This is a genomic window from Nonomuraea sp. NPDC049624 (genome assembly GCF_040675255.1).
GTDB lineage: Bacteria > Actinomycetota > Actinomycetes > Streptosporangiales > Streptosporangiaceae > Nonomuraea.
On sequence record NZ_JBFAOR010000002.1, the window covers coordinates 734,982 to 792,313 of the forward strand.

Here is a 57,332-nt window from a genome sequence, read left to right on the forward strand (position 1 = left end):
TTCACCTTCCTCATCCGCAGGTTCGACATCATGACGCCGGGCCGGGAACCCGAGCCCGACCTCGACTCCGGCGAGACCTAGCGCCCGTTTTCCGCCACGCCCGCCGTGGTAGGAACCTGGCATTCCCCCGCTGACGGACCACCGAGCGGGGGTGAGGACCATGGGCGCGTCGCCCTGGTCGGCCACGTTCGCGGTGTTGCAGCGCATCGGCCGCTCGCTCATGATGCCCATCGCCGTGCTGCCCGCCGCCGGCCTGCTCTTCCGCTTCGGCCAGGACGACCTGCTCGGCAAGGACGGCCTCGGCGGCCTCCTGCCGTGGATGCTGCCCGTCGCCAACGTCCTGGCCGCGGCCGGCGGCGCCCTGTTCGACAACCTGCCCGTCCTGTTCGCGATCGGCGTCGCGATCGGCTTCGCGCGCAAGTCGGACGGCTCCACCGCGCTCGCCGCCCTGGTCGGCTACCTGGTGTTCGACCGCGTCAGCCGCACGCTCTTCTACGACGCGGGCCACGGCGCGGTCTACGACAAGGTCGTCGTCACCACCCCGCAGGGGCCGATGCTCAATCTGGGGGCCCAGAACCCCACCGGCGTGCTCGGCGGCATCGTCATCGGCATCACCGCGGCGCTGCTCTGGCAGCGCTTCTACCGGCTGAAACCGCCCCCGTGGCTGGCCTTCTTCGGCGGCCGCCGCTCGGTCCCGATCATCACCGCCGTCGCCGCCCTGCTGCTCGGCGTCGTGTTCGGGCTGGCCTGGCGGCCGGTGGGCGACTGGCTGTCCGGCGTCGGCGACTGGCTCTCGGCCCACGGCACCACGGGCACCGGCATCTACGGCGTGGCCAACCGGCTGCTGATCCCCGTCGGCCTGCACCACTTCCTCAACACCATCGTCTGGTTCACCCTGCCCGAGTGCCACGCCGGCGTGCACGGCGCCACCCGGGACGCCGCCGGCGACCTGAACTGCTACTTCGCCGGCGAGCAGGGCGCCGGCATCTTCATGACCGGCTTCTTCCCCGTCATGATGTTCGGGCTGCTCGGGGCCGCCATCGCCATGTGGCGGGCGGCCCCGCCGGAACGCCGCAAGTCCGTGGGCGGCATCATGTTGTCGGCGGGGCTGACGGCATTCATCACCGGCATAACCGAGCCGCTGGAATTCGCCTTCATTTTCGTCGCGCCGGTGCTTTTCGTGGTGCACGCCCTGCTGACCGGGCTGTCGATGGCCCTCATGGCGGAATGGGGCGCGCGGCTCGGCTTCACCTTCTCCGGCGGGGCCATAGACATGCTGCTGAACGCCAGCAAATCGAACACCCATCGGCTCGGCCTGATCATCGGCTTCGGGCTGCTGTATTTCGTTCTCTATTATCTGATCTTCGCGTTCCTGATCCGCCGTCTGAACATCCCCACCCCCGGCCACGAACCCCCCGCGACGCCGGCTCCCTAGCCGCCCCCGCGAACGACGAAGCCCCCGTCCCCCTGCTCGCGCAGGGGGACGGGGGCCCGCTCAGGCTCGCCTCAGCGTGTCAGACGGCGTTCTTCGGGTCGCCGTGGCAGCGCTTGTACTTCTTGCCCGACCCGCAGGGGCAGGGCGCGTTGCGCTCGACGTTCCCGTACGCGGCCCGCTCGGCCGACGTGGTGCGCACCCGCGTGTGCTCGACGTCGCCCTGCTCGCCGGGGGCGGAGTATTCGAGCTCGGCCGGGCGCTGCGGCGCGCGCAGGGCGGTGGAGATGATCGACCGCGTCTCGGTGACCGCGGCGTCCTCCTCCTCGACGATCGGGTTCTCCTGCACCTCGACCTCGAGGTTGAACAGGAAGCCGACGGAGTCCTCCTTGATGCCCTCCAGCATCGCGGAGAACATCTCGAAGCCCTCGCGCTGGTACTCGATCTGCGGGTCCTTCTGCGCGTAGGCTCGCATGCCGATGCCCTCGCGCAGGTAGTCCATCTCGTAGAGGTGCTCGCGCCACTTGCGGTCGAGCACCGACAGGATGACCTGGCGCTCGAAGTTGCGCGTGGCCTCCGCCCCGAGCTGCTCCTCGCGCCTGGCGTACGCCTCCAGGGCGTCGGCCTTGATCTTCTCGGAGATGAACTCGGCGGTCAGCTCCTCGCGGCCGCCGGCCTCCTCGACGAGGTTGTCGATCGTGACCGTGACGGGGTAGAGGTCGCCGAACGCCTTCCACAGCCGGTCGAGGTCCCACTCCTCGGCGAAGCCCTCGGAGGTGGCGCCCGCGACGTAGCCGTCGATCACGTCGCCGATGAAGCCGCGCACCTGCTCGTGCAGGTCGGCGCCCTCCAGCACGCGGCGGCGCTCGGAGTAGATCACCTTGCGCTGCCGGTTCATGACCTCGTCGTACTTCAGAACTTCCTTGCGGATCTCGAAGTTCTGCTGCTCGACCTGGTGCTGGGCGGAGGCGATGGCCTTGGAGACGATGCCCGACTCGATCGGCTGGTCGTCGGGGATGCTCAGCCGGTTCATGATCATCTCGACCCTGGCCGCGTTGAACAGGCGCATGAGGTCGTCGCCGAGCGAGAGGTAGAAACGCGACTCGCCGGGGTCGCCCTGACGGCCGGAACGGCCGCGGAGCTGGTTGTCGATGCGGCGCGACTCGTGGCGCTCGGTGCCCAGCACGTAGAGGCCGCCGAGCTTGGTGACCTCGTCGTGCTCGGCCTTGACGGCCGCCCTGGCCTTCTCCAGCGCCTCGGGGTAGGCCTTCTCGTACTCCTCCGGCGTCTCGACCGGGTCGAGGCCGCGCTGGCGCAGCTCGAGGTCGGCGCGGAACTCGGAGTTGCCGCCGAGCATGATGTCGGTGCCTCGACCGGCCATGTTCGTGGCGACGGTGACGGCGCCCTTGCGGCCCGCCTCGGCGACGATCGCCGCCTCACGCGCGTGGTTCTTGGCGTTGAGCACCTCGTGCGCCACGCCCCGGCGCTTGAGCGCCTTGGACAGCCGCTCGGACTTCTCCACCGAGGTGGTGCCGACGAGGACCGGCTGCCCGGCCTCGTGACGCTCCTTGATGTCCTCGACCACCGCGTTGAACTTGGCGTCCTCGGTCTTGTAGACCACGTCGGGCTGGTCCTTGCGGACCATCGGCCGGTTGGTCGGGATCGGGACGACGCCCAGCTTGTACGTCTGGTGGAACTCGTTGGCCTCGGTGACCGCCGTACCGGTCATGCCGGACAGCTTGGTGTAGAGGCGGAAGTAGTTCTGGAGGGTGACCGTGGCGAGAGTCTGGTTCTCGTCCTTGATCTTCACGCCCTCTTTGGCCTCGATGGCCTGGTGCATACCCTCGTTGTAGCGCCGGCCGTGCAGCACGCGGCCGGTGAACTCGTCGACGATGAGCACCTCGCCGTCGGCGACGATGTAGTCCTTGTCCTTCTTGAACAGCTCTTTCGCCTTGAGCGCGTTGTTCAGGAAGCCGACCAGGTGGGTGTGCTCGGGCTTGTAGAGGTTGTCGATGCCGAGCCAGTCCTCGACCTTCTCGACGCCGGCCTCCAGGACGCCGACCGTGCGCTTCTTCTCGTCGACGATGTAGTCGCCGGTGCTCTCCTCGCCCGGGTTCTTCGCCTCGACGCCCTTGCGCAGCCGGGGAACGATCTTGGCGAACTCGCTGTACCACTTGCCCGACTGCTCGCCGGGGCCGGAGATGATCAGCGGCGTGCGGGCCTCGTCGATGAGGATCGAGTCGACCTCGTCGACGATGGCGTAGTGGTGGCCGCGCTGGACGCACTCCTCCAGCGACCACGCCATGTTGTCGCGGAGGTAGTCGAAGCCGAACTCGTTGTTGGTGCCGTACGTGATGTCCGCTTGGTACTGCTTGCGCCGCTCGTCCGGCGCCTGGCCGGAGAGGATCATGCCGACTTCCATGCCCAGGAACCGGTAGACGCGGCCCATGTTCTCGGCGCCGACCTTGACCAGGTAGTCGTTGACGGTGATGACGTGGACGCCGTTGCCCGCCAGCGCGTTGAGATAAGCCGGCAGCGTACAGGTCAGGGTCTTGCCCTCACCCGTCTTCATTTCGGAGATGTTGCCCATGTGCAGGTTGGCCCCGCCCATGATCTGCACGTCGAAGTGCCGCTGGCCGAGCACGCGGCGGGCCGCCTCGCGCACGGTCGCGAACGCCTCGGGAAGCAGATCGTCGAGGCTCTCGCCGTCGGCGTAGCGCTGCTTGAACTCGTCGGTCAGCGCGCGCAACTCCGCGTCGGACAGGCTCGTGAAGTCGTCCTCGATGGAGTTGACCTGATCGGCGATCCGCTTGAGCTTGCGCAGAGTCTTGCCTTCGCCGGCACGTAGGATCTTGTCGAGAATGGCTGCCACTTTATGTAAAGCTCCTCGCAGGTCTACCCCGGCGGCGCCGCCAGGAGGAGAGGCCGAGACAAACTTCCCCGGTTGCCATCGTAGGCGGTTCCACAACCAGACACAGCCACCGTGACGACGAGGGCGCCGGACACGTCTGGGAGAATGGGGCCAAGGCAGAGGGTATGCCGGTTGAGCGCCGGTTCGCACCAATAGCGGGATATCCGGCAAAGGAAGGATTAGTCATGGTTGAGGGGAAGAAGTCCGAGCACACGGAGAATCTCGGCAGCCACGGCGGGCGCGCCTCCTCGTGGCTGGCCGTGACTGTCATGGTGGTGGGCACCATCGTGGCCGGCTTCGGGCTGACTGCCGACAACTGGACGCTGGTCTGGGTCGGCGCCGGCATGTTCGTCGTCGGCGGCATCCTCGCCCTCGTCTTCGACATCTTCACGGACGTGGTGATCGACGCGCCGCGCGTCGGCATGCGCGCCGAAGACCACCGCTGACCCACCCGGCACACGGCGGGCCCCGACGGACCGGGCGCCCGCCGTTCCCATGCCCGGCCCCCTCCCGGACTCTTTGTTCTCGGCATCCACTTCCCCAACCCCGGTACATCGGCGTGTCGCCCCTCGCCTGGCCGGCCCTCCCGGTCCGGGGCGGACCGGGGCGGACCGGGGGCGGACCGGGGGCGGACCGGGGGCGGATCGGGGGCGGGCCGATTCTGTCGGTGGGCGCCGCTAAATTCCTCCCATGGATAGCCCTACCGTCCCCCAAAGCCACCCGGGGTTCGCCGCATGACGAACGTGACCGACCTGACCGCCGACGAGGCGCGCCGGGTCATCCTGCGCGCCCAGGGGCTCGTCGGCGCCGACGCGCGCAAGGGCGGGGTGCGCGGCATGCTGCGCCGGCTCGGCGCCGTGCAGCTCGACACGATCTCCGTGCTGGCCCGCTCCCACGAGCTGGTCGCCTACGCGCGCCTGGGCGCGGTGGGCAGGCCCGCGGTCGAGCGCGCCTACTGGCACGATCCCGCCCAGAGTTTCGAGTACTGGTGTCACGCCGCCTGCATCCTGCCCATCGAGCACTGGCCGCTCTACGCCTTCCGGCGCCGCGCCTACCGCGACCGGCGCTACCGCTGGCACGAGGTGCCCGACAGCGTCGACAAGCTGCTGCAGCAGGTGCGCGACTCCGGCCCGCTCACCACGTCCGACGTCGGCGGCGCCAAGAACGGCGGCCCGTGGTGGGACTGGTCCGACTCCAAGATCGGGCTGGAGTGGCTGCTCGACATCGGTGAGATCACCTGCGTGCGCCGCGTCGGATGGCGTCGCGTCTACGACCTGACCGAGCGCGTCGTGCCCGCCGACCTGCTGGCCGACGACCTGCCCGACGAGGAGTGCGTCGTCCTGCTGGCCGCCATCGCGGGCCGGTCTCTCGGGGTGGCCAACCGCACCGACCTGCTCGACTTCCTGCGGCTCAAGGGCAAGTACGCGGCGATGCTCGACCAGGCGCTGCTCAGCGGCGCCGCCGGGCTGGTGCCGGTCAAGGTGGCGGGCTGGCCGGCCAAGAAGGGCCAGGCCAACGCGTGGGCCGATCCGCAGGCGCTGGAGTCCGAGCCGCGCGGCCGCCACCGCACGACGCTGCTGTCGCCGTTCGACTCCCTGATCTGGCACCGCGGCCGCACCGAGCGCGTCTTCGGCTTCAAGTACCAGCTTGAGCTCTACGTGCCCAAGGAGAAGCGCGTCCACGGCTACTTCACGATGCCGGTGCTGGCCGGGGGCCGCCTGATCGGCCGGGTCGACCCGGCTCGCGAGGGCACCACGCTGGTCGCCCGTCAGGTGCACCTGGAGCCCGGCCTGTCCCCGGCCAAGTGGGCCGACGCCCTGCGCGACGCCCTGTGGTCGGCCGCCGACTGGGTGGGCTGCGACGCCGTCCGCGTCGAACGCACCGACCCTCCGGAGCTCGCCCAGCTCCTGACCGGGCCCCGGCCGTAGCTCGGGCCGGGCGGCGGGCCGGCGTCACGGCCGCGCCCGCCGCGCCCGCCACGGCCGGAGAAGGGAACCGGGGACGAGCGACGGCGATCGCGCCGGGTCACCGTCCCCGGGGAACGGGTTCGGGGGCGCGGCCGGCGGCCTTCGCACGGGCCCGCGCCAGGGTCATGTGATCTCCAGCATGCGTTCGCGCACCGCGTAGACCACCGCTTCCATCCGCGAGTGCAGCTGGAGCTTGTCGAGGATGTTGCGGACGTGGTTCTTCACGGTGTTCTCGGAGATGAACAGCTGCTTGGCGATCTCGCGGTTGTTCATGCCCTTGGCGACCAGGCGCAGGACCTCCATCTCGCGGTCGGTCAGCCGGGGCACGGGCAGCTGCGGCGGGCGTTCGGCCTCCTTGCGGCTCATGTTCGCGAACTCGCTGATGAGCTTGGCGGCCATCGCCGGGTTGATTAAGGACTGGCCCTCGTGCACGCCCCGCACCGCGGCGGGCACGTCGTTGATCTGCACGTCCTTCAGCAGGTAGCCGGTGGCGCCGGCCTTGATGGCCTCGAAGAGGTCCTCCTCCTCGTCGCTCACCGTCAGCATGATGATGCGGGTGCTCGGGACGGAGGCCCTGATGCTCTTGGTCGCCTCGATCCCGTCCTGCCGGGGCATGCGCACGTCCATCAGCGCGACGTCGGGCATGAGGCGGTCGGCCAGTTCGACCGCCTCCTGCCCGTCGCTCGCCTCACCGACCACCTCGATGTCGGGCTCCGCGGCCAGCGTCAACGCCAGGCTTCGCCGGATCAGCTCGTGATCGTCAACGATCAGCACGCGGATCGGCTCGCTGTCTGCCGTGCGGACCTCGCCGGACTCGGTCACGAGCCCTCCTCGGTCCGGCTCGCGCCTGCCTTGCTCACGGGGAACCTGCTCATCGGACGGCCGCTCCGCTGTCACGCCCGGTCGGGGCCGTAGCGGCGGTCCGCGTGGCGGTTGTCCCGTCAGTACCCTCGCTTCGCTCGCTCATCTGAACCTGACTGAGCTCGCTCACGTCTCCTCCTCGTCGGGGGGCCAGAGCCGTCGGACCGCCATGATGGCACGTATGGCACGGTCCTCGGGTGGTCGAGAAGATCTTCCGGTGTGCGATCAGGGCTCTATGAGCCGCAACACGCCGTAGTTGTACCCGCGCCGGTTGTAGACCACGCTCGGCAGGCCGCTCTCCTTGTCACGGAACAGGTAGAAGTCGTGCCCGACCAGTTCCATCTCGAGCATGGCCTGGTCGATGGTCATGGGTTCCGCCTTGTGGAACTTCTCCCGCACGACGAGCGGGCCGTCGCCGTCCATCTCGATCGGGACGATGTCGTCGTCGATCTTGTCCTCCTGCACCGGCAGGTCCTCGTAGGACTCGGCCGGCTCGGGGACGGGCTTGGCTCCCCGGGACGGCGGGCCGGCGACGTCAGGGAGCGTCGCGGTGAGCTCCGCCACCGAGGGCGGGCAGTGGTTGCCGTGATGGACCTTGCGCCGGTCGGCCAGCCTGCGCAGGCGGCCTTCCAGCTTGTCGAGGGCTATGTCGAGGGCTACGAACCGGTCGTCGGCCGAGGCTTCGGCGCGGATGGCCGGGCCTTTCGAATGGATGGTGAGTTCGACGCGCTCGCGCTGGTCGGCGAGGCGAGGGTTGCGTTCTTTGGACACCTCCACATCGACTCGGATGAGTTTGTTGTCCAGACGTTCGATCCTGGCCAGCTTGGTCGTCACCTGGTCTCGGAACCGGTCACTCACTCCTGTGTGCCGACCCTTGACGATGATGTCCATGCAACAGCCCCCCTTCGTCTAACGACTGAGCAAGAGCGCCCGACGATGTGCGTACCGGACGGGGTTTCCTGTCCGCCTCTCTGTCACCGCTACCCTCTTCCGCCACGACGTCACCGGGATCTCGGGTGGCACCCGTCCGGCCGACCTGGTCTTCGACCCCACATTCGCCTGCTGAGGATTTCGCAGCTCTGTTGCCACTACTGCCCTTCTCTTCTGACGAGGGACATCTGGACCCTCGGGAAGGCAGGACTTACCCCTAAGCCGCACCGTGATCGGTCGACAAAGAGTCGCCTTACGTGGACCGTTTTGCCTGCGGCTGGCCTCGGCTAGCAGAGCCGGGGACACCGGCTCTGCGCAACCACGGACCCGGACGGGTGCCATGTCAGAACGCTATCCGCATCCTGGGCGAATGTCAGCCGGAGGCTCGGCCGAAGGATCACTTTCCGTGATTTTCCCGGAGTTCCGGACGCCCGAATGATCCCGGCGCCACCGCACGCCAACCCCTGCGGCCACGCGTGTTCCGGTCTCCCGACCTGTGCTGCCTCTTGTTCCCAGGAAGAGACAGCCCCCCTTCAAGACGTCCCCAAGAATTGGATCTTTCTTTACCGACAGTGATGCCGAGCGTTTCAAGATCTTCGGCGTGTCGCGGCGACGGTGGCCGCCATCGGCACCCGCAGGCCGGCGGCGCGCAGTGCTCGCGCGGCTTCGGTGAGCGAGGCGCCGGTGGTCACGACGTCGTCCAGCAGCAGCGCAGACGGCGCTGGAGGGCCTTTCGCGCGGCGGGCCACACAGAGGGACCCGGCGAGGTTCGCGGCGCGCTGCGTGGAGCTCAGGCCCGCCTGGTCGGCCACCCGGCGAGCCTGCCGCAGCGCCGGCCACGGCTCGGCCCGCACGCCGGACGCGACCAGATGACGGGCGACGAGCACCGCCACCCGGCCCATGGGATCGTGCCCGCGGACCCGCAGCGCCCTCCTCGCGCTCGGCACCGGCACGACGGCGAACGGCCCCCGCGCCCACCCCGCCCCGGACCCGGCCGCCGTCCCGGCCTCAGCTCCGGCCTCAGCTCCGGCCCCTGCGCCCAGCGCCGTGAGCACGGTGAACGCCAGCACCTGCGCCAGCACGCCGGCCAGCCCCACCGCCCCCCGCTCCTTGTACGCCAGGATCGCCGCGCGGGCCGCGCCCTCGTACGACGTGGCCGACCAGCACTCCGGCAGGCCGGGCGGGCCCGGCTCGGGCCCGCGCCTGGCGGGCGCGACCGCCATCCCGGCCGCGCACCCGGCGCAACACCGCGCCCCGGCACGCCCGCAGCCCACGCAGGACTGCGGCAGGAACACATCAAGCACACCCGCCAACACGCCCCCCAGCATGCCCGCCACTACCGACAGTTCCACCGGTTCAGATCAGGAGGGAGACGGCGCGGGCTACGCGCCCCTCAGTCGGAGCGGAGGACCGCCCCGGGAACGCCCCCAGCCCAGAAGAAAAACGGGGACATCCCCTCAGTCCGGGTGGAGGACCGTTCCCAGGACACTCCTCCAGGCGGAGGCGGTGCCCCTGACCGGGTCAGCCCAGGGGGAAGAACGGGTTCTTGGCGTTGGGTTCGATCTTGCTGGTCCAGCCCTGGCGGTCCTGGTTGAGCTCGATGATCTTGGGACCCTTCTCGGTGCTCGCCTCCGCGAGCACCCGCCCGTTCAGCGCCGTCACCCCCGCCAGCCGGTCCTTCAGCGGGATCCCGATGGTCTCGCCGTCGCCGATGTCGATCTCGTTCAGGATCTGCCCGGCCTTGCTCTGGATGAGGACGAGCAGGTGCTCGTCGTCCTCCCAGGCGATGTCCTCGATCTTGTACTCGACCTCCGTCGAGGTCAGCGTCTGGAGGTTGCCGAGCATGGGCCCGTTGAGCCCCTCGCTCAGCGCCCCGAGCTGCACGGTGTTCTTGCCGGTGCGCAGGGCCACCCGCACGCCGTCCCTGGCGATCCGGAACGCGGTGACGTCGAGGCCGTCGAGCCCGGGGGCGGAGACGCGCTCGGGGCCGCGCCCGCCGTTGGGGTCGTACCGCAGGACCACCTTGTTGTGCTGGTCGAACGTCCACAGGGAGCCGTCGCGGCGCCAGGTGGGGTCGGTGAGGTCGGCGCCCTCGATGACCTGCTGCCAGCGGCCCTCGGGGGTGAGCCCGGCGATCGAGATGCCGGTGGAGGTGCGCGCCGCGACGATCGCGCCGGTCTGCTGCGTGGACAGCGCGAACGCCCTGAAGTCGGTGTTCCCCTCCCCCGCCGGCCCGGACACGGCGACGCCGGCCCCGTCGTCGCTCATGACGTGCACGGACCCCTTGCTGGTGTAGTACGGCGTGAAGCCGCCGTTGTCCAGCCAGTGGCCGTCCAGGTTGGGCGGCTCGGTCCAGTACTGCTCGCCGTCGAGCTGCACCTCGATGGTGCGGCTGTTGGCGACCTTGTTGGTGGTCAGGCTGTACTTGAGCTGCGCCACCAGGGCGGCCTTCTCGGCCAGGTCGAGCGGCAGGAGCGGGCCCGAGAAGTTGATCAGGACGCGGTCGTCGCCGGTGCCGACCGACTCGACCTTCGTGCCCTCGGGGAAGACGGTGCCCACGGCGCCGCGCAGCGCGCTGCTCGGCCCCTTGAGCAGCCGCTTGACGATGGTCTGGGCGAAGGTCTCGGTCGGCTTGAGCCGCAGGCACACCCGGTCGACGACCAGGCGCTCGCGGGCGCTGTTGAGGTAGTACAGGTTGGTCAGCCGGTACGCCCGCGCCACGTCGGACTTGGTGAGCAGCAGCCCGTCCGGCAGGTCGTCGACCCGGTAGACGCCCCGGGCGTCCTTCTTCAGCACGAACAGCCGCTCGGGCGCGTTCCCCGACAGCGGCACGTACGCGTCGTCGGGGTCGATGCGGGCGACCTGCTTGCCCTTGAGCCCGTACGTCTCCGCCTCGTCGCCCTCCCCCGGGTACTCCACCTGGAACGCGTCTTCGATCACCGTCACCGGCCCGGACGGCTTCCACTTGGCCTGGGCCTTGGGCGTCAGGTACCTGGCCAGCACGGCGGGGTCGTCGGGGTAGGCCGCCATGGCCGCCTGGAGCCCCCTGATGAGGTGGTCGGGGTCCCAGTCGTCGCGCGGCGGGACGGCGATCATGCGCTGGAACGGCTTGTTCAGCGGGTCGCCGCCCCCGGTGTCGCTCACCGTGTACGGCCCGCTCACCGGGATCACGGTGCACCCCGAGCCCGCGCAGGCCACGGCCGCGGCGAGGGCGACCGCGGCGCCCACCCGTCTAGTCCTCCTCATGGCCGCCTCCGTCCCCCGAGGCCGGGAGCAGCACCGGCGTCATGTGGCTGCGCCAGGTGCGCCGCATCTCGATCTCGGGCGGCACCAGCGACAGCGGCGAGCCCTTCAGGTCGGCGCCGGCCAGCCTGGGCAGCGTGAGGCGGAACTGCGAGCCCTCGCCCGGCTGCCCCCACGCCTGCAGCCAGCCGCCGTGCAGCGTGGCGTCCTCGCGGGAGATGGCCAGGCCGAGCCCGGTGCCGCCGATGGTCCTGGCCCTGGACGGGTCGGCCCGCCAGAACCGGTCGAACACCATCGTCTCCTCGCCCGGCTTGAGCCCGATCCCGTGGTCGCGGACGGCGACGGCGACGGCGTCCCGGTCGGCCCCCACGGTCACCACGATCTCCCGGCCCTCGCCGTGCTCGATGGCGTTGAACAGCAGGTTGCGCAGGATGCGCTCGACGCGGCGGTTGTCGACCTCGACCATGCACGGCTCGTGCGGCAGGCGGATGTCGAAGCGGGTGGAGTGGCGCTCGGCCAGCGCCTCGGAGTCGGCGATGGCCCGGTGGACGACGTCGCGCATGTCCACCGAGTCGACGTCGAGCGTGGCGGCGCCGGCGTCGTAGCGGCTGATCTCCAGCAGGTCGGCCAGCATCGACTCGAACCGTTCGAGCTGGGCCTGCATCAGCTCGGCCGAGCGGGCGGCCATGGGGTCGAAGTCCTCGCGGGCGTCGTACAGCAGGTCGGCGGCCATGCGGACGGTGGTCAGCGGCGTGCGCAGCTCGTGGGAGACGTCGGAGACGAACTGGCGCTGGACCTGCGACAGCTCCTCAAGCTGGTGGATCTTGAGCGCCAGGTTGGCGGCCATCTCGTTGAACGAGTTCGCCAGGCGGGCCAGGTCGTCCTCGCCGCGCACCTTGAGGCGTTCGTCCAGTTTGCCGGCGGCCAGGCGCTCGGCGGCCTGGCGGGCCAGCCGCACGGGCGTGACGACCTGCCGGGCGACCAGGTAGGCGATGGCGGCCAGCAGCAGCACGAGCCCGAGCCCCACGACGACGATGGCCAGCCGGACGTTGGACAGCAGCTCCTCTTCCTCGCTGAACGGGAAGAAGTGGTAGACCTGGTAGTCCTCGCCGGTCGTGGGCTCGTGCACGACGCCGCCGACCACGAACGTCAGCGTGGCCTGGCTCTGCCCGGCGAACCTGATCGACTCGATCTGGGCCTCGGTCTTGCCGTACTCGGCCCGGTTCATGTACTTCTGCAGGCGCTGCCGGAGCGAGGCGGGCACGTCGGCCTGCACCACCCGGCCCGAGGCCCGCGACATGCCGGGCTTGGCCTCGTTGAGTATGAGAACGTCGTAGCGCTTCTTGGAGCCGTCCTCGCCCGAGCCGGTGACGGTGTCCATGACCTCGTCGAGCGGGTTGACCTTCTGGTCGGTGTCGGGGGCCTTGGCGCCGTCGTCGGAGGGCGGGATCAGCGCGTCGGCGATCTGCAGCCGGTCGGCGTACGCCTCGTTGAGCGACGACTGCTGGCTGCTCGCGACCACGGACCTGTTGATCTCGTCGGACAGGAACGTGCCGAGCACGACCACGACGGTCACGGAGATCACCAGCGTGCTGGTGACCACCTGGAGCTGGAGCGAGCGCCGCCACACGCTGCGCACCCGGCCCGCCGCACGGCGCACCCTCCGGCGGACGCCGCCGAGAATCTGGCGGATCGTCCGTCGGCGGGCTTTCCTGGTCGGGGGCATGGCGGGGCGGGGCGAAGGCTAGGCGGGGCCGGCTTTGTAGCCCACGCCGCGGACCGTCACGACGATCTCGGGGTGCTCGGGGTCCTTCTCGATCTTGGCGCGGAGCCGCTGCACGTGCACGTTCACCAGCCGGGTGTCGGCGGCGTGCCGGTAGCCCCAGACCTGCTCCAGCAGGACCTCGCGGGTGAAGACCTGGCGCGGCTTGCGGGCCAGGGCGACGAGCAGGTCGAACTCCAGCGGCGTGAGGTTGATCGTCTCCTCGCCGCGCTTGACCGAGTGGCCGGCCACGTCGATGGTGATGTCGCCGATCTGCAGGATCTCCGGCGTCGGCTCGTCGGTGCGGCGCAGCCGCGCCCGCACCCGCGCCACGAGCTCCTTGGGCTTGAACGGCTTGACGATGTAGTCGTCGGCGCCGGACTCCAGCCCGAGCACGACGTCGATCGTGTCGCTCTTGGCGGTGAGCATCACGATCGGCACCCCCGACTCCGCCCTGATCCGGCGCGCCACGTCGATGCCGTCGGCGCCCGGCAGCATCAGGTCGAGCAGGACAAGGTCCGGGCGTGTATCCCGGAACGCGTCGAGGGCCTTGTCGCCGTCGGAGACGAAGGACGGCTCGAAGCCTTCTCCGCGCAACACGATGCCGAGCATCTCGGCGAGAGCGGCGTCGTCGTCGACGACCAGCACGCGACCTTTCATGGCCCCTCATTCGTTCTACGCATTGTGGGACATACCCGCACGATCGCTGAAGGTTACCCTTGGTCGGCCCATGTGTGGGACATGAGCCCTACGAAAGGCGAATTTTAGGTTCCCCCGGCAACCACAAACCCAGTCTGCGGTAACGGAGCGACTTTCGGCCATCCCCGGCTGCCTTCCTTGCCCCGTTTCGCCGATAAATGCGGGCAAGATGAGCCGGCGAATCACCTCGGTGACACCAGCCACCCGCCCAGCGTGCCAGGATTGGGATATGTCAGACGGTCACGGACGCACGCCCGAGACGCCCCCAGGCTGGTCTGCCGAACAGCCCCCGCCCTACAGCGCCCCGCAGGCTTCACCGTGGACCGCGCCGGGATCGCCCACGCAGACGCCGTACGGCCAACCGTACGAGCCGCAGGGCGAAGCCCCCCAGCCGCCGCCCTACGGCCCGCCGGGGCCTCAGCCACCCTACCCCCAGCCGGGCCACCCGCAGTCCGGTCCTCCGCAACCGGGCCACCCCCAGGGCGGCTACCAGCAGGGCGGCTACCAGCAGCCCGGCTACGGCTACGGCTACATGCCGCCGCCCGCGCTGCGGCCCGGCATCATCCCGCTGCGGCCGCTGGGGCTCGGCGACATCCTCGACGGCACGATCAAGCTGATCAGGTCCAACCCCAAGGCCGTGCTCGGCCTGTCCGCCGTCGCCGCCCTGCTCGGCGCGGTGCCGCTGGCCGTGGGGCAGGCGGTCATGCTCACCTCGATGGGCGACGTCTTCGACGACCCGCAGGCCGCCTCCTCCGCCGGTCTCGACAGCTTCTACGGCGTCGTCGCCCAGTACGGCGGCATGCTGGTCTCGTACGCGATCCAGTTCGTCGTGGTCACGGTGCTGACCGGCGTGCTGACGCGCATCCTCGGCCGGGCCGTCTTCGGCGGCAACATCACCGCCGCCGAGGCCTGGCACCTCAGCAAGGGCCGGCTTCCGGCGCTGTTCGGGGTCGTCGGGCTGATGGCCGTCATGATGGTCGTGCCCCTGATCGTCCTCACGCTGGTCGTGGTGGCGCTGGCGATGAACGTCTCCTCCTCCTCCGAGGGGGTCGGGCTGACCCTCGGCGTGTTGGTGCTGTTCGTCCTGCTGTTCATCCCCTACTACCTGTTCATCACCACGCGCTTCGCGTTCGCCGCGCCCGCCGTGGTGCTGGAGGGCAGAGGGCCGATCGACGCGATGCGGCGCTCGTGGCACCTGGTGACCGGTGACTTCTGGCGGGTGCTCGGCATCCTGCTGCTGACGTCGCTGCTGGTCGGCCTGGTGTCGGGGGTGCTGTCGGTGCCGTTCTCGTTCGGCGGGACGCTGATCGGCATGCTCGGCGGCGGTTCGCCGGGGTCGGCCGTGGTCGCGGCGGTGTTCATCGCCGCCGGCGCCACGCTGAGCTCGATGTTCGCCTATCCCTTCCAGGCCGGCGTCTCCGGCCTGCTCTACGCCGACCGGCGCATGCGCGGCGAGGCGTTCGACCTCGTGCTGCAGACGGCGGCGATCGAGCAGCAGCGCCAGGGTTGGGTGCACGCCTCGGCCGACGACCTCTGGCACCCGTCCAACTCAGCCAGGTCGTGAGCCCGGTCGGCCGGGAGGAGGCGGCGCGCAAGGCGGCCGAGGAGCTCCTCAAGCCCGGATACGAGAAGGAATCCCTGTTCGACCAGCTCTACCGGCGTTTCATGCAGTTCATCGGCGACCTGACCGACGCCGTGACGGGCGGCGGCCCGGCGGGCGGGATCATCGCCGCGGTCGTGATCACGGTCATCATCCTGGGCGTGATCCTGCTGGTCGCCTGGCGGCTGCGCAGGACCGCCCGCAGGAACGCCATGGCCGCCGGCGGCCTCTACGGCGAGCGCGTGCTCAACGCCGCCGAGCACCGCAGCGCCGCCGAACGCCTGGCCGCCGAGGGCGACTGGACGCAGGCCATCCGCGAACGCCTCCGCGCCATCGCCCGCGACCTGGAGGAACGCGCCCTGGTGGACGGCATGCCGGGCCGCACGGCCGACGAGCTGGCCGCCGAGGCGGGCAGGGCGCTGCCCGGCTTCGCCGCCGAGCTGGCCGCCGCCGCGCGCTCGTTCGACGACGTCAGCTACGGCGGCGTGCCCGGCACGCAGGCCGCGTACCAGACGATGAGCGACCTGGACGAGCGGCTGCGCCAGGCGCGGCCCGTCCCGCTCGCCGTGGGAGGCGGCCCGTCGTGAGCATCTGGAACTCCGAACCGGCCGCGCCAGGCAGCGCGCCGAACACGGACACCGCGCCAGGGGCCACCTCCGCGCCGGGCGCGGGCACCGCCACGGTGACCACTTCCGCGCCGGGGGCCGCCGGGCCCTCCGCCGCCACCTCCCCCACCGCCCGCTCCACCTGGCGGGCGAGTCGCATGATCGTCCTGCTCGGCCTGGTCGTCGTCCTGGTCGCGGCGGCCGCGGTGTTGTTCGGCCCGCAGCGTGGCCCGTCGCGTTTTCTCGACCCCGCCGACACCTCGCTGGCCGGGTCGAAGGCGCTGGCGGAGCTGCTGCGGGCGCGGGGCGTCCAGGTCGACCGGGTCGACTCGGTCGAGGCGGCCGCCGCCAAGGCCGCGGGCGGCGGCCGGCTGCTGCTGGTCACCGACCTGACCTACCTCGACGAGCACCGGCTCGCCGAGATCCCCGGCGACCGGCTGATCGTCGGCGACCTGCCCGGCCTCGCCGTCCTGGCCCCCGGGACGAGCACCGAGCGCGAGCCGTCGCGGGTGCGCTCCCGCGAGCCCGGGTGCGCTCTGCCCGCCGCCACGCGGGCCGGCAGCGCGTACGTCGGCGGCCTGGTGCTGACCGGCCCGCCCGGCGCCGCCTCCTGCTACCCGGCGGGCGAGGGCTACTCCCTGGTCAGCTACCGCACCGCCGACGGCGCCACCACCACGGTCGTCGGCGACGGCGAGTTCATGACCAACCTGCGCCTGCCCGAGGACGGCAACGCGGCCCTCGCGCTCAACCTCGTCGGCACCGGCAGGCCCGTCACCTGGCTGGTCCGCCCGGACAGTCCGCCCCCGCTCGACCTGCCCGGCTCCGAGGGCAAGTCGATGTACGAGCTGATGCCCCCGAGCGTGCCGTGGGCGATCCTGATGACCTGCCTGACCGTGGCGCTCGTCGCGTTCTGGCGGGGACGCCGCCTCGGGCCGGTGGTGACCGAGAAGCTGCCCGTCGTCGTGCGGGCCGCCGAGACGGTCGAGGGCCGCGGCAGGCTCTACCGCGCCAGGAGGGCCAGGCAGCGGGCCGCCGATTCGCTGCGCGCCGGCACGGTCGACCGGCTCACGCCCCGCCTGGGCCTGGCCCAGGGCGCCGGGCCGCACGAGCTGGTCGCGGCCCTGGCGGCGCGGATCGCCGACGACCCGCAGGTGGTCGGCGCCGCACTGTACGGCCCGGCGCCGGCCGACGACGCCGGGCTCGTCGCGCTGGCCGGGTACTTGGACTCCATCGAAAGGCAGGTCAGTGAACTCTGAGGAGACTTTCCGCGTGGCCCCCTCGGGCGAGGCGGCCAGGGAGGCGCTCGGCGCGCTGCGGGCCGAGGTGTCCAAGGCCGTGGTCGGCCAGGACGCCGTGGTCACCGGGCTCGTCATCGCCCTGCTGTGCCGGGGGCACGTGCTGCTCGAAGGCGTGCCGGGCGTGGCCAAGACGTTGATGGTGCGCACTCTCTCAGCGGCCCTGTCGCTCGACTTCAAGCGCGTGCAGTTCACGCCCGACCTGATGCCGGGCGACGTGACCGGCTCGCTGATCTACGACGCGAAGAGCAGCGAGTTCGAGTTCAGGGAGGGGCCGGTCTTCACGAACCTGCTACTCGCCGACGAGATCAACCGCACCCCGCCCAAGACGCAGGCAGCGCTGCTGGAGGCGATGGAGGAGCGGCAGGTGAGCGTGGAGGGCGCGGCCCGTCCGCTGCCCGACCCGTTCGTGGTCTGCGCGACCCAGAACCCGGTCGAGTACGAGGGCACCTACCAGCTCCCCGAGGCCCAGCTCGACCGGTTCCTGCTCAAGCTGACCGTGCCGCTGCCGCCGCGCGAGCACGAGATCTCGGTGCTCGAACGGCACGCGCGCGGCTTCGACCCGCGCGACCTGTCCGACGTCAAGGCCGTGGCCACGGCCGAGGACCTGGCGGCCGGCCGCGCGGCGGTCTCGCAGGTGCACGTGGCCCCCGAGGTGCTCGGCTACATCGTCGACGTGGCCCGCGCGACCAGGAGCTCGGCGTCGCTGCAGCTCGGCGTCTCGCCCCGTGGCGCGACGGCGCTGCTGGCGGCCTCCAGGGCGTGGGCGTGGCTGTCCGGGCGCCCCTACGTGACGCCCGACGACGTGAAGGCGCTGGCCAGGCCGGCGCTGCGGCACCGCGTCCAGCTGCGGCCCGAGGCCGAGCTGGAGGGCGCGACCGCCGACGGCCTGCTCGACGGCATCCTGGCCTCGGTCCCGGTCCCGCGCTGATGGCCCGCTCCGACGCACGCGAGAGGTCCGCGGCGGGCTCGGCCGGGAGGCGCCGATGGCTCTGACGGGACGCGCCGGGCTGCTCGCCGCGGCCGGGATCGTGGTCGTGCTGCTCGCGCCGCAGCCCGGCGCCGCGTTGGCCGGGGTCTGCCTGCTGCTGGCCGCCGCGATCATCGTGGACCTGGTGTTCGCGGGCGCCGTGCGGCCCCTGCGGTTCCACCGTTCCGGCGACACGCTCGTACGGCTGGGGCAGACGGCCACGGTCGAGCTGGTCGTGGAGAACCCGGGCCGCCGCCGGGTGCGCGGCCGGATCAGGGACGCCTGGCCGCCCTCGGCCGGGGCGGTCCCCCGGGTCGCCGAGCTGGACGTGCCGGGCGGCGAGCGGCGCAGGATCGTGGTCACGCTCAACCCGACCAGGCGCGGGGACCGCTCGTCGGTGGCGGTGACCGTGCGCTCGGTCGGGCCGCTCGGGCTGGCCGCCCGTCAGGGCAGCCACCGTTCGCCCTGGTCGGTACGGGTGCTGCCGCCGTTCCTGTCGCGCAAGCACCTGCCGTCCAGGCTGGCGCGGCTGCGCGAGCTCGACGGCCGGCATCCGGCGCTGGTGCGCGGGCAGGGCACCGAGTTCGACTCGCTGCGCGAGTACGTGGTGGGCGACGACGTGCGGTCGATCGACTGGCGGGCCACGGCGCGCCGCAACGACGTGGTCGTGCGCACCTGGCGGCCGGAGCGCGACCGGCGCGTGCTGATCGTGCTCGACACCGGCCGCACGTCGGCGGGCCGGGTGGGCGACGCGCCGGTGCCGCTGTCCGGGGCCGCCGCGCAGGGGCCGGGGCTGCTGGTGCGTCCCGACCCGCGGCCCGCACCCGGCTGGCCGCGGCTCGACTGGTCGATGGACGCGGCGCTGCTGCTGGCCGCGCTCGCCGCCAGAGCGGGCGACCAGGTCGACTTCCTGGCCTACGACCGGGCGGTGCGCGCGTGGGTGAGCGGCGCGTCCCGTACCGAGCTGCTGTCGTCGCTGGTCAACGTGATGGCGCCGATCGAGGCCGAGCTGGTCGAGGCCGACGGGCAGGGCATGGTGGCCGCCGTCCTGTCCCGGGCCAAGCGGCGCTGCCTGGTCGTGCTGCTCACCGACCTGAACGCGGCGGCGCTCGACGAGGGCCTGATGCCGGTGTTGTCGCAGCTTTCCTCGCGGCACCTGGTGCTGGTCGCGGGCGTGTCCGACCCGCGGGTGGCGGCCATGGCGGCCAGGCGCGGCAGCACCGAGGAGGTCTACGACGCGGCGGCGGCCGAGCAGGCCCAGCTCGCGCGCCGGCGCATCACGGCCCGGCTGCGCCGGCACGGCGTCGAGGTCGTGGACGCGCCGCCCGAGGACATCGCGCCCGCCCTGGCGGACGCCTACCTGGCGCTGAAGGCCGCGGGCCGGCTCTAGACCGAGCGGGCCTTCGGACTGGGGGGCGCTAGGCCGTGGGGGCGACGTCGGGGGCGCGTTCGACGTCGCCCGTCTCGTTCTCGCGCAGGGCCCGGCGGCCGAAGACGATCACGTACGCCAGGAAGGCCGCCTCGGCGAGCACGCCGATGCCCACCCGCACGGCCGTGGGCAGCCCGGACGGCGTCACGAACGCCTCGATCAGGCCCGACACGAACAGCACCACGACCAGCCCGAGCGCGACGCTCATCACCGCCCGGCCCTGCTCGGCCAGCGCCTCCAGCCGCCTGCGCGGCCCCGGGTCGATCACCGTCCAGCCCAGGCGCAGGCCGACGGCCGCGGCCAGGAAGACGCCGGTCAGCTCCAGCAGGCCGTGCGGCGTGATCAGGCCGAAGAAGATGTCCAGCTTGCCCCTGGAGGCCATCAGCCCGGCCGAGACGCCGACGTTCTCGGCATTGCTGTAGAGGATGAACGGGATGGGGATGCCGAGCAGGATGGCGTAGATGATGACCTGGGCCGACACCCAGGCGTTGTTGACCCACACATGGCTGGCGAAGGAGGCGGCGGGGTGCTCGGAGTAGTAGTCGGCGAAGTCGTGGTCGACGAGCTGGGCGATCTCGTCCGGCGAGGCGATCGACGCCTGCACGTCGGGGTTGGCGGCCACCCAGGCCCCCAGCACCCACGCGACCGCGATGCTGGCCAGCGCCGCGGCCAGCCACCACCACCGCGCCCGGTAGGCCACCACGGGGAAGGAGACGGTGAAGAAGCGGACCAGCTCCCGCCACGCGGGCGTGTGCGCGCCGGTCACCGCCGACCGGGCCCTGGCGACCAGCGCCGACAGCCGACCGGCCAGCACCGCGTCGCGGGAGGAGGAGCGCACGATGGACAGGTGGGTGGACACCCGCTGATAGAGGTCGACCAGTTCGTCCACTTCCGCGCCGGTCAGCGAGGAGCGGTTCTTGACCAGGTGGTCGAGCCGGTCCCAGACGGGGCGGTGTGCTGTGACGAACGCATCGATGTCCACCCGACCATTGTGGCCGCTCGATCAGTGCGGCATTGCCGTTAGGCTCCACATATGTCAGAGGTTGTGACCGGGGACGCCGTCGTCGTCGAGGTGCGGGTGGCCCAGATGCCCTCGCGGGCGCTGGCGCTCGTCATCGACATGACGGTGCAGCTCGTCGTGCTGATCGGCGCGTACATGCTGCTGGGCGCGTTCGCGGTCGTCTCGGACGGCGCCATGTTCGGCGCGGCCATGATCGTACTGCTGGTGCTGGTCATGGTCGGCTATCCGGTGCTCTTCGAGACCCTCAGCAGGGGGCGCAGCCTCGGCAAGCTGGCCCTCGGCCTGCGGGTGGTCGCCGACGACGGCAGCCCCGAACGCTTCCGGCAGGCGCTGTTCCGCGGCCTGGCTGGGCTGGTGGAGTTCTGGATGTTCTCCGGCGCGCCCGCGCTGATCTCCTCGCTGGTCTCCCAGCGGGGCAAGCGGCTCGGCGACGTCTTCGCCGGGACCATCGTGATCTCCGACCGGGGGCCGCGCGAGAGCGGGCAGGCCATCCTCATGCCGCCGCCGCTGGCCGCGTGGGCCGCCTCCCTGGAGCTCTCCCAGCTTCCCGAGCAGGTGGCGCAGGCCGCCCGCCAGTACCTGATGCGCTGGCACGATCTCACGCCGCAGGTCCAGCACGACATGGGGGTGCGCATCGCGGCGCAGACCGCGGCCTTCGTGTCGCCGGCCGCGCCCGCGGGGGTGCCGCCGCACGCGTACCTGAGCGCGGTGCTGGCCGAGCGCCGGCGGCGGGAGGAGGCCCGCTTCGCGCGCCAGGCCGCCCTGGCAGCCGGCGCCGCGCCGCGGCCCACGCCGTACGCGCCGTACCCGTCGTACGCCGCGCAGCAGGGGCCGCATGCGCCGCAGGGGCCGTACCCGCAGCAGGGGCCGTACCCGCAGCCGTATCCGCAGGCGCCCCATCCGCAGGGAGCTCCGCAGCGGCCTCAGCCGGGGCCCGCGCCGGAGCCGCCGAAGGCGACTCCGGGCGGGTTCGCGCCGCCGCAGTGAGCCGGCGGCGCGGGACCTTCAGCGGGGTCAGTTGCCGCCGGGGACGCCGCGCCCGTGCTCGGGGTAGGAGCCCTGCGTCTGCGCGTTCAGCAGGCCCATCTTGACGCTGTTGGCCTGGTTCGTCCGCGGGTCGTTGAGCTTGAGCACGTCCAGGCCCAGGTTGAAGTCCGAGCCGTAGATGTAGCCGTTGTAGTAGTACGCCGACCAGAAGCCGCCGTCGAGCGGCGGAGCGGTCTCGTCCGGCCCGCGCTCGAAGTAGGCGATCTCCTGCGGGTGGGCGGAGTCGGTGAAGTCCACCACCGAGATGCCGCCCTGGTACCACGCCTGGACCATGACGTCGCGGCCCTTGACCGGGATCAGCGAGCCGTTGTGCGCGACGCAGTTCTCGGTGTCGGCCTGGTGACGGGCGATCTTGAAGTAGCCCTTGAACACGAGCTGCCCGCCGACGATGTCGTAGTAGGCGTTGGCGCCCTTGTTCGGGCCGATGGCCGCGTTGCAGGTGGCCCGGCTGCCGCCGCCCAGCTCGTCGGTGAAGACGACCTTCGTGCCCTCGTTGTTGAACGTGGCCGAGTGCCAGAACGCGAAGTTCACGTCATCGCGCACCTTCGCGGTGACCTTGGGCTGCTCGGGGTCGGAGATGTCGAGCAGGATGCCCTCGCCCATGCAGGCGCCCGCGGCGATGCCCTTCTCGGGGTAGGCGGTGATGTCGTGGCAGCCGGTGGTGGCCGACTTGCCGTTCGGGTACGGCAGCGGCAGACCGGGGTTGCCGCCGTCGGGGAACAGGTTCGGCGTCGCGACGACGGCCGCGCCGGCCGGATTGTCCAGCGGGACCTTGATGATCGAGATCAGGTCGTGCGGGGGCTTGCAGTCCGGGTAGTTCGCGTTGGGGCCGTAGGAGGAGACGTAGATGTAGACGTTCTTGCCGTCGCGGCCGGGCACCAGCGTGTTGGTGTGCGAGCCGCAGTTCGTCTCGACCGACTTGACGTACTTGGGGTTGGACTTGTCGCTCACGTCGAAGATGCGCATGCCCTCCCACGACTCCTTGACGGAGGCGCTCTGGGAGGTGCTGCTGCACGAGTCGTTGTTACGCGAGGAGTCGACGGACCCGAACAGCAGGTTGCCGTAGACCGACATGTCCATCTGGCCGCCGGGGCACACGACCGAGCTCATCAGCGACGTCTTCTTCGGCTGCTTGATGTCGTAGATCGAGAAGCCGTAGTAGTTGCCGACGAAGGCGTAGTCGCCCTGGAAGGCCATGTCGGTGTGGATGTCGGACAGCGCCTGTGGCTTGGGCACGTTCGTGACGTGCGTGATGTTCGAGCTCATGACGATCTCGCCGGGAGCCGGGATGTCCGCAGCCTGGGCGGGCAGTGTGGCGCCCGTTGCCGCCACGAGGGCGGCGACCAGGATGAGGGCCCTTCGGGGGGTGAACACTCCGTGGTCCTCCTATAAAGGGGGCATAAATCTCCGTCATCGTCGCTCACGCCCCCCGGACCTGGCCAGTGTCCAATGTGTCAAATCTTGTTCCGTTTCAACCTCTTTCGCTTGAGCGATACATGGCCTAGAGTCCGCATTCTCGTCCCGAGCCAGTCAGGAGGCCGAGTGCGCGGCGCGCTCATCGTCATCGCGGGCACGCTGATTGCCCTGTCCGGCTGCTCCTCCGGCGCGTCCTCCGCGCCGCGGGCCGACTCCACCGCGCCGGTGCTCGCCCCCGGCCGTCCGGGCGAGCAGGCCCGCACGCTGGCCCCGGGCGAGGCGGCCACCGCCGTCCCCGGGCCCACGGCCAACGCCGCCGACATCACCTACGTCCAGGACATGATCGTCCATCACCGGCAGGCCCTCGACATGGCGGTCCTGGCTCCCACCAGGGCGGACTCGGTCAAGCTCAAGGGCCTGGCCGACCGGATCAAGACGGCCCAGGGCCCGGAGATCCAGTTCATGACCACCTGGCTCAAGGAGCAGGACCAGAAGGTGCCCGACCACCACGCGGCGCACGGCGACATGCCCGGCATGGCCACGCCCGAGCAGATGGCGGCGCTGAAGGCGGCCACGGGCAAGGACTTCGACCGGCTGTTCCTGGAGCTGATGATCAAACACCATCTGGGCGCCCTCGAGATGTCCGACCGGGTCCTGACCGCGGGCTCGCACATCAAGATCGAGGAGCTGGCCACGGACGTCAGCGTCACCCAGACGGCCGAGATCCGCCGCATGCAGGAGATGCAGGCGGCCCTCTAGCCTCCCAGGAGCTCTGGCCTCGCGGGAGCTCTCGTCTCCTGGGAGCTCTCGTCTTCTGGGAGCTCTCGTCTTCTGGAAGCTCTGGTCTCCTAGGAGCCGACCCGCCAGGAGTGGAGGTAGTCCTCCTGCTCCGGGGTCAGCGTGTCGATGCCGATGCCGGCGGCGGCCAGCTTGAGCTTGGCCACCTCGTGGTCGATCTCCTCCGGCACGTCGTACACGCCGGGCAGCAGGCCCGCCCGCTGCCCCGCCAGCCAGGCCACGGCCAGCGCCTGCGCGGAGAACGACATGTCCATGACGGCCGCCGGATGGCCCTCGGCGGCGGTCAGGTTGACCAGGCGGCCCTCGGCCAGCAGCAGCAGGCGGCTGCCGTCGGGCATGACGTACTCGTCGGTGTTCGGGCGCACCCCCCGGTGCACCTCGCGGGCCATCTCGTCGAGGGCCCGCACGTCGATCTCGACGTCGAAGTGGCCGGCGTTGGCCAGGATCGCGCCGTCCTTCATCACCGACAGGTGCTCGGCTCTGATGACGTCCCGGTTGCCCGTCACGGTGACGAACAGGTCGCCGATCATCGCCGCCTCGGCCATGGGACGCACCTCGTAGCCCTGCAGGGTGGCGTCGAGGGCCTTGACGGCGTCGATCTCGGTGACGACGACCCGGGCGCCGAGCCCCTTGGCCCGTTCGGCCACGCCGCGCCCGCAGAACCCGAACCCGGCCACCACGACCGTACGGCCGGCGAGCATGGTGTTGGTGGCGCGCATGATCCCGTCGAGGGTGGACTGCCCGGTGCCGTACCGGTTGTCGAACATGCGCTTCGTCCGGGTGTCGTTGACGGCCACGACCGGGAAGCGCAGCGCCTGCTCGGCCGCCATCTGCCGCAGCCGGATGATGCCGGTGGTGGTCTCCTCGCACCCTCCGCTCACGCCTTCGAGCAGGTCGGTGCGCTCGGTGTGCAGGATGTTCACCAGGTCGCAGCCGTCGTCGAGCACGAGGTCGGGCCCGAGGTCGAGGGCCTGGTGGATGTGCAGGTAGTAGGTGGCGCGATCGACACCGGCCCGGGCGTGCACGGCGATCCCGTACGCGCGCAGGGCCTCGGCCACGTCGTCCTGGGTGGACAGCGGGTTGGAGGCGGCCAGCGCGATCTCGGCGCCGCCCGCCTTCAACGCGCCCATGAGCACGGCCGTCTCTGCGGTGACGTGCAGGCAGGCCGCGATCTTGAGCCCGTCGAGCGGGCGTTCGATCGCGAACCGCTCGCCGATGGCGGTCAGCACCGGCATCGAGCGCGCGGCCCAGGAGATCTGCCGCTCGCCGCTTTCCCAGAGATCCATGCCCAGCCCCTCGCGAAAAAGAACGGCTCCGGGAGGGACCCCCCTCCCGGAGCCGCCCAGCCGATCAGTAGCGGTAGTGGTCGGACTTGTACGGGCCCTCGACGTGCACGCCGATGTAGGACGCCTGCTCCTTGGTCAGCTCGGTGAGCTTGACGCCGAGCGCGTCGAGGTGGAGGCGGGCGACCTTCTCGTCGAGGTGCTTGGGCAGCGTGTAGACGCCGATCGGGTACTCGGCCGTCTTGGTGAACAGCTCGATCTGCGCGATCACCTGGTTGGTGAAGGAGTTGGACATGACGAAGCTGGGGTGGCCGGTGGCGCAGCCCAGGTTCATCAGGCGGCCCTCGGCCAGCACGATGATGGAGTGGCCGTCGGCGAAGACCCACTCGTCGACCTGCGGCTTGATGGTGATGCGCTCGATGCCGGGCAGCTTGGCCAGGCCGGCCATGTCGATCTCGTTGTCGAAGTGGCCGATGTTGGAGACGATCGCCTGGTGCTTCATCTTCGCCATGTGCTCGGCGGTGATGATGTTGAAGTTGCCGGTGGCGGTGACGAAGATGTCGGCGATGCCGACGACGTCCTCCAGCGTGGTGACCTGGAAGCCGTCCATGGCCGCCTGGAGGGCGCAGATCGGGTCGATCTCGGTGACGATGACCCGGGCGCCCTGGCCGCGCAGCGCGTCGGCACAGCCCTTGCCGACGTCGCCGTAGCCGCAGACCACGGCCACCTTGCCGCCGATGAGCACGTCGGTGGCGCGGTTGAGGCCGTCGATGACGGAGTGGCGGCAGCCGTACTTGTTGTCGAACTTGGACTTGGTGACCGAGTCGTTGACGTTGATCGCCGGGAAGAGGAGCTGGCCGTTCTTGTGCATCTCGTAGAGACGGTGCACGCCGGTGGTGGTCTCCTCGGTCACGCCCTTGATGCTCTCGGCGATGCGCGTCCAGCGCTTGTCCTCGCCGACCGTGCGGGTGAGCAGGTCGATGATGACGTGCCACTCCTCCGGGTCGTCGGCGCCGGCGGGGGGCACGGCCCCGGCCTTCTCGTACTCGGCGCCCTTGTGCACGAGGAGCGTGGCGTCGCCGCCGTCGTCGAGGATCATGTTGGGGGCGTCACCGCCGGGCCAGGTGAGGGCCTGCTCGGTGCACCACCAGTACTCCTCCAGCGTCTCGCCCTTCCAGGCGAACACGGGGACGCCCTTCGGGTCGTCGACGGTGCCCTCGGGGCCGACGACGACCGCGGCGGCGGCGTGGTCCTGGGTGGAGAAGATGTTGCAGCTGACCCAGCGGACCTCGGCGCCGAGCGCGACCAGCGTCTCGATGAGCACGGCCGTCTGGATCGTCATGTGCAGCGAGCCCATGATCTTCGCGCCGCGCAGGGGCTGGGAGGCCGCGTATTCCTTGCGGATCGCCATGAGGCCGGGCATCTCGTGCTCGGCGAGCCGGATCTCCTTACGGCCGAAGTCGGCAAGTGAAAGGTCGGCGACCTTGAAGTCCATCGGGATTCCCCTCGCGTCACGATTGCTGTCGCCGACGAGTTTAGGCGGCGCTCGGGCGGCCCCGCATCTCCGAGACAGCGAAACTGACGTAAGAATGTAAGGATGCGCATCACGGAAGCAGCCAAGCGGCTCGGCATGTCCCCACGAATGCTCCGATACCGGGAGGCGCTGGGCCTGCTGCCGCCGGTCCGAGAGCGGGGCGCGCACCGCAGGTTCGGGCCCGAGGAGCTGGCCGCCGTGGCGCAGGGGGTGGAGCTGGAGAAACGGTTCGACGTCTCGCCCGCCGAGCTGGCCTTCGCGTTGCGCGTGCTGAGCGAGCCGCAGGTGGCCGCGGCCGTGCGCGACCTGGGCGTGCGCATCGGCCGCATCCAGGTGCCGCGCCGGGCCCTGGACTTCGAGAAGGAGAAAGCCCTGAGGCTCCTACGGCCCCAGGGCTGAGTGCCGGCCGGCCGTGGCGCGTGCCGGTCTCAGGGTTGGGCGTCAGCCGGCCGTCGTGCGCGGCCGGCCTCCGGGACGAGCGTCAGCTCGCCGTCGTGCGCAGCCGGTCGAGGTCGGGCTCCAGGTAGATCACCCGCGCGATCGGCACGGCGTCGCGGATGCGCCGCTCGGCCTCGTCGATGCCGCGGGCCACCTCGCCGGCCGTGTCGTCGTGCTCGACCGCGATCTTGGCGGCCACCAGCAGCTCCTCCGGGCCGAGGTGCAGCGTGCGCATGTGGATGATCCTGGCCACCTCGGGGGCGCCCTCCAGCGCGGCCCGGATCTGCTCCTCGACCTCGGGCGAGGCGCCCTCGCCGAGCAGCAGCGACTTGGTCTCGACGGCCAGCACGACCGCGATGATCGCCAGCAGCACGCCGATCATGAGGGTGCCGATGCCGTCCCAGACGCCGTCGCCGGTGATGACGGCCATCGTCACGCCGAACAGCGCGAAGATCAGGCCGAGCAGCGCGCCCAGGTCCTCCAGCAGGATGACGGGCAGCTCCGGCGACTTCGACCGGCGGATGAAGGCGACCCACGACTGCTTGCCGCGCAGCGGGTTGGACTCCTTGATCGCCGTACGGAAGGAGAAGCCCTCGGCGATGATGGCGAAGATCAGCACCGCGAACGCCCAGATGGGCGACTCGACCTTGGCCGGTTGGGCGATCTTGTGCCAGCCCTCGTAGAGGGAGAAGACCGCGCCGATCGTGAACAGCACCACGGCGACCACGAACGCGTAGAAGTACCGCTCGCGCCCGTAGCCGAAGGGGTGGGTCTTGTCGCTGGCCCGCTGGGCCCGTTTCCCGCCGATCAGCAGCAGGAGCTGGTTGCCCGAGTCGGCGACCGAGTGGATGCCCTCGGCCAGCATCGAGGACGACCCGGTGAAGAACGCCGCCACGAACTTCGACACCGCGATCGCCAGGTTGGCGCTCAGCGCCGCAATGATTGCCTTCGTGCCACCACTCGCGCTCACCGGACGTCTCCGCTCATAAAGATCACCTAAATAAGACCTGACATGGGATCCTATTGCGAAATCCTGGCCCGAAGCTCAGTGATCGTGGCCACAGGCGTCGGATCGACGGCGTAACCGAGGGCCAGGTAGGTGGCGGCGTAGTCGGCCAGGCCCACGAGCGTGGCCAGCCGTTCGAGCGGATGCACGCCCTCCGCGGTCAGCTCGCTGACCGGCACGTCACGGTCGTGGGCGAGCCGCAGCGACACCTCGCGCTGCCGCGTGACCTGCGGATGTTCCTCGACGTCGCGCAGCATGACGAGCCTGAGCGTCGGCCCGGCCTCGTCGGCGAAGATGTCGCGCTCGGCCAGCGGCCCCTCCAGGGCCGCCACCTGGTTGTGGGCCGCCTCGGGCAACTGGCCGAAGACCGCGGGGTACTTGCCCGTCTCGTTGAGCTGGCAGGCCAGCCGGTACGCCGCCGCGCAGGCCACCGGCGAGGAACCCCAGATCATCGGGATGCTCTCGGCCAGGTCCATGGCGAGGGACTTGCCCGGATTGACGAAGGACTCGCTGGAGGGACGGCAGCGGTTGGCGATGTCCTCCAGGATCGCGGCCACCCGCTCGAACACCTCGGGCTCGGCCGTGACCAGCCCGAGCGCGGACGCGGCCACGACCACCGGGACCGTCAGCAGCCACAGCCCGGACCTCGGCTGCCCCTCGACCCGCACCGGGACGTGGATCGCCGACGCCTGCACGGCCACGGCCTCCAGCGGCGAGCCCGGCGGGCACACGGCCAGCAGCCCGCAGCCCCGCCGGACGGCCTGGACGGCGACGGAGACCGTCTCGTCGTCGTCGCCGGTGGCGGAGACGGCGAAGACCAGGTCGGTCGCGCCGACCCAGCCCGGCAGCTGGTAGGACCGCAACGTCACGATCGGCACCGGCACGCCGTTGCCGCACACCGCCGCGAGGATGTCTCCGGTCAGGCCCGCCGTGCCCATGCCCGCGACCACGACGGCCCGCGGGCGGCCCTGGGCGGACAGCCGGTCGACGCCGGCCTCGACCGCGGCACGGTGACCCGTGCGCACCTGGGCGGCCGAGGCCGCGACCGCGAGCAGCATGCCGCCCGGATCGGCCGCGGAGAGGTGTTGCTGGTCATCGAGCCGCCCGGGCTCCCAGGTCACGGCTTCCTTGCCTCATCGACCAGCAGGACGGGGATGTCGTCGCGCACGGGGTAGATCAGACCGCAGTCCGTGCAGACCAGCTCCTCGGTCTCGGCCTCGGCGCGCAGGGGCGCCTTGCAGGCCGGGCAGGCCAGGATCTCCAGCAGCCAGTCGTCGATCTTCACAGTGACACCCTTCCCACGATGGCGAGGACCTCGTCCTTGATCGCCTTCATCTTGCTCTCGTCGGCCGCCTCGGCGTTCAGCCTGAGGAGCGGCTCGGTGTTGGACGCGCGCAGGTTGAACCACCAGTCGGGGCCGGTGATCGTCAGGCCGTCGAGCTCGTCGACCTCGCCGCGGCCCGCGAAGGCCGCGCGGACGAGCGCCAGCGCCGCACCCTGGTCGGCGACCGCGCTGTTGAGCTCGCCGGAGGCGTGGTAGCGCGAGTAGGCCGCCACCACCTGGGACAACGGGCGCTCCTGCTCGCCGAGCGCGGCCAGCACGTGCATCGCGGCGAGCAGGCCCGAGTCGGCGAACCAGAAGTCGCGGAAGTAGTAGTGGGCGGAGTGCTCGCCGCCGAAGATCGCGCCGGTGCGGGCCATCTCCGCCTTGATGAAGGAGTGGCCGACGCGCGTGCGCACGGGCGTGCCGCCGTGCTCGCGGACGATCTCCGGCACGCCGAGCGAGGTGATCACGTTGTGGATGATCGTGCCGCCGGGGTCCTTGGCCAGCTCGCGGGTGGCGACCAGGGCGGTGACGGCCGACGGCGAGACGGACGCGCCGCGCTCGTCGACCACCCAGCAGCGGTCGGCGTCGCCGTCGAAGGCGAGGCCCAGGTCGGCGCCGCTCTCGACGACGGCCCGCTGCACGTCGAGGAGGTTCTGCGGCTCCAGCGGGTTGGCCTCGTGGTTGGGGAAGCTGCCGTCGAGCTCGAAGTAGAGCGGGACCAGCTCCAGCGGCAGGCCCTCGAACACGGCCGGGACGGTGTGGCCGGCCATGCCGTTGCCGGCGTCGGCGACGACCTTGAGCGGCCGGATCGCCGACAGGTCGACCAGCGAGCGCAGGTGGGCGGCGTAGCCGGACAGCAGGTCCTTCTCGATCAGCGACCCGGTGGGGGTGGCGGGGGCGCCCAGCAGCTCGGCCGCGCGGTCGCGGATCTCGGTCAGGCCGGTCTCGCCGCCGATCGGCACCGCGCCGGCGCGGCACATCTTCATGCCGTTGTAGCGGGCCGGGTTGTGGCTGGCGGTGAACATCACGCCGGGCAGGCCCAGGCTGCCGCTGGCGTAGTAGAGCAGGTCGGTGGAGCCGAGCCCGGCGAACACGACGTCGGCGCCGCGCGAGCGGGCGCCCCTGACGAACGCCTCGGCCAGCGGCACGGAGGACTCTCGCATGTCATGGGCGACCACGACGGACGCGGCTCCGGTCACCTCGACGAACGCCGCACCCACGGCCTCGGCGATCGGCTCGTCGAGCTCGTCGGGAACCACCCCGCGAACGTCGTACGCTTTGAAGATCTTGGCGAGGTCGCCCACTCTCCAGCTCCGCCCCTAGGTCGTTTGTCGTGTGAAACGAGCCTACCGGTCGCGGTGCTGCTGGGCCGACCGGAGAACGCGCAGGTGGCCCCTGCGCCCGACCTCGACCCCTTGGCCGACCGGCTCGCCGCTGCCGGACGGAGTGGGCCTGGCGGCTTCCCTGACCGCGTTGGCCAGCGCCTCCAGGTCGTCTGAGCTGGGGGAGTTGCCGTCGGTGGGGAGCCGGACGACCTCCCAGCCGCGGGGAGCGGTCAGCCGCTCGGCGTGTTCGGCGCACAGGTCGTAACAGTGTGGCTCGGCGTACGTCGCCAGAGGGCCGAGAACTGCGGTCGAGTCGGCGTATACGTACGTGAGCGTGAAGACGGCAGGCTGGCTGCAAGCGGTGCGGGAACAGCGGCGGACGGGGCTCACGGAGGGACCGTATCTGGTAAGAGTGCGAGGCGCCACTATCTGAGCGCTCTTAACGAGCGTGTCGCCACAATTCGGACACCTGTCGCAGGCTTTCCACCCACATGCGCCGATGCGCGCGCCTGAGGGACAACCTTGCCCCCTCGCCGCTGACGCCACACCGGTCGCGCCGTACTTTCCGGATTCCTTGATCGGCGACCGGGGCCGGTGACCAGCCGGAACGGACAGCCGGGCGCGGGTGCGTCCGCCGGAACCGCGACGGCGGCGACGCGGGCGGGGGTTCCGGGGGTTCGCGGGCGGGTGCCCTTACACTTGGTCGGTGACTCCAAAGCGCGGTCCCAGACGGCGCGATCGCCACGGTCGTGGCCTGCGCGGCCCCCTCGCCCCCTCCCACGTCCCCATGGCCCGTTCCCGCAGCGAGCGCTTCGACGACCTCGTCCTCGACGCCGTCGACCGGCTGCGGCCGCGGTGGGACAAACAGCTGTCCGCCGTGGAGTTCGCGGTCGAGGAGGTGCCGCCGCTCAACGAGCTGGGCGACGGCCCGAGCATGGGCACCGAGCCGATCCCGTTCGGCCGGGCCGACGCGGCCAGCGGCCAGTCACCGGCCGCGGTGGTGATCTACCGCCGCCCGCTGGAGGCGCGCGCCCGCGACCGCGACACCCTGGGCGCGATGGTGCACGACACGGTGGTCGAGCAGGTCGCCACGCTGCTCGGCCTCGCTCCCGAGACCGTCGATCCGGGCTACGACGACCGCCGCTGACCCGGACCACGACGACCCGCGCTCAGCCGGGCAGCACCACGCGGGCGCTGTCGGTCAGCGCGGGCAGCACGGTCCACACGCGCGCGGGCGCGAGCGGCTGGGCGGTGACGAGCAGGCCCTCCCTCTCCCGCTCCTCGATGACCCGGCCGCCGTAGACCTGGCCCGACACGGGCGTGACGACCACGGCGAACTCGCCCTTGCCGCGCAGCCGCACCTCCCTGGTCCGCCCGGCGGGCACCGCCACCTCGTACGGCCTGCCCGCCGCGCCCTTCGCCGGCACCTCCTGCACCCTGACCTCGCCCGGCCCGTCCGGCGCGGTGAACAGCAGCCGCGTGCCCGGACCGCTGCCCGCGACCGCGCTGCCCAGGTCGAGCGGGGGCGTGCCCGCGGTGAACGCCACGTCCAGGCGCTGCCCGGTGCCGGTGGCGACCAGCCCGGCCACGATCGGCGCGGGCGCGGTGAGCACGAGCGCGGCCGGCTCGCCGCCGATCCCGGTGGTCACGTCCAGCGCGACCACGCTGCCGGCGGGCACGTCGACGCTCTCGCGGCCTCTCATCGCGTACGCGGCGTCCTCGCTGACCGCCTTGACCTGCACGGACACGTCGTTCTCGCCGGGGGCGGCTATCAGCAGCTCGCGCCGCCCGCCGCCGCCGGGGATGCCGGGCACCACCACGCGGGTGGCCGGGGGCGCGGCGAGCGGCAGCCAGTCCACGCCGCCGCCCCGCATCGACGCCCTGGCCGCGACCGCGAGCCGGCCGAAGACGGTGGTCACGGCGACGGCCATGACGTCGGCCGAGGGTGCCAGCGTCCGGAGGTCGATCTCCCTGTGCTCGCCGGGCGCGATCTCCAGGCCGCGGCCCGCGTCGCCGGAGATCAGGCCCTCGGCCGCGTACACCTCGACGTCGGCCTGGGCCGGGGCCTTTTCGGCGTTGGTGAGGTGCAGGATCACGCCGGCCGCCGCGGGGCCGGGGCCGACCAGCCAGGCCGACTGCGCCGGCTCGGTGCAGCGCACCCCGGACAGCCCGCGGGCCGCGCCCGAGGTCACCCGGGTGGTGTATCCGGCTTCGAGCGCTCCCGGGCCGTTCGTCACGTACGGCTCGGCGTTCTTCATGACCTCGTGGGACAGGTGTTCGGGCAGGTAGACGTTCATCCGCGCGCCCTTGGCGCCGGGGCAGACGGCGGTCACCGACTCGACGGCGACCTTCCGCGGCCCCTCGGCCCCGGGCGGGACGGGGGCCGGGCGGGTGACCAGCGCGACGCCGTACAGGGCGGACAGGGCCACCACGACCAGCACCAGCAGGCCGAACCTGTTCTCCACGAACGCCTTCATCGCGCCCCCGCCGGCACGGGGACGGCCGCCTCGACGCCCTCGACCGCGCCGCTCCCCCGGCGTCCCGGCATGGCCAGGACCAGCACGATCAGGGCCAGGACGCCCTGGGTCCACAACCAGGGCGTGTGCACGACGTCCCCCGGCTGGGCGGGCACCCGGGTGAACGGCTCGGTCAGCCGCCACAGGCCGCCCGCCTCCGACAGGCTCATGCGTTCCAGCGACGGCTGCGAGTCCAGCGACCTGGCGAGCGGCGGCGGCACCGGCGCGGCCACGGCCAGCATGGCGATCCCGTGCTGGGCCAGCGTCGCGGCGTCGGTTCCGCCACGCCCGCCGACCAGGCCGCGCGCCGCGTCCGCCACCTTCGACCGTCCCTCGGAGGCTACCGGCAGCTCGGCCTCGCCGATCAACGGGGTACGGCCGTGCAGCACGGTGAAGGCGTCCCCCTTGACGACCAGCGTGCGCTCGCCGTGCCGGGTGCTCCACGCGGCCAGCGCGGGCAGCACGTCGGGCGCGTGGCCGGTCAGCGGGCCGCGCACCCCGTACGCCACCCAGTGACTCGCGGCCAGGATCGGCGTGCTCACGGCCGCGGCCACCAGCAGGGACGCGCCGATCCTGGGCAGCCCGCCGCCGGCCCGCAGTTCGGCCAGCCGGTGCGCGGTCAGGCCGACGAGCACCAGCAGCCCGGTCCCCGCGAACGCCAGCGGCACGCCGGGCCAGGCCCGCGCCCCCTCGACGCTGATCCGGCTGACCAGGACGGCCGCCAGCACGCCGTACAACGTGACGCCCCAGCCGATCGCGACGATCAGCCGCTGGCGGCGCATGAGCAGCGCGGCCAGCGCGGTCACCACCAGCCCGGCCGTCACCCAGAACGGCGGCAGCCCCGGCCCTCCCGGGCTGAGCGCGAGCAGCGACTCCGGCGCGAGCCCCGCCGCCACCAGGGCGGGATCGTGCAGGCCCGCCTCCAGGAGGATCCGGCCCGGGTCCGCGACCAGCCCGGCCAGCCACGGCAGCAGCAGCGCGACGGGCACCGCGAGCGCGATCACCATGGAGGTCGCCACGCCGCGCCGCACCCCGCCGTACGCGACGGCGGCCAGCACGCCGAGCACCGCGAAGAGCGGGTACACCAGCGGGACGAACGCCGTCCCCACGGTCAGCAGCAGCCCGAGCGCCCAGGCCGCGCGCCGCGCGCGACGCCGTTCCCCGGACAGCAGCGTGGCGCCGAGCGCGGCGTACACCGGGACCAGCACGAACACCACCGCCGTGCCGAGCCGTCCGGACGCGATCGCGCCGGTCGTGACGGGCAGCAGCGCGTACGTGCCCGCCGCCCAGGCCCGCGCGGGCACCGCCGGGATGACGTGCCGGGTCGCCAGGTACGCCGACGCCCCCGCCAGCGGCACCGAGCCGAGCAGCAGCACGGACACCGCCAGCCACGTCTTGCCGAGCGCGAGCGTCGAGGCCAGCGCCAGCAGCGCCACGTACGGCGGCGCCCAGTCGGTGGAGCCGAGCCCGATGTCGTGGAAGCCCTCGGTGTAGAACCGCCACAGATCCCCCGCGCCGCCCGTGACCGGGACCAGCGCGCCGCCGCCCAGCCGGTCGCCGCCGAGCAGCGACCGTTCGGCGGCCAGCGAGACCACGGCCAGGGCGATCACGAGGACGACGCCGGGCCGCCTGAGGAAGCCCTTGACCGCGCCGATGTCGGCGGGCGCGCTGTCCTCCTCGTCCTCGGGGGTGGAGTGGTGGTGGCGGCCGGCGGAGTCGACGGGGCCCGCGCCGGCGAGAAAGCTCTGCACCATGTCGGTCAGCCGCCGGTAGGCCGCCCCCGGCGGCGTCAGCAACCGCTTTATACGAGTGAATCCCTTTTTACGGCCCTCGCTGCGGGCCTTGCGCGCCTTCAGCAGCCGGACCGGGTGCGCGAGGATCGACCCCAGTGCCACCATCTCGTCCAGCGCGTTCGCCGGCTGCTTGCCCACCAGGAACAGCAGCGTGCGCAGGGCCGACCCGGCCAGGTTCCGCAGCAGCGCCCACACCATCACGCGGAACGGCAGGTTCGCCATGACGACGAACATCGCGTTGCGACGGTCGAGCCGGCGCGGGTGGTCGCCGCTGACCGTGATCCGCCGCCGCCTGCGGGCCGCCGCCTCGGCGTGCCAGGCCACCGCCGAGGTGACGGCCAGCACCCGGTGACCGGCGTTGCGCACCCGCCAGCACAGGTCGAGGTCGTCGCGGAAGAGCGGGAACAGCGGGTCGAGGCCGCCGAGCCGCTCCCAGACGTCGCGGCGGACCAGCATGCCCGCCGTGGAGACCGAGAGCACCTCCCGGGTGCCGTCGTGCTGCCCCTGGTCGAACTCGCGCGGCTCAAGCCCGGTGTCCCTGCGCCCGGTGAGGCCGACGGTCACGCCCAGTTCGAGCAGGCGCCTTCGGTCGAGCCAGTCGCGCAGCTTCGGGCCGAGCACCGCCGCCTTGGGATCGTGCTCGGCCGCCATGAGCAGGGCCTCAAGCGCCCGCCGGTCGGGGGCGCAGTCGTCGTGCAGCAGCCAGAGCCACTCGTCCTGGCCGCACGGCGGCAACCGGTCCAGCACCTCCGCCACCGCATCGCCGAACGAGGCCGAGCGCGGCAGCGTGAGCACGTTGGACGCGCCGAGCGCCCGTACGAGCAGGTCGGCCGAGCCGTCCCTGCTGCCGTTGTCGACCCCGGCGACGCGCTCCGGCCTGCGGCTCTGACCGGCCAGCGCGCGCAGGGTGTCCCCCAGCCAGCGGCCGCCGTCATGGGCGACGACGATCGCGGTGACGAGGGGGCGTGACATGGGCGGGCGACTCCAGCGTTGATCAGGCGCGCCCACCCTACAGCTGACATCACACGCGAAAAAGGGCCACGCGGGCTACCGCGTGACCCTTTCGCTCATATCCCCTAAACGGCCTGGCGCTTGATCCGTCTGCGCTCCCGCTCCGACAACCCACCCCAGATGCCGAAGCGCTCATCGTGTTCGAGCGCGTACTCCAAGCACTCGGCACGGACCTCGCACGATCGACAAACCTTCTTGGCTTCTCGGGTGGAGCCGCCTTTTTCCGGGAAGAACGCCTCCGGATCGGTCTGCGCGCACAACGCGCGCTCCTGCCATCCGAGTTCTTCAGCGTCAAGCTGATCCTGTGCGATGACCGGATCGGTCACTGCACACCTCCCTGCCGCCCGCCCGCAATGGAGCCCCCCATGGACGCCTTCCTCCTACCCACCCACGGGAAGGCGTAACAACATGGTTGTAATTACACGCGCGTGCCGTACGTGACGTCAAGCGGCATGACGGTATCCGGGGAAAGACCGACTCTCGCCCCGGTGTGCTCGGCATGTGGTGTTCGCACCAGGCCGACTCCCCCTGCACAGCAAGGCTTCGACCCGGTTCGTTCAACGCTGTCAGCGGTCGGAACCGTACCAGGGCGGGGTAGACGCCCGCCCTTTGGGCCACCTTCTCTCTAGCCGTCGTTTGCCGGTCCGTTACCTGCGTGGCTCGTTGGGCGTGTATATGGCCGTTGGGTCGATTGGGTCGTCACCCGGGCGGTTCTGGGCGCCGAGGGCGTCCCCGAGCTGCGAGGGGTCGAGCCGCATCGTCGACTCGCCCTGCGCCTCGCTCCAGCCGGCCGGGGCCTGGTGGGTGGGGCGGTAGGTCTGGGGCTGCTCGTACTGGCCCTGCTGGGGTTCGTACGCGTTCTGCTGCTGCTGGTAGGGCTGGGCCTGCTGCGGGTGGCCGAACGGGTCGTCGTACGGCCTGGCCGGCTGGCCGGCGTAGTCCGGCACCCGCAGGTCGGGCTGGGTGCCGGAGGCGGCCGTCGAGCTCTGGTAGGTCTCGGCCTGCTGGTAGGCGTCCAGGAGCTGCTGGGAGCGCGGGTCCACGGGCGGGTCCGGCTCCTGGAAGGCGGGGGTGGCGTACTCGTGACCGGAGTAGCCGGTGAACGGCTGGCCGCCCTGCTGGTCGAAGGCGCTCTGCCGGTCCTGGTACGGCTGCTGCGCCTCCGCCTGCGGGTACGGGACGCTCGGGCTGGTCTCGCCGCTCGGGTACGCCTGGTCGGCGAAGGCGTTCGGGGAGCTGTTGCTCGGGGCGTACGGGTTCTCGGGGGTGGGGTAGCCGGACTGGCCGTACGCGCTGGGCTGGCTGTCGGCCGGGACGTACGGCGCGGGGGTGTACTCGCCGGCCGGCGGCTGGTAACCGGAGTCGGGGAGCGTCTCGGACGGGGTGTAGGCGGGCGGGGCGTACCCCTGGTCCTGGCCGAAGCCCTGCGGCTGCGCGAACGGCTGACCGGCCGGTCCCTGCGGGTGGCCGAAGGGCTGGTCGGCGGACGGGCCCGGAAGCGCGGCCCTGGCCGGCTGGTAGGGCTGCTGCTGCTGGTACGGCTCGGACTGCTGGCCGTGAGAGGGCTGGCCGAACGGGGTCTGCTCGGGCTGCTGACCGTGCGAAGACTGACCGAAGGGCGCCTGGTCAGGCTGGCCGTGCGAAGGCTGGCCGTGCGAAGGCTGGCCGAAGGGGGCCTGGTCAGGCTGGCCGTGCGAGGACTGCCCGAAGGGAGCTTGGTCGGGCTGCTGGCCGAAGGGTGACTGGTCGGGTTGCTGGCCCTGGGCGGGCTGGCCGAACGGGGGCTGTTCGGGCTGGCCGTAGGCGGGCTGCTGACCGTGGCCCTGGCCCTGGACCTGACCGTAGGCGGGCTGGGCGTCGGGGGTTTGGGGGGCGTAGGGGGACTGCGCCTCGGCCGCGTGCGGGACGGGGGTCTCCTGCTGGTGGCCGAAGCCGGGGGCGTCGGACTGGCCGAAGCCGGGCGCGGAGGGCGCGGGCTGGCCGTAACCGGCGGGGTCGGGCTGGCCGAAGGCGGAGGCGGGCTGGCCGTAGCCGGGGGTGAACGGCTCGGGCTGGCCGTAACCGCCGGCGGAGGGGTCGGGGTGGCCGCCGTAGCTCGGGGGCTGCTGGCCGTAGCCGGGCTGCGCCCCGGGGTTCGGCGCCTGTCCGCCGCCGTAACCCGGCTGCTGCCCGAAGGCGGCCTGCGGGTCCTGCTGGCCGTACGGAGCCTGCGGGTCCTGCTGGCCGTACGGAGCTTGCTGGTCCTGCTGGCCGAAGGTGACGGTGGCGTGCTGGCCGGACGGGGGCTGGGCGGCGTACGCGGCGGAGGCGGGCTGGGGCTCGTAGCCGGAGGACGGAGGCTGGGGCGCGTAACCCGGGGACTGCTGGCCCGACGGGGGCTGGGGCGCGTACCCCGGGGACTGCTGGCCGGACGGCGGCTGCGGCGTGTAGCCCGAGCCTGCGGGGACCTGGCCCGAGGGCGGCTGCGGGGCGTAGCCGGAGGAGGCGGGCCGGCTGTCGGGAGCCGGGGGCTGGGCGTCCTGGCCCGGGGGGAGCTCGGCGAGCGCGGACTGCTGGCCGTAGGGGGTCGGCGCGGCGTGCGGCTGCGCGTACGCGGGCTGCGGCGCGGGGTCGGGCCGGCCCTGGGAGGGCTGGTCGGACTGGCCGTAGGCGGGCTGGTCCGGCTGGCCGTAGGCGGGCTGGTCCGGCTGGCCGAACTGCTGGGGGCGGCCGTACTGGGGCTGGTCCTGCTGGCCGAACTGCTGGGGCTGGCCGTAGTGGGTGGTCGGGCGGCCGTACCCGTCGAGGGTGGGGATGGGGGCGCGGCCGGGCATGATCTCCGGGAGCAGGTAGACCAGCCCGACGGCGGTCAGCGCGAGCAGGGGCACACCCGTGAGCACGTACTCCACCACGCCGCGGAAGCCGCCACCGGCGAACAGCCCCACGATCAGCGCCAGCGCGCCGAACACGGCGGCGAGCAGCAGGCCGGCGGCCGAGCCGTAGGCGATGAGCCGGGCCTTGGACGAGCGCTCGCCCGTCCTGGTGACGAGCAGCACGGCGCCCACGAGCAGCGCGGTCACGACCGGGCTGGTCAGGCCCGTCAGGTTCGCGGCGGCACGGGTGGCGAACCCGCCGCCGAGCGGGCTGCCCGAGCCGATCAGGATGTGGCCGATCGTCAGGACGACGTCCACGAGCCCGGTGACGAGCATGATCCAGGCGGCCGGCTCCCGTAGTCGGGCGGCATTGAGTTTGCTCATGAGTAACCCCCATCGGACCCTTTGGCCCGAAGGGAGTTTGCCACATTGCCGACTTTCGCGGCGGGTGTCCCAAGAACCTCTTCCATCCCATTTACCCCTATACCTGGAACTTCGTTGCTCCGAAGTGGGACAGAACCACTCCCCCCACGGGGATGTCGGACGCCGATGGAAGACTGGGACGCATGCACATCGTGTCACTCGCCGGCGGCATCGGCGGCGCCCGTTTCCTGCGCGGCCTGCGCGCCACCGCACCCGACGCCTCGATCACCGTCATCGGCAACACGGGCGACGACATCACCCTGTTCGGCCTGCGGGTCTGCCCCGACCTCGACACCGTCATGTACACCCTGGGCGGCGGCATCGACGAGGAGCAGGGCTGGGGCCGGGCCAAGGAGTCCCACGTCGTCAAGGAGGAGCTGGCCGCCTACGGGGTCGAGCCGCAGTGGTTCGGGCTCGGCGACCGCGACTTCGCCACCCACATCGTCCGCTCGCAGATGCTGGAGGCGGGCTATCCGCTCTCGCAGATCACCGAGGCCCTGTGCGTGCGCTGGCAGCCGGGCGTGCGGCTGCTGCCGATGACCGACGACCGCTGCGAGACGCACGTGGTGATCTCCGACGAGCGCGGCAAGCGGGCCGTGCACTTCCAGGAGTGGTGGGTGCGCCTGCGCGCCTCGGTCCCGGCCGAGTCGTTCGCGCTGGTCGGGGTCGAGACCGCCAAGCCCGCGCCGGGCGTGCTGGAGGCCATCGAGCAGGCCGACGTGGTCATCCTGCCGCCGTCCAACCCGGTGGTGAGCATCGGCACGATCCTGCAGGTGCCCGGCATCCGGGAGGCGGTCGCGGCCAAGACCGTGGTCGGCGTCTCCCCCATCATCGGCGGCGCGCCCGTGCGCGGCATGGCCGACGCCTGCCTGACGGCCATCGGGGTGGAGACCTCGGCCCAGGCCGTGCTCGACCTCTACGGCTCGGGCCTGGTCGACGGCTGGCTGGTGGCCGAGGAAGACTCCGGGGTGGCGCTCGACGGCGTGCGGGTGGTGTCCCGCCCGATCCTCATGCACGACGCCGAGGCGACCGCCGACATCGCCCGCACGGCGCTCGACCTGGCGCTGGAGCTGGCCCGATGAGCACGCGACGGGTCGAGGTGATCGCCGTCACCGGCATCGGCGAGGTCCGGCCGGGCGACGACGTGGCCGCCCTGCTCAAGGACGCCGACCTGCGCGACGGCGACATCGTGGTGGTCACCTCCAAGATCGTCAGCAAGGCCGAGGGGCGGGTCCGCCAGGCGCCCGACCGCGCGAGCGCGATCGAGGAGGAGACCGAGCGGGTCGTCGCCAGGCGCGGCGACACGGTGATCGTCCAGACCCGCCACGGTTTCGTCATGGCCGCGGCGGGGGTCGACGCCTCCAACACCGAGCCGGGCACCGTCCTGCTGCTGCCCGAGGACCCCGACGCCTCGGCGGCGCGGATCAGGGCCGGGCTGGGCGCGCGGGTGGGGGTGATCGTCTCCGACACGTTCGGGCGGCCGTGGCGCAACGGGCTGACCGACGTGGCGATCGGCGCCGCCGGGGTTCGTCCGCTCGACGACTTCCGCGGCTCCTCCGATCCCTACGGCAACGCGCTCGGCGCCACCGTCACCGCGCTGGCCGACGAGATCGCGAGCGCGGCCGAGCTGGTCAAGGGCAAGCTCGACGGCGTTCCCGCGGCGATCGTGCGCGGCCTGGCCCATCTGGTGACCGACGACGACGGGCCGGGGGTCAGGCCGCTCGTCCGCCCGGCCGACGAGGACATGTTCCGCTTCGGCGCCCGCGACGTCGTGTTCGCCCGCCGTACGATCAGGGAGTTCTCCGACCGGCCGGTCGACGGCGAGGCGGTGCGCAGGGCGGTGGCCGCGGGCATCGCGGCGCCGGCGCCGCACCACACGACCCCGTGGCGGTTCGTGCTGGTCGAGTCGGCGCGGACCCGCACCGAGCTGCTCGACGCCATGCGCGAGGCGTGGATCGACGACCTGCGCGGCGACGGGTTCACCGAGCAGTCGATCGCCAAGCGGGTCAAACGCGGCGACGTCCTGCGCAACGCCCCCTACCTGGTCGTGCCGTGCCTGGTGATGGAGGGCTCGCACACCTACCGCGACGAGCGGCGCAACGCCTCCGAGCGGGAGATGTTCGTCGTGGCGACGGGCGCCGGCGTGGAGAACTTCCTGATCCAGCTCGCGGTCGAGGGGCTGGGCTCGGCGTGGGTGTCCTCCACGATGTTCTGCCGGCCGGTGGTCAGGCAGGTGCTCGACCTGCCGGAGTCATGGGACCCGATGGGCTGCGTGGCGATCGGGCACGCCGCCGCGCCGCCGCGCGACCGCGCCCCCCGTGACCCGCGCGATTTCATCGTGACGCGCTGAGCCTCTGACGGGAGTCTGGAAATCTGGTAAGCCAACCGTTTACCGTTAGGAAACTTTCCTTTACATTTGGACTATCCCCCCATGTAAAGGAGCCACTTCAATGCGAAGGACTCTCACGTTAGTCGCCGTGGCGGTGATCACCATCGCCACGGCGGTGTTCAACACCTCTCCCGCGTTCGCCCACGGTTATGTGAACTCGCCGCCCAGCAGGCAGGCGTTCTGCGCCCAGGGCAAGGTGCCCGACTGCGGCCAGATCGTCTACGAGCCGCAGAGTGTGGAGGGCCCGAAGGGCCTGCGGAGCTGCAACGCCAATCTTGGACAGTTCGCCCAGCTCAGCGACGAGAGCAAGCCCTGGCCGGCCACCTCGGTGGGCAACTCGGTGACCTTCACCTGGACGTTCACCGCCAGGCACGCCACGCTCAACTACGAGTACTACATCGGCGGCACCCGGGTCGCGGTCTTCAACGGCAACGGCCAGCAGCCGCCGTCGACGATCTCCCACACCGTCAACCTCTCCGGCTACTCCGGCCGCCAGAAGGTCCTGGCGATCTGGAACATCTCCGACACCTCCAACGCCTTCTACTCCTGCATCGACCTGCAGATCGGCGGCGGCGGCCAGCCGACCCCCACCGCCACCCCCACCGTGACCCCGACCCAGACCTCGACCCCGACGCCGACCACGACGGCCTCGGGCACCTGGAAGGCCGGCACGGCCTACACCACGGGCAGCACGGTCACCTACAACGGCGTCTCCTACCGGTGCCTGCAGCCCCACACGGCCATCGCGGGCTGGGAGCCGCCGAACGTCCCTGCGCTCTGGCAGCGGATCTGAGGTCTGGACAGACCGATGACCAAGCTTCGTGACGCCGCGCTGTCGCTGTTCCGCATCGTGGTGGGCCTGCTGTTCGCCTGCCACGGGGCCGCCACTCTGTTCGGCGTACTCGGCGGCCCGTACGGCGGAACGACCCCGTCCGTAGGCCAATGGCCCGACTGGTGGGCGGGGGTGATCGAGCTCGGCGCGGGCGGTCTCGTCCTCATCGGGCTCGCCACCCGCGTCGCCGCCCTGCTCTGCTCGGGCACGATGGCCTACGCCTACTTCACCGTCCACCTGCCCAAGGGGCTGTTCCCGTTGCAGAACGGGGGCGAGGCCGCGGCCATGTTCTCGTGGTCGTTCCTGATGCTGGCGCTGCTCGGCAGCGGCGCGTGGTCGCTGGACAAGCTCGTGTCCCGCTTCACCCACCGCGGCGAGAACGCCACCGTGCACCAGATGTAGGCCGGAGGGGGTGCCGGGCGACCGGCATCCCCTCAGGCGGCCGGCTTGCAGGTGGGATGGCAGAGCCTGCGGGCCAGCGCGCCGAGGAAGACGTCGATGATCTCCCCGGGCTCCTGCGCCTCGTGCAGCGAGCCGTTCGTGGCCGCCGCGATCTGCGACAGGCTGCCGCGGTCCACGTCCTTGCCGAACGCGATGATGACGATCTGGACGGGCTTGTCCGGGTCCCACTCCTTCCGCAGCGCATCGAGAAGCCGCGGGAGCTTGACGCCCTTGCCGTCGTCCTTGCCGGCGGTGATCACCAGCAGCGTGTTGTTCATGTCGTCGCGGTAGTCGCCGCTCATCCTGCGGAACCCGGCCAGTATCGCGTCGTAGAGCGAGCTGTCCAGGTCGGGGTGGGGGGCGATCGTGCTGGTCAGCTCGTCGAGGACGCTGCGCCGCAGCACCTGGCCCGACTCCGGCTCGCTGATCGGGCCGAGGCTGACCCGCTGCCGGTAGCTCCTGACGGCTCCCACCTTGTCGGCGAACTCCCACATGCCCATGTGCGTGGAGTTCGGGAAAAGCTGCAGCCCGATCTTGGCCGCGGCCAAGGCGATGCGCACCTTGGTGCTGCCGTTCAGCGGCTCGGCCATGTGCTTGGAGGTGTCGGCCAGCACGAGGATGTTGGTCGGCGGCGCCAGCCTGCTCCAGGCGCGCAGGGCCTCGTCGATGTCCTGCTGCGACACCGACGGCCTGGTCTTCGGCGCCTCGGACGGGAGCTGCGGCCCCGGCGAGAGCGGCCCCAGCCGGCCGTCGCCCGACCTGAACCCGGCCCGCCGGACGATCTCCTGCGCCTGGCCGCCCTTCAGCCAGTCGGCGAAGGCGGTGGACGCCTCCGCGACGCCGGGATCGGCCGCCGTGACGACGTAGGGATAGTCGAGCTCGATCGTGCCCTCGCGCGGGTGCAGCGCCACGACCGGGTCGGGCGAGGGCACCCGGTTGTGGTTCCACACCGACTGCTCGGGGACGATGACCACCGGCCGCTGCCAGAACCCGCGGTCGTCCACGGCGTCGAGCATGCTGCGGTAGTCGGGCGCCGACCCGGCCTGCGCCCAGCGGACGAACGCGGTCAGCGCCTTGTCGGCGGCGGGCCCGGTGCCCACGACGTCCCTGGCCGCGGCCACGGTCGCGATCCCCGCGCCCACCAGCGACGGATCGGGCACCCGTACGACGTCGGGCTCGCCCGAGCTGGGCGTCAGCCGCCCGCGCACGGTCGGCGGGAAGACCATCCGCCAGTTCATCTCGGTCCCGCCGACCGAGAAGCGCCGGGCCAGCGACGACCGCGTGGCGAACACCAGCGGCGAGGTGGCCACCACGGTCTCCCCCGCGGGCAGCGAGCTCGCGCCCTGGCTGCGGGCCAGCCTGATCCAGGCCGAGGAGTCGGCGATCCAGCCGTCGGGACGTTCGCGCAGCACGCCGGCCCGGTCGCCGATCAGCGTGCGCAGCACGGTGGCCGACGGCTGCTCGGTCACCTGGACCAGCACGCACCGCCCGCCGACCGACGCCTTGGTCTCGTTGAAGCGCCCGGCGGCCTCCATGACCGCCGGCGCCACGTCCACGGCGGCGGCCACGCTGACCAGAACAGGATCTCGTGACACGCACAGGGCGGGACCGCCGCCGAGCACCACGTACAGGCTGCCGGCGGCGACGGCCACGGCGGCGAGGCCGGCCAGCATGCCCCGTTGGAGCGCCTTCCTGCGTCGCTGCACGGGAGGCAGCGCGGCACGGTGTCGACCCAACCGCACGATGAACCTCTCTCCAGTGGAGTGATGATTCTTCCAGTGCCTCCCATACCGGGCGCAACCCTTGTTAGAACTTGTTACAACTATGCCATCGGCAAGACCCTTCTCACGCTCTGGCACACCCCGTCGCTCGCCTGCGCGGCGGCCAGCCGTTCGGCCGTGGGGCTGCCGTACTCGGTAGTGCGCTGGCGTACCGGCCGGCCGGTGACCTCGACCATCTCGCGCAGCTCGCTGATCGTCTTGTACGAGCCGTTCTCCGAGCCCGCCATCCGGCTGATCGTCTCCTCCATGAGGGTGCCGCCGAGGTCGTTCACGCCGCCGCGGAGCACCTGGCGGCACAGGTCGTCCTGGAGCTTGACCCACGAGCACTGGATGTTGGGGATCGCGCCGTGCAGCAGGATCCTGGCCAGGGCGTGCACCGCGCGGTTCTCCTGGGCGGTGGGGCCGGGCCGGGCGATGCCGGCCAGGTAGATCGGGGCGCTGGTGTGCACGAACGGCAGCAGCACGAACTCCGAGAACCCGCCGGTCTGCTCCTGCAGCCGCCTGATCAGCTTGATGTGCCTGACCCAGTGCAGGTGGTGGTCCACGTGGCCGTACATCATCGTGGACGTCGTCGGGATGCCGACCTCGTGGGCCGTGGTGATGACGTCGATCCACTCCTTGGCCGGCAGCTTGCCCTTGGTCAGCACCCAGCGCACGTCGTCGTCGAGGATCTCGGCCGCCGTGCCGGGCAGCGAGTCCACCCCGGCGTCCTTGGCGGCCTCCAGCCAGTCGCGTATGGACAGGTTCGTCCGGGAGGCTCCGTTGATGACCTCCATCGGGGAGAACGCGTGCACGTGCATGCCGGGCGTCCTGGCCTTGACCGCCCTGGCGATGTCGAAGTAGGCGGTTCCCGGCAGGTCGGGATGGATGCCGCCCTGCATGCACACCTCGGTCGCGCCCGCCGCCCACGCCTCCTCGGCCCGGTCGGCCACCTGGTCCAGGCTCAGCGTGTACGCGTCGGCGTCGGTCCTGCGCTGGGCGAAGGCGCAGAAGCGGCAGCCGGTGTAGCAGACGTTGGTGAAGTTGATGTTCCGGTTGACGACGTAGGTGACCTCGTCGCCGACGGCCTGCGCGCGCAGCGCGTCGGCGATGGCCGCCAGCTCGTCCAGCGCCTCGCCCTCCGCGCCCAGCAGCGCGACGGCCTCGGCGTCGGTCAGCCCGGCGGGGTCGGCCTCGGCCCGCCGCAGCGCCTGCCGCACGTCGCTCGGCGTCGAGGCGGCGATCGGGCCGAGGCGTTCGCGCAGGGCCGTCCAGTCGCCGTAGACGTGGTCGAAGTCGTCGCGCCGATCGTTCGAGCGGCCGGTGGTGTCCACCTCGACGTGCAGGTCCACCCGTCCGGCGGCGGTGAACCCGCCGTCCGGCTCCTGCCAGGGACGGCCCTGCGGCACGGCGTCCTCGCGGGCGAGCCCGGTGGCGGGGTCGGCCAGGGCCTCGACGTGCGCGAACAGCCGCGGGTCCAGCCAGGGCTCGCCGGCCCGCACGTACTCGGGGTAGATCGTCAGACGTTCCCGCAGGTCGAAGCCGGATTCTGCGGTACGCGCGGCCAGGTCGTCGATCTGCGGCCAGGGGCGTTCCGGGTTCACGTGGTCGGGGGTCAGGGGCGAGACGCCGCCCCAGTCGTCGATGCCGGCCCGGATCATGAGCGCGTACTCGGAGTCGACCAGGTTGGGCGGGGCCTGGAGGCGTACCCGGGGGCCGAGGACCAGCCGCGCGACGGCGATCGTGGCCGCGAGCTCGTGCAGGTCGGCGTCCGGCAGGCCGCGCATGGCCGTGTCCGGCTTGGCGCGGAAGTTCTGGACGATGACCTCCTGGATGCCGCCGTACTCGCGGGCCACCTTCCGGACGGCGAAGATCGACTCGGCCCGGTCCTCGACGGTCTCGCCGATGCCGATGAGGATCCCGGTCGTGAACGGCACGTTGCTGCGACCGGCGTCCTCCAGCACGCGCAGCCGTACCGCCGGGTCCTTGTCGGGGGAGCCGTAGTGCGGCTGCCCCTTCTCCTCGAACAGCCGGCGCGAGGTGGTCTCCAGCATCATGCCCATGGACGGCGCGACCGGCTTGAGCCGCTGCAGGTCACGCCAGCTCAGCACACCGGGGTTGAGGTGCGGCAGCAGCCCCGTCTCCTCCAGCACCAGGATGGCCATGGCGCGCACGTAGGACAACGTGTCGTCATAGCCGTGCGCGTCCAGCCACTCGCGGGCCTGGTGCCAGCGCTCCTCCGGCCGGTCCCCCAGCGTGAACAGCGCCTCCTTGCAGCCCATCGCCGCGCCCTGCCGGGCGATCTCCAGCACCTCGTCCGGGCTCAGGAAGGCCGACTCCAGCTTGTGCGGCGCGGTCGCGAACGTGCAGTAGCCGCAACGGTCCCGGCACAACCTGGTCAGCGGGATGAACACCTTCCTGCTGTAGGTGATCACCCCTTCCCTGCCGGCGGCCTTCAGTCCGGCGTCGCGCACGCGGGAGGCGTGCTCGAGCAGCGCGTCGAGCTGTTCGCCGCGCGCGTGCAGCAGCACGACGGCCTCGGTGAGGTCGAGCGCCTTGCCGTCACGGGCACGGGCGAGGGCACGGCGAAGCGCGGAATCACTGACAAGACTCATAGAGGCACAGTACGCACCCCTGAGTTCGTGACGCGCACCCAGGGCGGGATGTCAGAAGGACCGGTAGTCGCGCGCGGCCATCCGCGGCCCCCGCGCCGGCGGGCGCAGACCGCTGAGCCAGACGAGCACCGTCGCCCGGTGCCGATGCCCCCGGTACGGCTCCAGCAGCCGCATCATCCCCTGGTCGTCGGTCTTCTCCCCGGTCAGCGCGTAGCCGACCAGCTTGGCCAGGTGGAAGTCCCCCACGCTCACCGCGTCGGCGTCGCCGAAGACCCGCTGGCGCACCTCTGCCGACGTCCAGACGCCGATGCCGGGCAGGGCCCGCAGCAGCCGGTCGAGCTCCTCCGTGGTGGCCGCGGCCTCCAGCTTGGCGGCGTGCCAGGCGGCGTTGGCGATCGTCCGGGCCCGGACGGCCTCCGCGCCCGCCCGGTGCCAGTGCCAGCTCGGGATCTGCCGCCACACGACCGGCTCGGGCGGCACCCGCATGCCGTCGGGGGCGGGGCCGGGGGCGGGCTCGCCGTACTGGCGCAGCAGGTAGCGCCAGGCCCGCCAGGCCTCCCGGCCGACGACCTTCTGCTCCAGCACCGCGGGCACCAGCGCCTCCATGACCCGCCCGGTACGCCCGATGCGCAGCCCCGCGTGCTTGCGCGCCACGTCCGCCAGCACGTCGTGCCGGACGCGGAAGCCGGAGACGTCGTCGAGCGCGCCGAGCAGGGCGGGCAGGGTCTCCAGCGACCATCCGGCGCCCGGCCCCCATGCCTGGGCCCGCACGGCTGCGGCCGTCACGGTCACCCGGAGCGTGCTCGGGCCGTCGGGGGTGCGGCAGGCGCGCCAGATCGAGCCGTCGGGGGTGCGCCGCCAGGCGGGATCGCCGGTGCCGCGCCGGTGGGGGCCGAGGGCCAGCTCCACGTCGAGCGGCCCGTCGGGCTCCCACCTGCGTTCCATCACCTGTCCAGTCTGCCGCGCGGCGGCGGGTGGTCGCTCACCCGCGCGGCCCCGGCGGGGTCACACGTCGCTGGAGTAGCGGACCGCGCGCTCGGGCAGCTCGACGCCCGGCCAGACGCGCACCCCGCCCTGCAGCTCGTTGCCCGGCCCGACCACCGCGCCGTCGCCGATCACCGCGTCGCGCACGACCGTGCCGGAGCAGATCCGGGCGCCCATGCCCACGACCGAGTCGCTCACCGTGGCCCCTGCCTCGATGACGCTGTCGTCGCACAACACCGAGCCCACCACGGACGCGCCCGCCTCGACGACGGCCCGCGCGCCGACGGTGGTGCCGCCCTGGACCTTGGCCTCGGCCGAGATCTTCGCCCCGTCGAGGGCGAGGTGCTCGCCCTGCGGGCCGGGCAGCGCCGGCGAGTCGAGCCGCCCGAGCACCAGGTCGCGCGAGCCCTTCACGAACGCGGCCGGCGTGCCCACGTCGAGCCAGTACGTGCGGTCGGCGTAGCCCAGCACCAGCTCACCGGAGTCGATCAGCCCGGGGAACGTCTCGCGCTCCACGGAGACGACCTCGCCGCGCGGGATCGAGTCGATCACCGAGCGGGTGAAGACGTAGCAGCCGGCGTTGATGCGGTTGGTGACCGGGTTGGGGGTCTTCTCCAGGAACGCGGTCACCCGTCCGGACTCGTCGGTCGGCACGCAGCCGAACCGCGTCGGGTCCTCCACCTCCGTCAGGTGGAGCGTCACGGCGGCGCCGCGCTCGCAGTGGGTGCGCACCTGGTCGCCGATGTCGTGGCCGGACAGGATGTCGCCGTTGAGGATGAGCACCGGGTCGGAGGGCCCGCAGGTGAGCGCCTCGGCGGCGTTGCGGATGGCCCCGCCGGTGCCGAGCGGCGTCTCCTCGGTCATGTACTCGAGGGAGAGCCCGAGGGCTGACCCGTCGCCGAAGGCGGGCTCGAACATCGCCGCCTTGTACGAGGTCGCGAACACGATCCGGCGCACGCCGAAGGACCGGGCACGGGCGAGTTGGTGGGCCAGGAACGGCACTCCGGCGGTCGGCAGCAGCGGCTTGGGCGTGCCCAGTGTCAGCGGACGCAGGCGTGTGCCCTGCCCCCCGACCAGGAGGATCGCCTCGAGGTCTGGCAAAGAGCTCTCCATCACTCCGTGAGAGTAGCGAACTATTCGATTGCGCGTTGATAAGAGTTGAGGTGGGCCTCCGCCGAGGCCTCCCAGGTGAATTCGCGAGCGCGCGCCCGCCCGGCCTCCTGCAACTGCCGCCTCCGGTCGGGGGAGGAGAGCAGCTCGCCCAGGGCGTCGGCGATGCTGTCGGCGTCCGGCTCAGTGTAGGCGACGGCGTCGCCGCCCACCTCGGGCAGCGAGGTCCGGTGGCTGGTGAGGACGGCCGCGCCGCAGGCCATGGCCTCCAGCACCGGCATGCCGAAGCCCTCGCCGCGCGAGGGGAACGCCACGACGAGCGCCCCGCCCAGGAACCCCGGCAGATCGGGCGCGCGCAGGTATCCCGGCCTGATCACCCGGACGGTGGCCTCCACCTCGCGGCAGGCGGCGTCGACGTCGTCCTCGTGCACGCCGCCGCCGAGCACCAGCGCGGGCGGCGTCTCCAGCCGCTTGACGGCGGCGGCGAAGCCGCGGATCAGGTTGGGCACGTTCTTGCGGGGGTCGAGGTTGCCGAGGAAGGCCACGTACGGCTGGCCGTGCAGCCCGCACCTGATGGCCGCCCGGCGCACCTCGTCCTCGCTCGGCGGGTGGAACTGGGCGAGGTCGACGCCGTGGTAGGCGACGTCGATGCGGGTGGGGTCGGCCGACAACACGCGGACCAGCTCGTCCCTGGTCGCCTTGGACGGCACGATGACGCGCCGGGCGTGCCGGACGGCGGTGCGCGTGGCCGAGCGGAAGAACGCGGCCCTGGCCGGGCTGTGCTGGTCGGGCTCGGTGAACCAGGTCACGTCGTGCACCGTCACGACGGTCGGCAGGCCGGAGCGCAGCGGCATGGAGTAGTAGGGGGCGTGGATGACCTCGGCCCCCGTCTGGCGGGCGAGCAGCGGCACGCCGGTCTGCTCCCAGGCGAGCCGGGCGGCCCGGTTGGTGATGGCGACGGGGCCGGGGACGACACGGGCCGAAGGCGCCAGCCGCTGGTACCTTTCCGCCTCCGCACGCTGGCAGACCACGACCAGATCGGTCCCTGCCTGGTGGAGCGCGGCCACGAGCCCGTCCACGTACCGGATCAACGCACCACGGTCGGCGGGGACCGCGGCGGCATCGACGAGCACTCGAGGCATTACGTGGATCTTCTCCCCTCAAGATCGACGTGGGACCTGGCAAGTCCCCCCTCTTTGATTCAGCTTATGACCACCCTCCCCCAAATCGTGGGCCAAATCACACCGAGTCGCGACGTGCGGCAATTCCCGCCATACCTGCGCAGATCAGGTCCCCGACGATGATGACGATGCGGGAGCAGAGGGCCACCGCGATGGCCGCGCCGCTGTCGAGCACGGGGGCGAGCACCGCCACCATCGCCACCTCGCGCACCCCGGCCCCGGCCGGCACGACGAAGGTCACGATGCCCAGGCACCACGACAGCGCGAAGGCCCCGACGGCGAACAGCAGGCCGCCCTGCGGCGCGACGAAGTAGAAGTGCACGCCGTAGGCGGTCCAGCCGGCCAGCGCCCAGCCGAGCGCGGTGAGCATGCCGCGGCGGGTGAGCGGGCGTTCCAGGGGCTCGCGCTTCAGCCTGCGCAGGCCGAAGCCGATCACGCCGTTGACGACCTTGGGCTCCAGCAGCACCAGCAGCAGCGGGATGAACAGCAGCACCCAGCCGAACCGGTGCCAGCCCAGCGTGACCAGCGTGACGAGCAGGCCGCTGGCGATCTGGACGGGCATCATCAGGAAGAACGCCGCGGCGCTGCGCGGACGCGGCACGCCGAGGTCGCGGCCCATCTCCATCTGGGCGAGCACCGGCCAGACCGCGCCGGGGATGTACTTGCCGAGCTGGCCGACGAAGAACACCTTGGCGGCCGGCCGCAGCGGCAGCGGCGAGCCCAGGTCGGCCAGCAGCGTACGCCAGGTGAGCATGGCCCCGAGCAGCGCGGCGACCACGGCGACGAGCGACCCGGCCAGCGCCGGCCACGACAGCCGGGCGAACCCGGCCACCACGGCGTCCCACTGCCTGGCCACCGCCCACGCGCCGAAGGCGAGCGCGACGGCGAGGAAGCCGAAACGCAGCAGCCGGCGCGGCAGCGACCGCTTGGGGATCGCGCTCGCGCCGGTCTCGTCCACGAGGCTCACAGCGGCCGGACCCGCTCGGGCGGCTGCGGCAGCGCCGGCCCCGCGGGCCTGCGCGGGGTCTTGGTGGCCACCCACAGGTACGTCGGCACGACGGGCAGCAGCAGCCGCAGCACCTCGCGCGGCGCGCGGGCCAGCACCGCCTTGACCAGCCGGCCCGGCAGGCCGGGGAACAGCTCCGACCCGGCGAACCTGGTCGGGGTGGCCAGCACCGGGAACGTGTAGTCCCACACGTGGAAGGCGCGCAACATCCGGCGCAGCCCCCGCCGGGTCCTGAACCGCTCGTAGTAGTGGTCGGCCCGGCCGAACGCGCGCACGTAACGGTCGGCCAGCGCGGGCGGCAGGTACGACAGGAACGGCAGCTTGTAGTGGGGCTCGACGACCCCGAGCCGGTTGCCGAGCCCGAGGTAGAGCACCCCGGTGTCGGACAGCACGCGGTGCATCTCGGCCACCACGGCGTCGGGGTCGACCACGTGCTCGTAGATGTGGTTGAACACCAGCACGTCGATCGACCCGTCGGGGAAGGGCAGCGCCGTGCCGTCGCCGCAGACGAACGCCACCCGCTCGCCGAACCGGTCGGCGGCCTTGCGCAGCCCCGGCACGTCGATGTCGATGCCCAGCGTGTGCTTGGCCCCGGCCTGGGCCAGCTCGTCGGCGATGAACCCGGCAGAGCAGCCGACGTCGCCCACGGTCAGCCCGCCGAGCGGCCCCTGGAAGTGCTCCAGCACGGCGATGATCTTCGCGGCCTTGCGGCGGCGTTTGTCCTCGTCGAGCATGGCCGACTGGAATTCGGAGTACTCGAGCTGCGCGACCCGTTGCTTGCCCACGTCGCCCAACAGTACCCGCGCCGCGGGCCTCGGCAGGCTGACCTGCCCCACATGCTGGCTCTCCGCCCGGGCTCCCGCGTAGCCTGGGCTGATGTTGCGCCGCCTGCTGCGCGTCCTGCTCGCGCTGGTCGCCCTCGCCTTCCTCGGCTACGGCCTGGCGCGGAACTGGCACGACACCACGCAGGCCCTCTCCAGGCTGTCGCCGTGGGCGGTGCTCGGGGCGTTCGGCGCGGTGCTGGCCGGGCAGGTCTGCATGCTGGCGGCCTGGCGGCAGATCATGGCGGGGCTCGGCACCCGGCTGCCGCTGCGGGTGGCCGGACGGATCATGTTCGTGGGCCAGCTCGGCAAGTACATCCCGGGCGCGGTGTGGGCGTACGCGGCCATGATGGACCTCGGGCGCGACCACGGGAGCCCGCCGCGGCGCACGTTCGCCACGATCTCGCTCGGGCTGGTGGTCAACCTGGGCGTCGGCATCTCGATCGCCGCCGCCACGCTGAGCTCGCACGAGGCCGTCCGCCGGGCCTGGTACGTGGTGCTGCTGGTGCCGGTGATCATCGTGTGCCTGCATCCCAAGGTGCTCACCTGGGGGCTCAACCTGGCGTTGCGGATCGCCCGCAAGGAGCCGCTGGAGAGCGTGCTGCCCGGCCGCACGGTCGTCGTCACGGTGGCCTGGACCGCGCTCGGCTGGTTCGTCTACGGCCTGCACACCTGGCTGCTGTCCGGCCGCCCCGACCTCTACCTGGTGGCGACCGGCGCGTACGCGTTCGCCTGGTGCACCGGCATCCTGGCCTTCGTGGTGCCGGCCGGGGTGGGCGTGCGGGAGGGCGCGCTCGTGCTGGTGCTCGGGCCGGTCATCGGCACCGCTCCGGCCATCGCGGTGGCGATCGTGTCGCGGCTGGCGTTCACGCTGGCCGACGCGGTCGCCGCGGGGGCGGCGTTCCTGCTGGGCCGTCAGAGCGCGAGCAGCGCGCCCGCGTACGCGGCCCAGAACGGCTCGGGATCGACCGCCTTGACCCCCGACCGCAACCTCTCCGGCTCGCCCGAGGCGTAGAAGCGCTCGATCGCCGCGCGCAGCGCCCCGGCGTCGCCCGGCTCGACCAGCAGGCCGTCGACGCCGTCGGTCACGTGGTCGGCCAGCGCGCCCACCCGGGTGGCGATCACCGGCACGCCGTGCTCGTGGCCGAGCCAGACGTTCTGGCTGGCGGTGGCGCTGCGGTACGGCAGCACCAGCGCGTCGGCCGCGGCGAACAGCTTCGGCACGTCGGCGGCGGGGACGTACCCGGGCCGCAGCTCCACCCGGTCGGCCAGGCCCAGCTCGTCGATCAGCGCCTTGGTCTCGTCGAGGCCGCCCCAGAACTCGCCCGCCACGGTGAGCGAGACGCCCTCGGGCAACGCCCGCAGCAGCAGGTCGAGCCCCTTGTACGGGCGGACCATCCCGAAGAACAACAACCGCCGGCGCACCCCGCCGGACTTCTCGGCCGACGTGGACGGCAGGTGCGGCGGCAGCCCCGCCACCCCGACCGGCTTGCCCGGCGCGAGCCCCCTGGCCAGCTCGGCCTGCTGCTCGGAGTGGGCCAGCACGCCGTCGACCCGCCGCAGCAGCGCCCTCATCAGCGGCTGGTCGTACGGCTTGCGCTCGTGCGGCAGCACGTTGTGGCAGAGCGCGACCGTCCGGGCCTTACGCCGGATCCCGGACAGGATCCCCAGGTACGGAGGAACCTGGACGGAGCTCAGCACCGCCAGCACCACCAGGTCGGCCGTGCGCAACCGGCGTCCCGCCGCGTACCACCCGTCGGGCCGCCGCCAGTCGAGCCGCCGCGCGGTCCGCGGGTACGGCGTGCCCTCGGGCTCGGAGATCGTCTGCTGCCCGGGGTAGAGGAACGACGGGTACTGGGCCCGCCACGACTCGATCACCACGTCGTGGCCCTGGGCCGCCAGCCGGTGCGCCAGCTCGGTGGTGTGCTGCGCCCCGCCCCCCTTGTACGGATGGGTCGGGCCGACGATCGCGATGCGCACGCGCTATTCCCCCCGCGACCGCACGATCAGGTCGGCCAGCAGCGCCACCGAGCCGATCAGCAGGCCCGACAGGAAGATCATGACGGTGTTGGCCGGGAAGTAGAACGGCTGCCGGATCATGTCCCAGACGCCCTTCACGAACCCGATCGCCACCAGCCAGAGCGCGGGCGGCATGAGCACCTTGAGCGGATTGAAGTACATGATCATCCGCAGCACCTGCAGGATGTAGCGGTAGGCGTCGGAGACGAAGCTGAACTTCGACTTGCCGGCCCGCTTGGCGTACTCGATGGGCAGGTAGTAGACGTCGTGCTGGTTGGACAGGAACGACAGCGTGATCGTCGTGACGCAGGAGAACCCGGGCGGCAGCAGCCGCAGGTAGGGGCGGGCCACCGACTTGCGGAAGGCGCGCAGCCCCGAGTTGAGGTCGGGGATCTTCTGCCCGGCGAGCTTCTCGGCCACCTTGCGGATCACCCACTTGGCCGGCACCCGCAGGATCTTGTGCGACCCCTCCTCCGTGGTGCGCGCGCCGACGACCTGGTCGATCGTCTGGTCCTTCTCCAGGATCTGGACCAGCTCGGGGATGCGCTCGTTGGGGTAGGTCATGTCGGCGTCGGTCCAGACGACGATCTCGCCCCTGGCCTCCTGCGTGCCGATGCGGCGCACGGTGCCCGAGCCGCCGTTGCGGTGGAAGGCGCGGATGCGCAGGTGGGGGTAGTCGGGCGCGGCCTCTTCGAGCCGGGCCAGGGTCTGGTCGGTCGAGCAGTCGTCGACGGCGACCAGCTCGTAGGTGTAGCCGCTGGAGTCCATCGCCCGCGTGATGCGCTCGACCTCGTCGATGACGTGGTCCTGCTCGTTGTAGCAGGGCAGGACGATCGTGACGTACGGCGCTTCTTCCACGGCAGGTCCACTCTTGGGGGTCTCAAGCGTGCTCACGGGGGTCGAGGGTACTCTGCCCCGCTGGAAGCCGAGTCCACATCGACGGGCTTTACGCTCACTTGATCAGCTGTGACCATCCTACGCCGGGCATCCTGAGCATCTCCTGACCCACCGCCCTGGCCCTGGCGGGGTCGTCGAAGCGCACGTACAGCACCTCGGGGATCTCGGCGAGCGTGAGAGGCCGCGCGTCGCCCCGATAGAGCCGGGCCAGCCGCAGCCCGAACGGCTTGTCCTGGAGGAACACCTCGGTCACGCCGTCCAGCTCGCGCAGCCGGGCCACGACGGCGTCGCGCTGCGCCTCGGTCGCCACCGTCCGGCAGGCGGCGTCCTCCTGCCACTGACCGCACATCACGATGGTCAGGTCCGCCTTGCCCCGCCAGAAGTCGGGAACCCGGGGCAGCAGCAGGACGCCCTTCTCCTCGGCCAGCCCCCGCCGGACGGCGTCGTAGTCGGCCGGGCCGCGCACCCCGCCCTCGATCATCGGGATCCAGCTCGCCTCGCGGGGCTTCGCCAGCCCCTCATCGATGATCACTCGCTGGGCCCAGCGCCGCTCGACCTCGTCGGCGGGCACCAGCGTGGGCGCGACCGCCTCGGGGATCCGCCGGACCAGCGCCAGCACCCGCTCGGCGGTGCCCGGCGGGCAGCCCTGGGTGCCCTCGGTGCACAGCGTGACGGTGAAGCCGTCCACGACGGGCAGCGCGCCGACGGGCGGCGGCGAGGGCAGGAGCGAGCGCAGGTGCAGGTACCAGCCGCCCCCGCCGAGCGCCGCCACCAGCAGGACGGCCGCCGCGACCGTCGCCGCCGTCCTTCGGTGGGCTCTGATCCAGGGCCGTAACCAGGGCTCCCGGTCGTCGCCGAACGACAGCTCGTCGGTGTCAGACATGTCCAGAACTATTGCGATGTGTCCCGAGCGGGGTCAACCCACCGCCATCCATACGTTCACCCGCAAGGACCACGTCCCGTCGGGCGGGTCCACGAGCGAGCGCTCGTCCTGGCGCGTGACCAGGCCCATGATCTGCCGCGGCGTCCCGTAGGGGGCCACCTGGGCGGGGTCGGCGGCCAGCACGACCGGCACCCGGCCGGCCGCCCTGACCCGCTCGACGGCGGCCCGGACCTGCGGCTCCTCCGCCAGGTCACGCCCCGGGGGCCGCGCCACCTGCGCCGCCGGACGTCCGCACATCCCGCGGACGAGCTGGGTGAAGCGGTCGCCGGTCACCCGCTCGACGAACAGCACCGACGCCTCGGCCGGCAGCGCCGCGCACATCGACCGGACCGCCGCCGCCTCCCCCCGCTCGACCGGCGTGAACGCGGTGCCGATCGAGGTGACCACCGGTGGCGCGAGCACCAGCAGCACCCCCGCGACCGTCGCCCACCGCCGGACCTGCTCGCGCGGCCACGACCGCTCGCGCAGCCAGCCCAGGCCCCACACCGCCAGCACGATCAGCCCCGGGATCACGACCGGGACCAGCCGCCGGGAGGCCCACGGCTGGTCGGGGGTGATCTCGGGCCGCAGCAGCGTGGTGACCGTCGTCCAGCCGATCATCGCCAGCGGCAGCAGCCAGACGAACGGCCTGCCGTCGCGCAGCAGCCTGCGCAGCAGCACGGCCGCCGCGACCGTGGCCAGCACGACGGCCGGGATGCCGATGTACCAGGTCACCCAGTGGAGCGATAGCTCGAAGTAGAGCCGGTCCGCCTGGACGGGCAGGCCGTTGGCCTGCTGGATCTGAGCGATGAACTCGGCCGTGCGGGCGTCGTCGAGGTTCGCGGCCTTCCTGGTCACGGT

The 57,332-nt window shown here is 71.9% G+C and carries 49 protein-coding genes (2 of these 49 cut by a window edge); 18 read left to right on the forward strand and 31 right to left on the reverse strand.

What is annotated here, in order from left to right; translation table 11 throughout:
- Positions 1–81: the 3' portion of a PTS transporter subunit EIIC gene (locus AB0J76_RS09640; protein WP_352321669.1), read on the forward strand. 1,236 nt of this gene lie to the left of the window's left edge; the window shows 81 of its 1,317 coding nt (coding positions 1,237–1,317); the start codon falls outside the window, past its left edge; the stop codon is at positions 79–81.
- 79 nt (positions 82–160) lie between these two features.
- Positions 161–1,435 carry a PTS transporter subunit EIIC gene (locus AB0J76_RS09645; protein WP_352321667.1) on the forward strand — a complete coding sequence of 425 codons (1,275 nt, stop codon included), beginning with the start codon at positions 161–163 and terminating at the stop codon, positions 1,433–1,435.
- 79 nt (positions 1,436–1,514) lie between these two features.
- On the opposite strand, the gene secA is transcribed toward AB0J76_RS09645, so the two are convergent.
- Entirely contained in the window at positions 1,515–4,304 is a 2,790-nt protein-coding gene (secA, locus tag AB0J76_RS09650; protein WP_352326266.1) for a preprotein translocase subunit SecA, read from the reverse strand.
- 224 nt (positions 4,305–4,528) lie between these two features.
- Between secA and AB0J76_RS09655 the strand changes: the two genes are divergently transcribed.
- Together AB0J76_RS09655 and AB0J76_RS09660 are read left to right on the forward strand one after the other, a co-directional pair.
- Positions 4,529–4,789, forward strand: coding sequence for an HGxxPAAW family protein (locus AB0J76_RS09655; protein ID WP_352326267.1), 261 nt, complete (start codon positions 4,529–4,531; stop codon positions 4,787–4,789).
- Between the two features lie 288 nt (positions 4,790–5,077).
- Positions 5,078–6,271, forward strand: a complete 1,194-nt coding sequence (locus AB0J76_RS09660; protein ID WP_352326268.1) for a crosslink repair DNA glycosylase YcaQ family protein — start codon at positions 5,078–5,080, stop codon at positions 6,269–6,271.
- Positions 6,272–6,433: 162 nt separating this feature from the next.
- Here AB0J76_RS09660 and AB0J76_RS09665 read toward each other — a convergent pair whose 3' ends face one another.
- The 6 genes from AB0J76_RS09665 to mtrA form a co-directional block, all read right to left on the reverse strand.
- Complete coding sequence (locus tag AB0J76_RS09665) at positions 6,434–7,132, reverse strand: response regulator transcription factor (RefSeq protein ID WP_352326269.1); 699 nt, start codon at positions 7,130–7,132, stop codon at positions 6,434–6,436.
- A gap of 264 nt (positions 7,133–7,396) precedes the next feature.
- Positions 7,397–8,062: a ribosome-associated translation inhibitor RaiA gene (raiA, locus tag AB0J76_RS09670; RefSeq protein WP_352326270.1), complete on the reverse strand. Its 666-nt coding sequence runs from the start codon at positions 8,060–8,062 to the stop codon at positions 7,397–7,399.
- 626 nt (positions 8,063–8,688) lie between these two features.
- Positions 8,689–9,417 (reverse strand): ComF family protein, encoded by a 729-nt coding sequence (locus tag AB0J76_RS09675; RefSeq protein ID WP_352326271.1) that lies wholly within the window; start codon positions 9,415–9,417, stop codon positions 8,689–8,691.
- Between the two features lie 205 nt (positions 9,418–9,622).
- Positions 9,623–11,347, reverse strand: a complete 1,725-nt coding sequence (locus tag AB0J76_RS09680; protein ID WP_352326273.1) for an LpqB family beta-propeller domain-containing protein — start codon at positions 11,345–11,347, stop codon at positions 9,623–9,625.
- Positions 11,334–13,004, reverse strand: a complete 1,671-nt coding sequence (mtrB, locus tag AB0J76_RS09685; protein WP_352326274.1) for an MtrAB system histidine kinase MtrB — start codon at positions 13,002–13,004, stop codon at positions 11,334–11,336. Before mtrB ends, AB0J76_RS09680 begins: the two co-directional genes overlap by 14 nt.
- Before the next feature lie 84 nt (positions 13,005–13,088).
- Positions 13,089–13,766 (reverse strand): MtrAB system response regulator MtrA, encoded by a 678-nt coding sequence (gene mtrA, locus AB0J76_RS09690; RefSeq protein ID WP_043620615.1) that lies wholly within the window; start codon positions 13,764–13,766, stop codon positions 13,089–13,091.
- 268 nt (positions 13,767–14,034) lie between these two features.
- Here mtrA and AB0J76_RS09695 point away from each other — a divergent pair, with 268 nt between their 5' ends.
- From AB0J76_RS09695 to AB0J76_RS09715, 5 genes are read left to right on the forward strand one after another with little or no spacing between them, the layout of a single operon-like run.
- A complete protein-coding gene (locus AB0J76_RS09695; RefSeq protein ID WP_352326275.1) occupies positions 14,035–15,369 on the forward strand; it encodes a glycerophosphoryl diester phosphodiesterase membrane domain-containing protein in 1,335 nt (444 codons plus the stop codon).
- On the forward strand, positions 15,366–15,992 hold the full coding sequence (locus AB0J76_RS09700; RefSeq protein ID WP_352326276.1) for a DUF4129 domain-containing protein: 627 nt from the start codon (positions 15,366–15,368) through the stop codon (positions 15,990–15,992). Before AB0J76_RS09695 ends, AB0J76_RS09700 begins: the two co-directional genes overlap by 4 nt.
- On the forward strand, positions 15,989–17,266 hold the full coding sequence (locus AB0J76_RS09705; protein ID WP_352326277.1) for a DUF4350 domain-containing protein: 1,278 nt from the start codon (positions 15,989–15,991) through the stop codon (positions 17,264–17,266). Before AB0J76_RS09700 ends, AB0J76_RS09705 begins: the two co-directional genes overlap by 4 nt.
- 13 nt (positions 17,267–17,279) lie before the next feature.
- The gene (locus AB0J76_RS09710) at positions 17,280–18,236 is read left to right on the forward strand and encodes a MoxR family ATPase (protein ID WP_364389231.1); all 957 of its coding nucleotides are present in this window, start codon (positions 17,280–17,282) and stop codon (positions 18,234–18,236) included.
- Positions 18,237–18,291: 55 nt separating this feature from the next.
- A complete protein-coding gene (locus tag AB0J76_RS09715) occupies positions 18,292–19,665 on the forward strand; it encodes a DUF58 domain-containing protein (RefSeq protein ID WP_352330658.1) in 1,374 nt (457 codons plus the stop codon).
- A gap of 28 nt (positions 19,666–19,693) precedes the next feature.
- Here the strand turns inward: AB0J76_RS09715 and AB0J76_RS09720 are convergent, their stop codons facing one another.
- The gene (locus tag AB0J76_RS09720) at positions 19,694–20,686 is read right to left on the reverse strand and encodes a stage II sporulation protein M (RefSeq protein WP_352330660.1); all 993 of its coding nucleotides are present in this window, start codon (positions 20,684–20,686) and stop codon (positions 19,694–19,696) included.
- A 51-nt stretch (positions 20,687–20,737) separates the two neighbouring features.
- Between AB0J76_RS09720 and AB0J76_RS09725 the strand changes: the two genes are divergently transcribed.
- On the forward strand, positions 20,738–21,712 hold the full coding sequence (locus AB0J76_RS09725; RefSeq protein WP_364389233.1) for an RDD family protein: 975 nt from the start codon (positions 20,738–20,740) through the stop codon (positions 21,710–21,712).
- A 27-nt stretch (positions 21,713–21,739) separates the two neighbouring features.
- Here AB0J76_RS09725 and AB0J76_RS09730 read toward each other — a convergent pair whose 3' ends face one another.
- A complete protein-coding gene (locus tag AB0J76_RS09730) occupies positions 21,740–23,146 on the reverse strand; it encodes a hypothetical protein (protein ID WP_352330633.1) in 1,407 nt (468 codons plus the stop codon).
- A gap of 168 nt (positions 23,147–23,314) precedes the next feature.
- Here AB0J76_RS09730 and AB0J76_RS09735 point away from each other — a divergent pair, with 168 nt between their 5' ends.
- Positions 23,315–23,947 (forward strand): DUF305 domain-containing protein, encoded by a 633-nt coding sequence (locus AB0J76_RS09735; RefSeq protein ID WP_352330631.1) that lies wholly within the window; start codon positions 23,315–23,317, stop codon positions 23,945–23,947.
- Positions 23,948–24,036: 89 nt separating this feature from the next.
- On the opposite strand, the gene AB0J76_RS09740 is transcribed toward AB0J76_RS09735, so the two are convergent.
- Together AB0J76_RS09740 and ahcY are read right to left on the reverse strand one after the other, a co-directional pair.
- Positions 24,037–25,272, reverse strand: coding sequence for an adenosylhomocysteinase (locus tag AB0J76_RS09740; RefSeq protein WP_352330630.1), 1,236 nt, complete (start codon positions 25,270–25,272; stop codon positions 24,037–24,039).
- A gap of 64 nt (positions 25,273–25,336) precedes the next feature.
- A complete protein-coding gene (gene ahcY, locus AB0J76_RS09745; protein ID WP_364389236.1) occupies positions 25,337–26,764 on the reverse strand; it encodes an adenosylhomocysteinase in 1,428 nt (475 codons plus the stop codon).
- Between the two features lie 102 nt (positions 26,765–26,866).
- On the opposite strand from ahcY, the gene AB0J76_RS09750 reads away from it, so the two are divergent.
- Complete coding sequence (locus tag AB0J76_RS09750) at positions 26,867–27,202, forward strand: MerR family DNA-binding transcriptional regulator (protein WP_352323391.1); 336 nt, start codon at positions 26,867–26,869, stop codon at positions 27,200–27,202.
- Positions 27,203–27,284: 82 nt separating this feature from the next.
- Here AB0J76_RS09750 and AB0J76_RS09755 read toward each other — a convergent pair whose 3' ends face one another.
- From AB0J76_RS09755 to AB0J76_RS09775, 5 genes are read right to left on the reverse strand one after another with little or no spacing between them, the layout of a single operon-like run.
- Entirely contained in the window at positions 27,285–28,211 is a 927-nt protein-coding gene (locus AB0J76_RS09755) for a cation diffusion facilitator family transporter (RefSeq protein WP_352323390.1), read from the reverse strand.
- 50 nt (positions 28,212–28,261) lie between these two features.
- Entirely contained in the window at positions 28,262–29,368 is a 1,107-nt protein-coding gene (locus AB0J76_RS09760; protein WP_352323389.1) for an SIS domain-containing protein, read from the reverse strand.
- On the reverse strand, positions 29,365–29,532 hold the full coding sequence (locus AB0J76_RS09765; RefSeq protein WP_352323388.1) for a Trm112 family protein: 168 nt from the start codon (positions 29,530–29,532) through the stop codon (positions 29,365–29,367). The genes AB0J76_RS09760 and AB0J76_RS09765 overlap by 4 nt, the downstream gene beginning before the upstream one ends.
- A complete protein-coding gene (locus AB0J76_RS09770; protein WP_352323387.1) occupies positions 29,529–30,878 on the reverse strand; it encodes a phosphomannomutase/phosphoglucomutase in 1,350 nt (449 codons plus the stop codon). Before AB0J76_RS09770 ends, AB0J76_RS09765 begins: the two co-directional genes overlap by 4 nt.
- Positions 30,879–30,920: 42 nt before the next feature.
- On the reverse strand, positions 30,921–31,289 hold the full coding sequence (locus AB0J76_RS09775; RefSeq protein WP_352323386.1) for a DUF3499 domain-containing protein: 369 nt from the start codon (positions 31,287–31,289) through the stop codon (positions 30,921–30,923).
- 397 nt (positions 31,290–31,686) lie between these two features.
- Here AB0J76_RS09775 and AB0J76_RS09780 point away from each other — a divergent pair, with 397 nt between their 5' ends.
- Positions 31,687–32,046 carry a metallopeptidase family protein gene (locus AB0J76_RS09780; protein ID WP_221762053.1) on the forward strand — a complete coding sequence of 120 codons (360 nt, stop codon included), beginning with the start codon at positions 31,687–31,689 and terminating at the stop codon, positions 32,044–32,046.
- 22 nt (positions 32,047–32,068) lie between these two features.
- On the opposite strand, the gene AB0J76_RS09785 is transcribed toward AB0J76_RS09780, so the two are convergent.
- The 4 genes from AB0J76_RS09785 to AB0J76_RS09800 form a co-directional block, all read right to left on the reverse strand.
- Complete coding sequence (locus AB0J76_RS09785; protein ID WP_352323385.1) at positions 32,069–33,376, reverse strand: DUF5719 family protein; 1,308 nt, start codon at positions 33,374–33,376, stop codon at positions 32,069–32,071.
- A complete protein-coding gene (locus AB0J76_RS09790) occupies positions 33,373–36,180 on the reverse strand; it encodes a glycosyltransferase family 2 protein (protein ID WP_352323384.1) in 2,808 nt (935 codons plus the stop codon). The genes AB0J76_RS09785 and AB0J76_RS09790 overlap by 4 nt, the downstream gene beginning before the upstream one ends.
- A 104-nt stretch (positions 36,181–36,284) precedes the next feature.
- Positions 36,285–36,545 carry a WhiB family transcriptional regulator gene (locus tag AB0J76_RS09795; RefSeq protein ID WP_020546325.1) on the reverse strand — a complete coding sequence of 87 codons (261 nt, stop codon included), beginning with the start codon at positions 36,543–36,545 and terminating at the stop codon, positions 36,285–36,287.
- Positions 36,546–36,866: 321 nt separating this feature from the next.
- Positions 36,867–39,455, reverse strand: coding sequence for a hypothetical protein (locus AB0J76_RS09800; RefSeq protein ID WP_352323383.1), 2,589 nt, complete (start codon positions 39,453–39,455; stop codon positions 36,867–36,869).
- Positions 39,456–39,637: 182 nt separating this feature from the next.
- Here AB0J76_RS09800 and cofD point away from each other — a divergent pair, with 182 nt between their 5' ends.
- The 4 genes from cofD (at position 39,638) to AB0J76_RS09820 (ending at position 43,117) form a co-directional block, all read left to right on the forward strand.
- The gene (cofD, locus tag AB0J76_RS09805; RefSeq protein ID WP_352323382.1) at positions 39,638–40,576 is read left to right on the forward strand and encodes a 2-phospho-L-lactate transferase; all 939 of its coding nucleotides are present in this window, start codon (positions 39,638–39,640) and stop codon (positions 40,574–40,576) included.
- On the forward strand, positions 40,573–41,844 hold the full coding sequence (locus tag AB0J76_RS09810) for a coenzyme F420-0:L-glutamate ligase (RefSeq protein WP_352323381.1): 1,272 nt from the start codon (positions 40,573–40,575) through the stop codon (positions 41,842–41,844). Before cofD ends, AB0J76_RS09810 begins: the two co-directional genes overlap by 4 nt.
- 100 nt (positions 41,845–41,944) lie before the next feature.
- On the forward strand, positions 41,945–42,676 hold the full coding sequence (locus tag AB0J76_RS09815; protein ID WP_352323380.1) for a lytic polysaccharide monooxygenase: 732 nt from the start codon (positions 41,945–41,947) through the stop codon (positions 42,674–42,676).
- Positions 42,677–42,691: 15 nt separating this feature from the next.
- Positions 42,692–43,117, forward strand: a complete 426-nt coding sequence (locus AB0J76_RS09820) for a DoxX family protein (protein ID WP_352323379.1) — start codon at positions 42,692–42,694, stop codon at positions 43,115–43,117.
- Positions 43,118–43,149: 32 nt separating this feature from the next.
- Here the strand turns inward: AB0J76_RS09820 and AB0J76_RS09825 are convergent, their stop codons facing one another.
- The 7 genes from AB0J76_RS09825 to AB0J76_RS09855 form a co-directional block, all read right to left on the reverse strand.
- On the reverse strand, positions 43,150–44,862 hold the full coding sequence (locus AB0J76_RS09825; RefSeq protein ID WP_352323378.1) for a substrate-binding and VWA domain-containing protein: 1,713 nt from the start codon (positions 44,860–44,862) through the stop codon (positions 43,150–43,152).
- A 116-nt stretch (positions 44,863–44,978) separates the two neighbouring features.
- Positions 44,979–47,531 (reverse strand): bifunctional FO biosynthesis protein CofGH, encoded by a 2,553-nt coding sequence (locus AB0J76_RS09830; RefSeq protein WP_352323377.1) that lies wholly within the window; start codon positions 47,529–47,531, stop codon positions 44,979–44,981.
- Between the two features lie 51 nt (positions 47,532–47,582).
- Positions 47,583–48,476 (reverse strand): DNA-3-methyladenine glycosylase 2 family protein, encoded by an 894-nt coding sequence (locus tag AB0J76_RS09835; RefSeq protein WP_352323393.1) that lies wholly within the window; start codon positions 48,474–48,476, stop codon positions 47,583–47,585.
- A gap of 60 nt (positions 48,477–48,536) precedes the next feature.
- Positions 48,537–49,628, reverse strand: a complete 1,092-nt coding sequence (locus AB0J76_RS09840; RefSeq protein ID WP_352323376.1) for an NDP-sugar synthase — start codon at positions 49,626–49,628, stop codon at positions 48,537–48,539.
- Positions 49,629–49,648: 20 nt separating this feature from the next.
- Entirely contained in the window at positions 49,649–50,767 is a 1,119-nt protein-coding gene (locus AB0J76_RS09845; RefSeq protein ID WP_352323375.1) for a glycosyltransferase family 1 protein, read from the reverse strand.
- A gap of 97 nt (positions 50,768–50,864) precedes the next feature.
- The gene (locus AB0J76_RS09850; RefSeq protein WP_352323374.1) at positions 50,865–51,773 is read right to left on the reverse strand and encodes a lysylphosphatidylglycerol synthase domain-containing protein; all 909 of its coding nucleotides are present in this window, start codon (positions 51,771–51,773) and stop codon (positions 50,865–50,867) included.
- The gene (locus tag AB0J76_RS09855) at positions 51,770–52,597 is read right to left on the reverse strand and encodes a class I SAM-dependent methyltransferase (protein ID WP_352323373.1); all 828 of its coding nucleotides are present in this window, start codon (positions 52,595–52,597) and stop codon (positions 51,770–51,772) included. Before AB0J76_RS09855 ends, AB0J76_RS09850 begins: the two co-directional genes overlap by 4 nt.
- A 91-nt stretch (positions 52,598–52,688) precedes the next feature.
- On the opposite strand from AB0J76_RS09855, the gene AB0J76_RS09860 reads away from it, so the two are divergent.
- Positions 52,689–53,648, forward strand: a complete 960-nt coding sequence (locus tag AB0J76_RS09860; RefSeq protein ID WP_352323372.1) for a lysylphosphatidylglycerol synthase transmembrane domain-containing protein — start codon at positions 52,689–52,691, stop codon at positions 53,646–53,648.
- On the opposite strand, the gene AB0J76_RS09865 is transcribed toward AB0J76_RS09860, so the two are convergent.
- The 4 genes in view from AB0J76_RS09865 to AB0J76_RS09880 are tightly spaced (at most 58 nt apart) and all read right to left on the reverse strand, a layout consistent with a single transcriptional unit that may run on beyond the window.
- Entirely contained in the window at positions 53,549–54,613 is a 1,065-nt protein-coding gene (locus AB0J76_RS09865) for a glycosyltransferase family 4 protein (RefSeq protein ID WP_352323371.1), read from the reverse strand. The genes AB0J76_RS09860 and AB0J76_RS09865 overlap by 100 nt on opposite strands.
- Positions 54,614–54,616: 3 nt before the next feature.
- The gene (locus AB0J76_RS09870) at positions 54,617–55,546 is read right to left on the reverse strand and encodes a glycosyltransferase family 2 protein (RefSeq protein ID WP_352323370.1); all 930 of its coding nucleotides are present in this window, start codon (positions 55,544–55,546) and stop codon (positions 54,617–54,619) included.
- Positions 55,547–55,604: 58 nt separating this feature from the next.
- A complete protein-coding gene (locus tag AB0J76_RS09875; RefSeq protein ID WP_352323369.1) occupies positions 55,605–56,432 on the reverse strand; it encodes a hypothetical protein in 828 nt (275 codons plus the stop codon).
- A gap of 33 nt (positions 56,433–56,465) precedes the next feature.
- Positions 56,466–57,332: the final stretch of a glycosyltransferase family 39 protein gene (locus tag AB0J76_RS09880; RefSeq protein WP_352323368.1), read on the reverse strand. The gene runs 1,158 nt beyond the window's last position; the window shows 867 of its 2,025 coding nt (coding positions 1,159–2,025); its start codon lies off the right edge, out of view; its stop codon occupies positions 56,466–56,468.

What these genes read in the sequence shown, in the direction of transcription:
- AB0J76_RS09655 (WP_352326267.1), top strand. Translation starts at nt 4,529, where the DNA reads ATGGTTGAGGGGAAGAAGTCCGAGCACACGGAGAATCTCGGCAGCCAC.
- AB0J76_RS09860 (WP_352323372.1), top strand. Translation starts at nt 52,689, where the DNA reads ATGTTGCGCCGCCTGCTGCGCGTCCTGCTCGCGCTGGTCGCCCTCGCC.
- AB0J76_RS09725 (WP_364389233.1), top strand. Translation starts at nt 20,738, where the DNA reads ATGTCAGAGGTTGTGACCGGGGACGCCGTCGTCGTCGAGGTGCGGGTG.
- mtrA (WP_043620615.1), bottom strand. Translation starts at nt 13,766, where the DNA reads ATGAAAGGTCGCGTGCTGGTCGTCGACGACGACGCCGCTCTCGCCGAG.
- AB0J76_RS09845 (WP_352323375.1), bottom strand. Translation starts at nt 50,767, where the DNA reads ATGCCTCGAGTGCTCGTCGATGCCGCCGCGGTCCCCGCCGACCGTGGT.
- AB0J76_RS09680 (WP_352326273.1), bottom strand. Translation starts at nt 11,347, where the DNA reads ATGAGGAGGACTAGACGGGTGGGCGCCGCGGTCGCCCTCGCCGCGGCC.
- cofD (WP_352323382.1), top strand. Translation starts at nt 39,638, where the DNA reads ATGCACATCGTGTCACTCGCCGGCGGCATCGGCGGCGCCCGTTTCCTG.
- AB0J76_RS09715 (WP_352330658.1), top strand. Translation starts at nt 18,292, where the DNA reads ATGGCTCTGACGGGACGCGCCGGGCTGCTCGCCGCGGCCGGGATCGTG.
- AB0J76_RS09695 (WP_352326275.1), top strand. Translation starts at nt 14,035, where the DNA reads ATGTCAGACGGTCACGGACGCACGCCCGAGACGCCCCCAGGCTGGTCT.
- AB0J76_RS09815 (WP_352323380.1), top strand. Translation starts at nt 41,945, where the DNA reads ATGCGAAGGACTCTCACGTTAGTCGCCGTGGCGGTGATCACCATCGCC.
- AB0J76_RS09740 (WP_352330630.1), bottom strand. Translation starts at nt 25,272, where the DNA reads ATGGATCTCTGGGAAAGCGGCGAGCGGCAGATCTCCTGGGCCGCGCGC.
- AB0J76_RS09750 (WP_352323391.1), top strand. Translation starts at nt 26,867, where the DNA reads ATGCGCATCACGGAAGCAGCCAAGCGGCTCGGCATGTCCCCACGAATG.
- AB0J76_RS09790 (WP_352323384.1), bottom strand. Translation starts at nt 36,180, where the DNA reads ATGTCACGCCCCCTCGTCACCGCGATCGTCGTCGCCCATGACGGCGGC.
- ahcY (WP_364389236.1), bottom strand. Translation starts at nt 26,764, where the DNA reads ATGGACTTCAAGGTCGCCGACCTTTCACTTGCCGACTTCGGCCGTAAG.
- AB0J76_RS09820 (WP_352323379.1), top strand. Translation starts at nt 42,692, where the DNA reads ATGACCAAGCTTCGTGACGCCGCGCTGTCGCTGTTCCGCATCGTGGTG.
- AB0J76_RS09810 (WP_352323381.1), top strand. Translation starts at nt 40,573, where the DNA reads ATGAGCACGCGACGGGTCGAGGTGATCGCCGTCACCGGCATCGGCGAG.
- AB0J76_RS09840 (WP_352323376.1), bottom strand. Translation starts at nt 49,628, where the DNA reads ATGGAGAGCTCTTTGCCAGACCTCGAGGCGATCCTCCTGGTCGGGGGG.
- AB0J76_RS09830 (WP_352323377.1), bottom strand. Translation starts at nt 47,531, where the DNA reads ATGAGTCTTGTCAGTGATTCCGCGCTTCGCCGTGCCCTCGCCCGTGCC.
- AB0J76_RS09875 (WP_352323369.1), bottom strand. Translation starts at nt 56,432, where the DNA reads ATGTCTGACACCGACGAGCTGTCGTTCGGCGACGACCGGGAGCCCTGG.
- raiA (WP_352326270.1), bottom strand. Translation starts at nt 8,062, where the DNA reads ATGGACATCATCGTCAAGGGTCGGCACACAGGAGTGAGTGACCGGTTC.
- AB0J76_RS09780 (WP_221762053.1), top strand. Translation starts at nt 31,687, where the DNA reads ATGGCCCGTTCCCGCAGCGAGCGCTTCGACGACCTCGTCCTCGACGCC.
- AB0J76_RS09800 (WP_352323383.1), bottom strand. Translation starts at nt 39,455, where the DNA reads ATGAGCAAACTCAATGCCGCCCGACTACGGGAGCCGGCCGCCTGGATC.
- AB0J76_RS09835 (WP_352323393.1), bottom strand. Translation starts at nt 48,476, where the DNA reads ATGGAACGCAGGTGGGAGCCCGACGGGCCGCTCGACGTGGAGCTGGCC.
- AB0J76_RS09660 (WP_352326268.1), top strand. Translation starts at nt 5,078, where the DNA reads ATGACGAACGTGACCGACCTGACCGCCGACGAGGCGCGCCGGGTCATC.
- AB0J76_RS09785 (WP_352323385.1), bottom strand. Translation starts at nt 33,376, where the DNA reads ATGAAGGCGTTCGTGGAGAACAGGTTCGGCCTGCTGGTGCTGGTCGTG.
- AB0J76_RS09645 (WP_352321667.1), top strand. Translation starts at nt 161, where the DNA reads ATGGGCGCGTCGCCCTGGTCGGCCACGTTCGCGGTGTTGCAGCGCATC.